The organism is Prevotella multiformis DSM 16608 (genome assembly GCF_000191065.1).
Taxonomy (GTDB): Bacteria; Bacteroidota; Bacteroidia; order Bacteroidales; family Bacteroidaceae; genus Prevotella; species Prevotella multiformis.
In genome coordinates this window covers 115,343-173,013 of the sequence record NZ_GL872283.1, presented here as the reverse complement: position 1 = coordinate 173,013, position 57,671 = coordinate 115,343, and the positions used below count along the sequence as shown (strand labels likewise).

The following is a 57,671-nucleotide window of genomic DNA, read 5'->3' as shown; positions in this document are numbered from 1 at the left end:
TAGAAGACGGAAAAGACACGTCAGTGCAGAAGCCTTTATTTTCAATCGGCGCATTTAACGGAACAACCGGACATCCGGCGTTTCTCGGGGCCGCCAGTTCAGAAAGAGGCGGCTGCTCCTTTCTTCTTTGCTTTCCTGCCGGCAGGCTCCGGCTTCTGCCAAGGGAGGTGAATGCCGGAAATGATTGCAAGAATTCTTCCTGTCAGGCTGTTACGGAACTTGTAGAGCATTTTGTAAACAATCAAAGGACCGTAGACGCCCGTCAGGATGGCGAGCGACTGGTAGCAGGCGGCTTCAAGATGGGAGAGGTGTGTCAGGATCTGAAGGCTCAGGGCCTGGAAGATGCCGTGATAGAGATAGATGGTATAGGATGCGGGAGAGAGATGACCGAGAAAACGAAGTCCATGTATGGTGTATAAGCGTGCCAGGCAGACCGACATGAGAATACCGTTCAAAGCAGACAATAAGCCTGCCAGGGGAGCTGTTCTTGTGTTTGAACTGATGAACGAGGCGGCCAGGGTGAGCAGAAAAAGCAGAAGAGCCGTTCTCTCTTTGTCGAGAAAGCGTATCAGGAGAAAGTCTGAGACAAAGTAGCCCAAGGCGAAATAGAAGGCATAATGGAGTGTTCCGGCAGCATTGAAAAGTGTGTCCTGAGAGAAAGGAAGGATGGTATTTGCCAGTGCAAGCAGGAAGAGCAGAATACAGGGGGAAATACGGGGCGACCTGGGCTTCAGCCGCTGCGACAGAGAAAGTAGCACTGCTGCAAAGACAAAGAGCAGAAACAGGGTAGGCAGGAACCAATAGGAGCCGTTGACATTGCGGTAAGGATAGATGAGCATGGCCGCATATTCGCCCCATCCGGCATGTATCGGGCGTACCATGAGCCGGGAAAGAAGAACTTTCGGAATGAACAGCAGCGTGCTCAATGCAAAGTAGGGGAGCAGCAGGCGGCGTGCCTTCCGCAGGAGGAAGGGGCAGAGGCTGATGGTCTTTCCCTGCATGGAGACGTGGAGCAGATAGCCCGATATGAAAAAGAAAAGCGGTATGTGGAACTGGTAGATCCAGTCGACGACACGGCTTTCTGTCCGGAAGAAAGAGTGTCCGATGACTACCAGGAGGATGGCAAACACATGGAGGAAGGATATTTCGGTAATCTTCTGTCTCATCTGATGCGTTTTACGGTGTCGTCTTCTGCGTACCACACGCCGTCACAGCCGGCTTTCTCTGCCTTTGGAAGTAAGGACTCCAGCTGCTTTTTATCTGTTATTTCCTCGTTGAGAATGGTCTTTGGCCATTGGTAACCTGTCTGCTGCCTCACGGAATAACCCCACCCGAAGGCCTCGTAAGGAATGACCCAGAAAGAGGAATACTTTGTTTCGCCTTTCTCTAAATGTATCAGCATCACCTTGTTTACCGGCCGGCTGCACTGACTGACAAAGCTCCTCGCCATCCGTTCGCCCGTCTTTCCCGACAGCCAGGCGGCATAGCCGTGATGGAACAGGGTAAAGGCTGCGGTCAGCAGGTAGAGCGATGCCGAGACGATCAGTACCCGCTTGTTCTTGATCTGTTCGCAAAGCAGGGCAGTCATCATCGCTGCAAAGGGCAGCACAGCATAGCAGTGCATCAATGTGAATACGGTCATCAGATTGACGAAAGCCCCGGCAAAGAAGGATAAAAGCAGTACTGTGAGCGGTTTCCGCCACCTGTAGGAACGCAGCAGAAGCCATAGGAAAGGCAAGGGGAGCAGTCCTGTGACCACGACCACGGCAAGATGGCGGTGCTGGGGGTGGATGAGGCTGGCGTAATCGACGGGGTAGAGGGTCATTCCCAACAGCAGGCTGATGTTGCGCAGCAGCCGTTGCACAGTGAACTCCATATAGACATTGTTCTCAAGATGGAAACTGTCGGTCAGCAGGAAACGGCAGACAAGATAGAGAACAAACGGCAGGCAGCCGCAGGCAGCCTGCCTCATTGCGTGTCTGAAACTGGCTTTTCCGACGCTCCACACAAGGAACGGCGGGCAGACAAACCAGATGTAACCAGACTCTTTGGCAAAGACTGAAAGCAGCGCACACAGCAGCCACAGTATAAGTCTCCGGCATCCTGACAGGCTGATGTAGCTGTATAAGGCAAGAAGTCCCCATAGAAGCGAATAGACCTGGTTCAGTGAATCGATGTCCAGGACGGTTCCCAGCGTGCCTGACGACAGATAAAAGAAAATGACAGACAGGTTGCGGGACAGCCTGCCGACCTGGAACCATTGCAGAATCCGGCAGATAAGCAACGTGTTGAGGATGTGTCCCAGCAGGATGAAAAGGTGGTTCAAGAGTGGGAAAAGCCGGTAATCAAGCCCGAGCAGATGCCCGAATAGCACGTCGAAAGGCCGCCAGTAGTTGCCGTCGGGCAGCAGACTCCGAATCGTCAGGGGCGTTGTCTGCGGTATGGTGTAATACGTCCAGTCGTCGAAGGTGGGCTGGAGCTGGCACAGCAGCAGCAATGCCAGCGGAGCCGTCAGCAGTATCCAGAAAATCGGATTGCGCCTTATCCGTGCCTTCATATCTTTCATCAATTCACGACAGCAACCTTGCAGACAGTGCCGTTGTCGCCGTTTTCGTCGGCAGACAGCACCATATAGATGCCCGATGCAACCCGTTTGCCGTTCTTGTCTTTGCCGTTCCAGACGAAAGTGCCGCCGTTGCTCGTGCCTTCGGCGACCAGAACACCGTTGGTAGTGACAATCTTCACATCTGCATTCAGGGTAAGCCCGACAATGGTTATCGGCCCGGTATAACCGGGTTTCACCGGGTTGGGGTAGGCGTACACCTTGTCGTCATCGGGCGAATCGGCTGCCTTCGTGGCATCGCCCATGTAGGAGCAGAGCCCTTTGTCTGTGGCGAAGAACACCTCTCCTGTAGCATCGTTGATGGAGATGGACTGCACGTTGTTGGACAGGAGATTGCTGTTTGATGTGAGGAAATGCTGTACCTGCGTCATGTTGTCGGCACTGATGAGGTAGGCACCGTTGCCTTTCGTGCCGAACCACTTGCGTCCGCCGCCGTCTATGGCCATGGCCGTGATGTCGAGACCGGCGAGCAGATAGTCGGCAAGATTGCTGCCGTCGTTGCGCGGCACCTTGACCTGTACGAAGCGGTAGCCGTCCTTGTCGTTCATCTGCGAGCGTCGGAGCACCAGCGGGCCGGCTGTCGTCCCGGTCCAGATGTCCCCTTCCATGTCCTCTGCCCAGCAGTGTACGGCGGTCAGTTCTATATTGTTTCCGTCGTCATTGACGAAGCGGGTGTAGGCGTTGAGTCTGTCGTTCTTCGGATCATAGGAGAACAGTCCCGGCTTGCGCCAGTCGTCATTGCAGAACCACAGCAGCCCCCGGCTGTCCAGTCGCATCTGTGAAAGGCCGGAAAGGCCCACGCCGTCTTTCATCAGTTCGGGCTTGCCGAAGGAGGTCATCTGCCCGTCTCTGGACAGCCGGATGAGGTTTTCTTTCTTCGTCTGGCTGTTGAGTACCCACAGGTTTCCGTCCCTGTCATAGGCCAGTCCGTTGACCAGAACATAGTTGTTGTCCAGTTCTTTCCCCCTGTCCATAGCGGCCTGCAGGATGCTGTTGTCCCTGTTGTAGAAGGAGACCATCCTGCCGGACTGAAACTCGTAGAGCCCTGTTCTCGCCCCTACATACACGTGCCCGCTGTTCTTCGGGTCGACGGCTACCGCCTTTGTTCCTCGGTAGAGATAGCCTGTACGGCTCGGGAAGTCGTCCTCGTAGATTTCCCACTCATCACCGTGCAGTACCTGCACGATGCCCGGGTTCTCCCAGTTGTCGGCAATCGGGTCGAAGTATCCGCCTGTCGTGTAAAGCCGGTTGTTATGGAAGGCAGTCCATATAAAGGTGTTGCGTTTCGGCCCGCCGGGGTTCAGTGTCTTGGCCTGCGCCAGCAGGTCGGCATCCATGGTATGGGGACGTGCCGTATAGCTGCCTGTATGTACCCAGTTGTTCCTGTCGAGGAGGTTGGCGGTCAGCAGGGCGCGGTAAAGGCCGTTGCTCTGGCTGGCAGCATAGATATAATTGCCTTCAATATAGCTGTAATTGACAGGGAAGGAGAGGTTGTAGCTGTCGGTGACCTCTGCCTTGGCGACATTCAGTCTGACGAGTCCGAAGCCGGTGGACAGGTAACAGTCTGTACCTGACATATCAATGCCGTTGACGGTCTTGTCTACCGTCAGCATCTTCAGGTAGTAGTCGGGGACGTTCGTCACATTGCCCTTGTCGTCCAGCAGGTCGATGTTATAGTCGGAATAGACAATCACCAGGCGGCGTGCCGGCCTGTTCCATCCGATGAAACGGATGTCCATATCACTCAGTCCGCTGGTCTTGTCGTAGGTCTGGATGCTCTTGTCGTTTTTGTTATAGGAGTAAAGGCTGCTGGAAGCAAGCACATACAGCTTGTTTCCTCCCTGTTCTACCCATTGTATGTTGCTGTAGGAAAGGTAGCTCTTCCACGTTCCCATGCCTTTGCCGGCGGCAGATACGGCAACTGTCAGCAGGAGAATAAGCGATAGGAAATATCTTTTTATGGTCATATCGTGTTCTTTGCGTAATGTAAATAATACAGGAGTTTATATACATTAAACCAGAAAACGCTCGGATTATTGCCTTGCAGATGCTTCTTTATGGGCTGTCCGGCAAGAGAATAAACCATGGAAAGCACGCCTTGCAGGTGTAATGCCCTAAGGCGGCCGGCCGTATCAAGCAGTCGGGAATAGTCTTTCAGCTGGTCGCGGAAGTTATACAGTGTGCGGAGAGACTCCTCTGTCTTCTCCAGAAACGTACTGTTTGAATCGAAGAAATCAAATGTTATGGGATTGTCAATATGTGTGATGGGGATGTGAGCTTCGGCAAGTGACTTGCCGAAGAGCACGTCTTCATAGCCGTATCGGGTGAAACGTTCGTCAAAAGAGCGGTTCCTCATAACACTTTTATGTGCTAAGAAATTGGCCGTACTGAAGTGTTTCGTGGCATATTGCTGTCTGTTCTTCACCGTATTCTTCTGTTCATACGCCTTCTCATAACGGTATCTGAGGTTGTTTCTCCATACATCCGGATCGCCGCCAATCCTTATTCCGCCTACAACAACATCATTGTTTCTTGCCTGTAGATAACGTCGGATAAAGTGTGGATTGTCCAATGTCAAATCGCCGTCAATGAAGAGCAGCCACTCTCCTTGGGCCTGGGAAACGAGGAAATTGCGTATCGCTGAACGCCCGACGTTCTGCCGTCTTGTGATGTAACGTACCCCTTCCAGCCTTTCAATGCGCAGGTTGTGCTCTATATAGCTTGCAATGGAAGAACCGTCGTCAGCCACGATGATTTCAAAGTCGGTACTGCTTTCCACGCACTGCCGCTGCAGCTCTGTGACCAGAGCTGCACAGTTGCAGTTGTAAACAGGAAGAAGAATTGACAACATATCAGCTACTATGTCACTTCTCCAAGGAAGCGTTTTTACCTTTTTACTTTTTTACCCTTTTCCTTTTCAAAGGGCCTGTTTTCCCTTTTTACTTTTTTACCCTTTTATCTTTCTCAGGTGTTCTGCCAGCTTCTTCACGGCTCTTGCCCGGTGGGAAATCTTGTTCTTCACCTCTTCTCCAAGCTCGGCAAAACTCTTGTCATAGCCCTCGGGAATGAAGATCGGGTCGTACCCGAATCCTTCCGAGCCGTGTTTCTCGGTTGCAATACGTCCGTCAACACGCCCTTCGAATTGATGTTCCACTCCGTCGATTATCAGTGAGATGACCGTGCGGAAACGTGCCGTCCGGTTCTCCACACCTGCCATCTTCGACAGCAGCTTGCGCATATTCGCCTCGCTGTCGTGGTCGGTTCCTTCGGCATAGCGTGCCGAACGGACACCGGGTTCGCCGCCGAGCGCATCCACTTCGAGCCCTGTGTCGTCGGCAAAACAGTTCTGCCGGTAATGCTCGACGACATAGGTTGACTTCTGGCGGGCGTTCTCCTGCAGTGTCAGTCCTGTCTCGGGAATATCCTCATGACAGCCGATCTCGGCCAGGGAGACAATCTCGAAGTCTTTTCCAAGAATCTCCTTGATCTCTTCCAGTTTGTGCCTGTTGTTTGTTGCAAATACTATTTTCATGTTCATGAAGCATTTTTAAGCCCTGAAAAATCCATGCCTGAGCATCACAGAGCCTGTTCTATACAACAGAGACACACAACCCATGTTTCCGCAAAGGCTTGCCGCCGGCGGTTACACGGATCCTATGTCCCTGTAGCTACGCTGTTTGGGACACGGCTTCTCCAGCGTTTCTATTTCTTTTCATCGGCAGCGGTTTCCCTGGCCTGGCCCATTTTCTTTTCCTGCTTTCTCTTCTCCTTCTTCGCCTTGATTTTTATCTGGTCGAAGCCCTCGCCATAGACGCCGATGACCGAACTCTGGCTGACGAAGGCCGTCGGGTCGACCATCTTGATGATACGGAAGATGGTCTTGCTCTCGTTGCGTTTTGCCAGCAGGCAGATGACCTTCATGTCATTGCCTGTGTACCAGCCGTGACCGTCGAGGATGGTCAGGGCGTGTTCCGTCTCGTCGACAATGGCCTTGGCAATCTCCTCGTGTTTCCAGGAGAAGATCATGAACTGTACCGACTCCCGCCGCATATTCATCACGTGGTCCAGCATGAAGCACTCGATGAACATCGTACAGTAGCCGAAAACCATCTTGTGCAGCCGTTCCATGATGTCACCGAACTGGGGGAAGAACAGACAGCTGCCGACGATGAGGACATCGACTCCCATCAGAACCTGTCCGAGGGAGATGTCCCGGTACTTGTTGACGCAGGCTGCAATGATGTCCGTACCGCCCGTGCTGCCGTTGTTGAGGAAGACGATGGCCAGTCCGGTACCGGTAAGGCTGCAGCCGATGATCAGCGACATGAAGTCCTGTCCCTCGCCGAGCATCTTCACAAAGTCCCCGTTTGCATCCCTGGGCATCAGGTCCTGTGCGAAAATCAGCATGAAATAAAGGGCGAAGATGGCATAGATGGTCTTCATCAGGAACTTGAATCCCAGGATCTTCAGAGCGACGATCAGCAACGATACGTTGATGATGATATAGGTGTTCTGGATCTTGAAGCCTGTCGCATAGTAGATCACAGCAGACATACCCGTCACTCCGCCGGTCACGATTTCGTAAGGCATAAGAAAGACGGTGAAGGCTGCTGCATAGAGAAGCAGGCCTATTGTCAGAAAGAAATAATCTCTGGCTTCAGAGCGGATGAGTTGTTGATTAATAGTCATAGGTCTTCATTTGTGGGAATGGGAGGCGTATCAGAGGGAGCGCAGGTCTGTCTCCTGTCACCTTGATACGCCCGCCCGTTGTTTCTCGGGAATACTTATTTGCAGACGATGTTGACGATCTTCTTCGGCACGACGATGACTTTCACGATGGTCTTGCCGTCGATGTAGTGGCGGCTCCGCTCGTCGGCCAGAGCCGTCTTCTCGATGTCTTCCCGTGCGGCATCAGCCGGGAAGGTCATCTGGAAGCGTGCCTTGCCGTTGAAGGAGACGGTAAGCTGCACCTCGTTCTCCACGAGGTAAGTCTCGTCCCACGCCGGCCATGCGGCATCGCAGACACTCTTCGTCTCGCCGCCCAGCTGCTCCCACAGCTCTTCGGCCATGTGGGGTGCGAACGGTGCGATGAGGACGATCATCTTCTTCAGCAGTTCACGGCTGGCGCACTTCTGCTGTCCGAGTTCGTTCACGCAGATCATGAAAGCCGAGATGGCCGTGTTGTAAGAGAACTGTTCGATGTCGCCGGTCACTTTCTTGATGAGCCTGTGGACGCTCTTGAGCGACTCCTTTGACGGCTTTCCGCCGTCGAGTTCCTGTTGGTAGAGCTTCCAGAACTTCTTGAGGAAGCGGAAACAGCCGTCGATGCCGTTCGTGTCCCAGGGCTTGCTTGCCTCTACAGGACCGAGGAACATCTCGTACAGACGCAGCGTGTCGGCACCGTACTGCTCGACGATGTCGTCCGGATTGACGACGTTGAACATGGACTTTGACATCTTCTCGATAGCCCATCCGCATTTGTAGACGGCAGCTGGAGTGGGGCGGTCGGCGGTGGATTCTGCTGAACGGGTGCCGTCCTCGAAGATGAATTCGGCGTTGTGGTACTCCGGACGCCATGCCTTGAAAGCTGCAATATCCAGTACGTCGGCATGGACGATGTTCACATCGACGTGGATGGGGGTGGTATCATACTTGTCTTTCTGTCCCAGGCTGACGAAGACCGGAGCCTTGGAATGGTCGTCGGAATTGACACGGTAGACGAAGTTGGAGCGTCCCTGAATCATTCCCTGGTTGACCAGCTTCTCGTAGGGTTCTTCCTTGCAGCTGCAACCGAGGTCGTAGAGGAACTTGTTCCAGAACCGGCTGTAAATCAGGTGACCGGTCGCATGCTCCGTACCGCCGACATAGAGGTCGACATTCTGCCAGTATTCATCGGCTTTCCCGCCCACGAGTGCCTCGTCATTGTGCGGATCCATGTAACGGAGATAATAGGCCGAACTGCCTGCAAAGCCCGGCATCGTGTTCAGCTCCAGGGGGAAGACCGTGCTGCCGTCAACCAGTGACTTGTCGACGACCTTGCGCTCTGCTTCGTCCCATGCCCACACCTTCGCGCGGCCCAATGGCGGCTCGCCGGTCTCCGTAGGCTCGTACTTGTCAATCTCCGGCAGCTCCAGCGGCAGGCACTCCTCGGGCACCATGTAGGGCATTCCCTGCTTGTAGTAGACGGGGAACGGTTCGCCCCAGTAACGCTGGCGGGAGAAGATGGCATCGCGCAGCCGGTAGTTAATCTTCACACGGCCGATGCCTTTCTCGGTGACAAACTGCTTCGTACGGGCTATCGCCTCCTTGACGGTCAGTCCGTTCAGCGAGAAGCCGTCCAGACTCTCCTTGCCCGGGGCAGGGGAGTTGGTCACGATGCCTTCCTTTGCATCGAAACTCTCCTCCGATACATCAGCACCCTCGATCAGCGGGATGATCGGCAGGTCGAAGTGCTTGGCAAAGGCATAGTCGCGGCTGTCGTGGGCCGGTACGGCCATGATGGCTCCTGTGCCGTAGCCCGCCAGGACATACTCTGAAATCCAGATGGGAATCTGCTCGCCAGTGAACGGGTTGATGGCGTAAGAACCCGAGAAGACGCCTGTCACCTTGCGGTCGGACATACGTTCCAGCTCCGTGCGCTTCTTCACATAGGCCAGATACTGTTCCACTTCGGCTTTCTGCTCGTCTGATGTCAGTTCGCTGACAAGCTCCGATTCCGGTGCAAGCACCATGAAGGAAACGCCGAACATGGTGTCTGCGCGGGTTGTGAAGATGGTGAAATGTCCTTCCTGCATATCGTCTCCATTGCCTTGAGAGGCGTGCCTGGGGGTGAGGCTCTTGAACTCCACTTCCGTTCCTTCAGAGCGTCCTATCCAGTTCTTCTGTGTCTCCTTGATGGAGTCGGACCAGTCGATCTTTTCCAGTCCGTCCAGCAGTCGCTGCGCATAGGCCGATACACGGAGACACCACTGCTTCATCAGCTTCTGTACGACAGGGTAGCCCCCGCGCTCGCTCACACCATTGACCACCTCGTCGTTGGCCAGCACCGTGCCGAGCCCCGGACACCAGTTCACCATCGTCTCGCCCAGATAGGCGATGCGGTAGTTCATCAGCGTCTTCTGCTGCTCCTGCTCGTCCATGCTCTTCCAGTCGTTGGCCGAGAACATCAGCTCTTCGCTCTGTGCTGCATGGAGTTCGAGTGTCCCTTCTTCCTCGAAGTGGCGGATCAGTTCTGTGATGGGCAGCGCTTTCTGCCGTGTGTAGTCATAATAGGAATTGAACATCCGCTCGAAAGCCCACTGCGTCCAGTGGTAATAATGCGGGTCGCACGTCCGTACCTCTCGGTCCCAGTCGAACGAGAAGCCGATCTTGTCCAGCTGCTCCCGGTATCGGGCGATGTTTTTCTGGGTGGTAACTTCAGGGTGCTGTCCCGTCTGGATGGCATACTGCTCGGCCGGGAGTCCATAGGCATCATACCCCATAGGGTTCAGGACGTTGAAGCCTTTGAGCCGCTTGTAGCGGGCATAGATGTCGCTTGCAATATATCCCAGCGGGTGTCCGACGTGCAGCCCTGCTCCCGAAGGGTAGGGGAACATGTTGAGCACGTAGAACTTCTGCTTGTTCTCGTCTTCAACAACTCTGTAGGTCTTGTCCTCAACCCACTTCCGCTGCCATTTCTTCTCGATGTCTCTGAAGTTGTATTCCATTCTCGTTTCTTATTATAACTGATGTGCAAATTTACAAAAAGTTTCCGTAAACCGCTTCGTTTCTGTTGGATTTATAAACTGGAAACAAGGCAGAAAGCGGGATCTTGCTGGTGGCTTTCCGAGATGAAGTCTGCCTGATCATTCATGGGAATGATATAGGAACAACAGAGGGTGCTTTGTAAAATAGATTATTTTAATATATTTGTTAGTTTGTTTTATCGCCTGTCGCAGACTTCGTACCATCCCTTTACTGGATGCGTTCCTGTTGTTTGCGTAGTGGGGGACAGCGGATAGTCATGGTACGAGATATGTTTCTATGACTGCTGTCCGGTAAACCTTCGCCGTCATTGCTCTCCATGCGTAAATTCCAATTAACAGGCCATTCGTCATTGTTTTGGGGAATGGCAGTCTCTTATTTCGTCTGCCGGCTTAGGCTGGCCTTTGGTAGAAAAACGCTTCTTTCACGACAGGTCGCTCTCATTCCGACGGCATATTGTATGCGTGCGAACGCCCGACACGGTTGGTGTTCACCTCTGGCACCATTGGTGACGGGCATCGGCACGCCGGCGGGAGACGGTGGCCCGGTCCGTTCTTGTCAACATGATACATACAAGCAGGAGGCGGGTGTCAGATCTGTACAGTAAATGTTTACCGGACAGCAATTCTTGTCGCTGTCTTTGTTGGCGGAATTAAGGTTGGAAAGATACTCCCTTCGTCTGTCCGAATAGCGGAGGTCTTGTCGGCAGGCGAAGGGATTCGAGGGCTTGAAAGAGCCGGTGTCTTTGAAAATAACAACCTGTTTCCGTTACAGGATTCTGCCCTTTCTTTTGCGATGAGGCAGCCGGATTTCTGATATTTGTTTTCTATTTATAGTCTATAAATAGTTTTATTGTAGATTATAAATGAGATACCTCCAATTCTTTTCATGTTCCTTGCAAAGGCCTCCGGGCTTCGTCGGTCCGGTCTTTTCCGAAGTTTTGATGGAGGCTTTTCCGATGCTGTAAGCAGTTTAATGTGCCTCCAGCCAATTGCTGCCCCATCCGGCATCGGCTGTCAGCGGAACGTTCAGTTGGCAGGCGTGCTGCATTTCCTCGATGACAATCCGTTCCACCTGTTCCCGCTCTTCCGGGTAGACCGAGAAGTTAAGCTCGTCGTGTACCTGCAGAATCATTTTCGAGCGGATGCCTTCCTCCTTGAACCGTTTCCAGATACGAACCATCGCCACTTTGATGATGTCGGCCTCTGTCCCCTGTATCGGCGCATTGATGGCATTGCGCTCTGCGAAGCCGCGTACGGTGGCGTTGCGGCTGTTGATATCGGGCAGGTAACGCCGGCGATGGAAGAGGGTCTCGGCATATCCTTTGGCTCTTGCCGTCTCTTTCGCCTGTTCCATGTAGGCTTTCACCTTCGGGAAAGTGTGGAAATAGTCCTGTATCAGCTCTCTCGCCTCGCTGTTCGGGATGCCCATGCGCTGTGCAAGACCATAGGTCGTAATGCCGTATATGATGCCGAAATTGGCCTGTTTGGCCTTTTTCCGCTGGGCATCCGTCACCTTTTCGATGTCTTCGTGCCATATCTTCGCCGCTGTTGCACGGTGGATGTCGTGTCCTTCGCGGAATGCTTCCATCATGTTCTCGTCGCCTGACAGATGTGCCATGATGCGCAGCTCTATCTGACTGTAGTCTGCTGAAAAGAACAGACAGCCGTCTTCCGGTATGAAGCACTTGCGTATCTCCTTGCCGTCATCGGTGCGCACAGGGATGTTCTGCAGGTTAGGGTCGCTTGAGGAGAGACGGCCGGTTGAAGTCTGCGCCTGATTGAACGATGTGTGAATATGCCCTGTGCGTGGGTTGATCAGCTTCGGGAGTGCATCGATATAGGTGCTGAGCAGCTTTTTCATCCCTCTGTAATTGAGGATGTTACGTACGACAGGATGCTTGGCTTCAAGGCTTTGCAGGACTTCTTCACTCGTGACGTATTGGCCGGTCTTGGTCTTCTTGGGTTTGTCCATGATCTGCAGCTTGCCGAAGAGGATGTCGCCTACTTGTTTCGGACTTCCGATGTTGAATGTCTCACCGGCTTCCTTGTATATTTCCTGTTCATACTGCTTCATGCGGTCGGTGAATATTCTTGACGTTTCCTGCAGGGCTTCTGTATCCAGGCAGACACCGTTCAGTTCCATGTCGGCAAGTACCCGGACGAGTGGCATCTCGATGTTCCAGAAGAGTTCTTCCAAGCCCAGTTCTTTCAGATGCGGTTCCAGTACGTGCTTCAGGCGCAGGGTGATGTCGGCATCCTCTGCTGCATATTCATATATGTCGGTAGGGGAGAGGTCGCGCATATTCCTCTGTTTCTTCCCTTTAGGACCGAGAAGTTCCTCGATGTGGATGGTTCGGTAGCCGAGCAGCGTTTCTGCCATATAATCCATGTTGTGATGGAGTTCCGGCTGGATGAGGTAGTGGGCGATCATCGTGTCGAACATCTTTCCCTGTAAGGTTACGCCATAGTGGCTCAGTACTTCGTAGTCGTATTTGATATTCTGTCCGATCTTCAATATCTGTTCGTTCTCATATAGCGGTTTGAAGATTCCGACGATTCTTGTGGCTTCCTGACGGTCGGCGGGGATGGCGACGTAAAATGCCCTGTTCTCTTCTACGGAGAAGCTCAGACCCACCAGTTCTGCGCTGATCGCATCTGTAGAAGTGGTCTCTGTGTCTAAACTGACAAAACCTTTTGTCATGAAAAAGTCACATATCCGTTGCATTTCATCCTCATTACCAATGAGTTTGTATTCGTGCGGTGTCGTTTTAAGTGTCTTGTAATTCGCTTTTTCCGGTGTTTCTGCCCTGCCGGACGTATTTTCCGCAAAGAGATCCAACTGTTTTTCTGTGTTTTTTTGCTTTGCTTCACTTTTGTTAAGAAACTTGTTGATGAGCGTCTTGAATTCTAATTCCTCAAACAGTTCCCGCAATCTGTTCTCGTCTGCCTTCTCGACTTTGAGTTCCTCCAGTTCAATTTTTATCGGGACATCCGTGCGGATCGTAGCGAGGTATTTCGACATTCTGATGTCGTCCTTGGCATGTTCTACTTTCTCTCTCAGTTTCCCTTTGATCTCATCCGTATGTTGGAGCATATTGTCGATGGAACCGAACTGATTGATCAGTTTAGCAGCTGTTTTCTCTCCGACACCGGGACAGCCCGGGAAATTGTCTGCCGAGTCGCCCATCAGTGCGAGGAGGTCGATTACCTGAGCGGGAGTGGATATGCCGTATTTCGCTTCCACCTCCTTTTCACCGAGCGTCTCGTAGCCGCCGCCATGCCGGGGGCGGTACATATGGACATTCGGCCTGATCAGCTGGCCGTAGTCTTTGTCGGGGGTGAGCATAAAAGTATCGATTCCATCGGCACCGAACCGGGTGGCTACCGTGCCGATGACATCGTCTGCCTCGAAACCGTCTGCCTGCAGGATAGGGATGTGCATGGCTTCGAGAATCTGCTTGATGATGGGAACTGACTGTCTGATGTCTTCCGGCGTCTCCTCGCGTTGTGCTTTGTAGTCCGGGAACGCTTCGTGGCGGAAGGTCTTTCCATGGTCGAAAGCTACGCCGATGTGGGTAGGTTTCTCTTTGGTCAGCACTTCGTTCAATGTGTTGCAAAAGCCCATGACGGCTGATGTGTTCAGTCCTTTGGAATTGATGCGGGGGCTTTTGAGGAATGCATAGTACGAACGGTAGATGAGCGCATATGCATCGAGAAGGAAGAGTTTTGCCATAATGGATTCTGCTTATTTTAGCTGTAAAATTACTAATTTTCTTCCATAATCTCCGACAAAATGCGTAATTTTGTATCAAATTTCAAGTCTATAATGGATACCCTTTCTCTAATAAAACGGCCTATAGAGGCAGAACTGGGCGATTTCATCGACCTTTTTAATCATGCTCTCGACCACGAAGACGGTTTGTTGCAGACGGTTTTGAACCATATCCGCCAGCGAGCCGGCAAACGGATGCGCCCCATCCTTATCCTCCTGATAGCAAAGAACTTTGGTAAGGTTTCTGAAGCAACACTGCACGCTGCTGTGGGACTGGAGCTTTTGCATACGGCTTCACTTGTTCACGATGATGTCGTTGATGAGTCTGCTGAGCGGAGAGGGCAGGCGAGTGTCAATGCCGACTACGACAACAAGGTTGCCGTTCTGGTGGGTGATTACGTGCTCTCTACGGCCTTGCTGTATGTTAGTCACACACATTCTGAGGCTATTGTCCGCAGATTGGCGGGGCTGGGGCAGACATTGAGTGATGGGGAGATTCTGCAACTGTCGAATATCCAGCGTAAGGATATCACGGAAGAAGCTTATTACAGGATAATCGAACGCAAGACCGCCGCACTTTTTGAAGCGTGTGCTGCAATCGGGGCAGTGTCTGCCGGTGCCTCTGAAGAGGAAGTCGATGCGGCAAGATGTTTCGGAAAGAATCTCGGAATTGTGTTCCAGATCCGCGATGACATCTTCGACTATTATGACTCTGAAACGAATATCGGCAAGCCTACAGGGAATGACCTGGCAGAGGGAAAGCTCACGCTTCCTGTTATTTATGCGTTGAATTCGGCAAAAAATGATGAGATGCTCGCTTTGGCGAATAAGGTAAAGGCGCACGATGTGACACGTGAGGAAATCGGCAGGCTGGTTGCTTTTGCCAAGAAGAGTGGTGGAATAGAATACGCAGAACGCCGTATGTGGGATTTCCATGCTGAAGCACAGACTTTCCTTGACAGATACGTGAAGGATGAAAGCATCCGTACTTCGCTCCGGTCTTATCTTGATTATGTAATTAAGAGGGAGAAATGACTGTTGGCCGGTGTGCTGATTGAAGTCTTTTTTCTATTTTTCCGGTTTTCCTGTCGGTATCTGTAACGGTAGGGTCGGGCTATCTTCATGGTGATTTTCCCTTGCCATGAAGTTTTTTTTATTTTTTCAGGCGGTTGTGTGTTTCCTGATTCTTCCCGTTCCGGGCAGTATTCTGGAGCGGCAGGATACAGTGCAATCCTGTTTACGAAACTTGGAAGCCTGTTCTCTTATAACTTATTGTCTTCTTTCAAAGGAGTGGAATAGACGTGCATAAGCGGTTTGTTTTGTCGTAATATTTTATCTTCCAAGTCCTGCCGGTGCCTGATTGCTGTTCATTCAAGCCTTAATTGCCTCTCAATAGGTGCTTTGTTGATGGCTAAGTAAGGCTTAATTGAGGTCTGACTAAGCACCTCTTGTTATCGTATATCGTAACTTGTTGATTCGTAGTTTGTTGATCATGATGTTTTGGGGGGGCTTTATCTTGTTTCCAGGGGATTCTGACGATACTTTGTGTAAGGATTTTTCGGAATCGTAAGTATCGGAAGTGGATAGGTCGATAATAGGTGGTCCGCAGCGGGAAGTGTGTTTTGGACTATGTCTTATAGGTGTTGGGACGTACTTTGGAGAGGGATGTCCGATCAGTTGTGTAAGCTGCAAATTTATTGTATAGTCTATATATATAGTAATTATAGATTATTTTATTTGTTCTTTAATTACGTAGTTTGATTTCCCTTCAAGTACGTATTCATTTTATTTCTATTGGCAGATATAATTCAGGGGCACACGAAGCCGTGTGCCCCTGTCGGGTTGATCTTGCCCTGCACAATATGTGCTGGCTGTTGAACGGAATGCTGTGTTTGAGGATAATGAGGTTTAGAAGAACTTGGTCTCAGTGCCTGTAATCTCGCTCAGCAGGAGGTTTGTAAGACGGCTGGTGCCCATCCGGAACCAGTAGTTGGTGAGCCATTTTTCGCCGAGCACCTCTTTGACGATGGTGTAGTAGATGACGGCATCCATCACGGTATTGATTCCGCCGGCTGGTTTCAGACCGATCTGAATGCCTGTCTTGTCGTAGTATTCCTTGATGGCCTGGCAGAGAATGTAGACAGACTCGGGGGTCGCACTGACCTTCTCTTTTCCCGTACTTGTCTTCAGATAGTCGGCGCCGGCGTACATGGCGAGAAGGGAAGCGGTCTTGATGTCACGGGCATTACGGAGGTCGCCTGTCTCGAGGATCACCTTCATGGGCACGTCGCCGCAGGTCTGTTTGATCTCGCTGATGGTATCGCAGACACCTTCATAGTCGCCTGACAGGAATTTGCCGACAGGCATGACGATGTCGATGTTGGTCGCTCCGTCCTTGATGGCCAGTGCCGTCTCGATGGTCTTTACCTCCAAGAAGGTCTGCGAAGAGGGGAAGTTGCCGGTTACGTTGGTGATTTCGACACCGTCGACCTCGAGGCTGTCGGCCATCAGCTTGGTGAAGCAGGGGTAGGCACAGACGGCTGCAACGTGCGGGAGGTCGGGGTATTCGCTGTCGAATCTGTTTACCTTCTCGATCATTGCGAGTACTTTCTCTTCGGTGTCTGTCGTGCTGAGGGTCGTCAGTTCGACGCTGCCCAAGAGGAATTTCTTTACGTCGAGATTATCGTTCTCGGCAACTTTTTCTGTGATGATTCTGGTCACGGCAGCCTTTACTTCCTCATCGGTGATGTTGAGGTCGTACTGCGCCAAGGCCTGGTCATACTGGCTTTTTTCTACGATTCCATCGGCTTTTTGTGCCTGGATGTCTTTTGTTACTGTGTCTTTAATCTTTCCCATGTCTGGTTTTAATTATAAATTTAGTTGTATCATTTTCTGTGTGAAAGGTGAGGGATGAAGTTCAGCTGCTTCATGGTTCCTCAGTGTTTGTAGCCGTTTACCGGCTGTTCTCCCGTGCTTCCCTGTTGGTCTCTTTTCCTCCTTTTTACGACGAGAAAATTATATTATAGTCTATTTTGTAGATCTAAATAGTCTTTATTTTAATTTCGGATTGTCTTTGTGTCTGTTCTTGTCCCGTCTCGTCTTCTTGTCAAAACTCTTCTTTAGCTCTTCTGTCAGGTCGATGCCTGTCTGGTTGGCAAGACAGAGCAGCACCCATAAGACATCTGCCATCTCTTCTCCTAAATCGGCGTTTTCACCGGTTTTGAAGCTCTGTTCGCCGTAGGTGCGGGCGATGACACGTGCCAGTTCGCCCACTTCCTCGGTGAGGCAGGCCATGTTGGTCAGCTCGCTGAAATAACGCACGCCGTAGTCTTTGATCCATTTGTCTACGGCTTGCTGGGCATCTTTGATAGTCATAGTTCTCTTTTCTTTTTAGGCGGTGATAGGCGGTGATAGGGGGCATGGGCACTGGTAGGTGCTGGTGGGCGGTGATAGGCGATGATCGGTGGATGATGGGCGGTGATACTGGATGATGAAGAGCCTTTACTCCTTGTTCTTTGTGTCTATGCAGAGGGTGACGGGACCGTCATTCAGCAGTTCTACCTGCATGTCTGCACCGAACTCTCCTGTGCTGACGGGTTTGCCCAAGGCCTCGCTCAGAGCGTCGCAGAAGCCGTGGTAGAGGGGGATGGATAGCTCGTGACGGGCCGCATGGATCCAGCTTGGACGGTTGCCTTTCTTGTAACTCGCCATGAGCGTAAACTGAGAGACGACAAGTATTTCGCCGCCTACATCCATGATGCTTCTGTTCATCATACCCTCCTCGTCATCGAAGATACGCAGTCCTGTAATCTTGTTGACAAGCCATCTGATGTCGTCTTCGGTGTCCTCTTCGGCTATTCCGAGAAGGATGAGGTATCCTTTGTCAATAGCCGACCTCACCTGTCCTTCAATGGTGACGGAGGCATGGCCCACGCGTTGTATCACGATTCTCATACGGCAAATATACGATTTTTATTTGACTTCTCGGTTATCAGTTGTGAAAATAATTGTAAACGATGTTGCCCTTGCTTGTACCGACAATGTCTATTAGCTCCTGACTATCAGCATCTTTGATTCTCTTGACACTTTTCATCTTCTTGAGTAGCAGATTCTTTGTCTTCGGTCCGATTCCCTTTATATTGTCCAACTCGCTGTGCAGCTGGCTCTTGGAGCGTTTGTCTCGATGGAAGGAGATGGCGAAACGATGTACTTCATCCTGTATCTGCGTCAGGACCTTGAACAGTTCGCCTTTGATGTCCAAGCCGATGGTCTGCGGGGGAAACCCGTAGAGGAGTTCGTTGGTACGGTGGCGGTCGTCTTTGGCAAGGCCGGCGATGGGGACGTGCAGGTGGAGCTCGTCCTCGATGACCGCTCTTACGACCTCCATCTGCCCTTTTCCGCCGTCGGTGATGATGAGGTCGGGGAGGGGAGTGCCCTCTTCCTGCATCCGGCTGTAGCGTCGTCTTACGACTTCCTGCATGGAGGCATAGTCATCAGGACCGGTTACGGTCTTGATGTTGTACTTGCGGTAGTCTTTCCTGGAGGGTTTCATGCCCTTGTAGACGATGCACCCTGCGACTGCATCCGTTCCTGAAATGTTGGAGTTATCGAAGCATTCTATCTGGTAAGGCAGCTTCGGTAATTTCAGCTTTTCCTGCAGTTCCCGCATCAGTCGGGTCTGCTTCTGCTCCGGATTCCGCTTCTCCGCCTGTTTCAGCCGGTCGAACTTGTACTGCTTTGCATTCATCTCTGAAAGTTCTAAAAGATGATGTTTGTCGCCGCGTTGAGGAATGAAGAACTCGGCATCCTTCACCTTGAAGTCAAGCGCAAAGGGGACAATGATTTCTTTGGCCGTGCTGTTGAAGCGTTCACGGATCTCCGGAATGGCTTCATTCAAGAGTTCTTCATCGGTTTCATCGAGTTTCCGCTTGTATTCGTACGTGAAGCTCTGGTTGATTGCACCGTTCTTTACATGAATATAATTGATGAAGGCATTCTTCCTTGTGTCATCATCTATAATCGTGAATACATCGACATCTGTAATCGTATGGCTTACGATTTCACTTTTTGCTGCGAAATTATCGAGAGCCATGTAACGCTGTTTGCACAGTTCTGCTTCCTCGAATCGCAGTTCTTCAGCATATTTCTCCATCTGCTGTTTGAGCATGTTCTGTACCTCGCGCGTGTTTCCTTTCAGTATTTCCCGGGCCTGTCGTATCGCTTCCTGATAGTCTTCATAACTTTGTTTGTCGATGCAAGGCGCTCCGCAGTTATGCAGATGGTATTCCAGGCAGGGCTTGTATTTTCCCTGTTCTATGCCTTCTTTCGTGATGGGGAAACGGCAGGTTCTTGGTTTATACACCTTTTTTATTATGTCAAGAATGGCGTACATACTGCTGATATGGCTGTAAGGGCCGTAGAAAGTGCCGTAACGCTTGTTGATGTTTCGTGTCTTGAAGATACGGGGAAAGTATTCGTTCGTTACACAGATACTGGGATAAGTCTTCCCGTCTTTGAGCAGTACGTTGTATTTCGGCTTGTACTGTTTGATCAGCTGATTCTCTATCAGCAGTGCATCTTCCTCTGTATTGACGACAGAATAGGATATGTCATGGATCTTTGAAACCAGTACTTTTGTCTTGAAACGGTCTACCTCTTTGTGAAAGTAGGATGACACACGACGCTTCAGGTTTTTTGCTTTACCGACATAGATGATAGTATGCTCTACGTCATAGAACTGGTAGGTGCCTGGCTTCTCAGGCATATTGAGTACAATGTTCCTCAGATAAGCCAATCGCTTCAAGTTATCTTCTTTATTCATTTTGTGTAACTCCTTTGTATAAAGGGCTTCTACGCAATTTTGTTTCACGTGGAACGCGAACTCGAAAAGCTATGAGCTGGCGGAAAGGGATAATCATTTATGGGCATTGATAGGCCGTGGAGTATCAATAGCGGGTATGGCCGATTAAAATTGGGCATCGGTAGGCTGGGAGCGAGAGCATTGTCTTAAAGCAAGGAGGAGCAGCCCCTTTTGTTGGCAGCTCCTCATTCTTTTGTTTTTCTTCTTATTCCCTTCCTTGTCCAAAGAAGGCTGGGATTTGTCTTCCTTACAGTTCCGTCACCGCTTAGAATCGGAGCAGCGAGCTTATTTCGACATCCTTGTCGAACTGTTCGCGGCTGTGCGGAAACTCCGTGTGAAGTTCGATGATGAAGTTGCAATATACTTTCTTCGGGTGGAACTTCTTGACAAGGTCGCAGGCAGCCTTCATTGTTCCACCTGTTGCCAGCAGGTCGTCGTGCAGCAGGACAATATCGTTTTCATTGATTGCATCCTTGTGAATCTCGATGGTGTCTACGCCGTATTCCTTGGCATAGCTTTCCTGTACGGTTTCGCAGGGGAGCTTCCCCGGCTTGCGGCAGAGCACGATGCCGGCACCGAGGCGTGTGGCAACGGCTGACGACATGACGAAGCCCCGGCTCTCAATGCCCACAATCTTTGTCACGCCTTTCCCCTTGTAGAGGTCGACCATCTCATCTGTAATTTCCTGAAGAGCTTCTGGTGACTTGAACAGGGTGGTTACGTCTCGGAAGTTGACTCCCTTGACTGGCCAGTCCGGAATACATCTCAGGTTGTCCAATAATAGTTTCTTGTTCATTTCCAATTTGTTATATTGTTTTGTTTTATGCGTTTGTTTCACGTGGAACCACGTGCATGCTTGTTGTCATAGGGGCATGTATCCGCTCTTTGGCAATGGAGTCTTCCCGTCTCTGTATGCGTGTTTCCGTCTCTATGCGTTCTATCTTCCCATGAGGACGAGCAGCACATTGATGTCACTTGGGCTTACTCCCGGGATGCGGCTTGCCTGTGCGAGTGTTTCCGGTTGTATTCGTTCTAACTTCTGCCGGCACTCTGTCGAGAGGTCGTGAAGTCTGCCGTAATCGAAATATCCTTTTATTTTTATGTCCTCAAGTCGGTGCATCTTTTCGGCGAACACACGCTCACGGTCGATGTACCCCTTATACTTCAGCTTTATTTCTGCAGCTTCCGCAATCTCTTCCTGACGGTTGGGGGATGCTTCGATGGCTTCTTTCAGAGCTGGAACAACAGCTGATAGATTCTCGAAGTTCACCTGCGGGCGGGCTACGAGGTCGGTAATCCTGGCCGCACCTTTTATCGGAGAAGTCCCCAGCTGTTCCAAAAGGCCGTTAACAACATCCGGCTTTACCGAGGTGTTGTTGCAGAAGTCGGTGATGCGGCTGATGTGTTCTTTCTTCTGCAGCCACCATTCGTATCGGTCGCGTCTGGCGATGCCGAGGCGGTAGGCCTGTTCTGTCAGGCGGGCATCGGCATCATCCTGGCGCAGGAGAATACGGTATTCCGCACGCGAGGTGAACATACGGTAAGGTTCGTCGACCCCCTTTGTCGTGAGGTCGTCAATCAGCACGCCGATATAGCTTTCGTCCCTGTTCATTACGAAAGGTGCTTTGCCGGCACAAAGCAGGGCTGCATTGATCCCTGCAACCGTACCTTGTCCGCCAGCCTCTTCGTATCCTGTCGTACCGTTTACCTGTCCGGCAAAGAACAGTCCGTCTATGATTTTCGATTCCAGTGAGTGTTTCAGCTGCGTAGGATCGAAATAGTCGTATTCGATGGCATACCCCGGCCGGTAGATCTTAGCATTGCGCAGAGCCGGAATCCTGTGTATGGCCTCCAGCTGGATCTCCCATGGCATGCTCGAAGAGAAGCCGTTGAGATACATTTCATTCGTGTCCGTACCCTCCGGTTCGAGGAAGAGCGGATGCGAATGCTTGTCAGGGAAGGTAACGAGTTTCGTCTCTATGGAAGGGCAGTAGCGTGGCCCTGTACTCTGAATCTGTCCGTTGAAGAGGGGAGAGTCTGCCAGTCCGCTACGCAGCACCTCGTGTACCTGCTCGTTTGTGTTGCAGGTCCAGCAGGGAAGCTGCGGAAGCTGCCGGTGCGGGCCGAAGAAAGAGAACTGATGGTAGTCTGTCTCTCCCGGCTGTGATTCCATCTCGTCAAAGTGGACCGACCGGCGGTCTATGCGCACAGGAGTGCCTGTCTTCATGCGTTCGGAGCGGATTCCGTGGCGCGTGATGCTTTCCGTAAAGTGATGGACAGCCGGCTCGGCGCATCGTCCGCCTTCCACTTTCCGTCTGCCGATGTGCATCAGTCCGTTGAGGAAGGTGCCGGCGGTGACGATTACCGTCTGTGCATACAGGCAGATACCCCATATTGTCCTGATACCCAATACCTTGCCGTTCTCTGTCAACAGTTCGTCAGCCTGGTCCTGAAAGATGTCAAGATGGTCCGTATGGTCAAGTCTTTTCCGCCATTCCCAGATGAATTTGCCACGGTCGCACTGTGCGCGCGGACTCCATACGGCAGGGCCTTTGGACCGGTTCAGCATACGGAACTGTATCGCCGTGGCATCGGTTACCAGTCCCATATAGCCTCCAAGAGCATCTATCTCCCTGACTATCTGTCCTTTGGCAATTCCTCCTACGGCCGGGTTACAGCTCATCTGCCCGATTTTATTCATGTCCATTGTCACCAGACAAGTGTCTGCGCCCATGTTGGCGGCTGCCGTAGCAGCCTCACAACCTGCGTGTCCACCGCCGATAACAAGTACATCATACTTGAATTTCATCGTCTTCTTACAAAAGTATAGGGGCACAACACCCCTAATTTAAAACGTCACAAAATTAAGAAATAAAATCGAATTACAAACAGATTATGGGAGGAAAAGTTCCTTGTATAGTTCCTTGGGAAATGCCTCTCTTCAGTTCATTCTGCATCCATGCAGCTCCGAGGCCGGTACGATCTCGTATCGAGAGAACTCATTGTCCTGTGAGGGAACAAGAGAAACATGGGAAACAAAGGAACATGTAAACTGCGGGGGGATGCAGTTATTCTGTCAAGCATTCTTTGTCTATTCAAAAAAGATGTACCTTTGCATGCTTAACTGTAAAAACGAAGAAAATGGGGATAAACGGCAAAATAGGGAAAGGGAACGAAGAACGCACCGTTTTCGGTATTCTCCTCACGGTAAGCTTCTGTCATCTTTTAGACGACACGATGCATTCGATGCTTCCCGCAATCTATCCGATGTTGAAAGAAGAGTTCGGCTTATCCTTCTTCCAGATAGGCATCATTACGCTTGTCCTGCAGTTGACCTCTTCCATCATACAGCCGTTTGTCGGGCTATATGCCGACAGGCATCATGGCTGGTGGCAATTGCCCGTGAGCATGGTTTTTACGCTCATCGGTATTTTCATGCTGTCGTATGCCGATAGTTTCCTCGTCATATTGTTGTCGGTGTCGTTGTTCGGATTAGGCTCTTCTATTTTCCATCCGCAAGGTTCGCAGGTGGCGCAGCAAGCTTCCGGTGGCAGAAACGGGTTGGCGCAGAGCATTTTCCAGGTAGGCGGCAATGGCGGTTTTGCAATAGGCCCTCTCTTTGCGGCACTCATCGTGATACCGGTCGGCCTGAGCGGTGTGCGTTGGTTTGCGTTCATAGCCCTTCTCCTGGCCTTTATTCTGGTTTATATTGGGAAATGGCACGTAAGGCAATTAAAGCAGGTCCGTAGGCGGAGACGGCCGCAATGGACCACGGCAAAGAGCTACACCCGCCGGCAGATTTACGGTTTTGTGTTTATCCTGTTCGTGTTGATGTTCTCCAAGAATTTCTATACGGAGAGCATGACCAGCTATTTCACGTTCTTCTTGATCGAGAAGTTCGGCGTCTCTATCCAATATTCCCAACTCTGTCTGTTTGTCTTCTTGGCAGCAGAGGTCGTCGGGACACTTCTCGGAGGGTGGATAGGCGACCGTTATGGGCGGAAATACGTAATATGGTTCTCTATCTTCGGTGCGGCCCCTTTCACAATCCTGCTCCCTTATGTGGGAAGCCTTGCCGGTACGGTTGTTCTGTCAGCCGTTATCGGTCTCATCATAGCCTCGGCCTTTTCCGCCATATTGGTCTATGCCACCGACCTCATGCCCAATCATATCGGGACGATAGCCGGTATCTTCTATGGGCTGTCGTTTGGTCTTGGTGGGCTGGGCAGTTCGTTCTTCGGTTGGCTGGCCGACCAGACAAGTATTCTTTTTGTCTTCAAAGTCAGCACATTGCTCCCGTTATTAGGCATTATGGCCATCTGCCTGCCAAAGATGAAGCGTGTATGAGCCGGCGTTTATCTGTATGTTGATGGAGGGCATGTCCGGGATATGCTGCACCGGCCGACCGCCGATAAGGTGTATCGACCGCCGTCAAAGGTAGTTTTACAGAACCTGCCTTGTGACCCTGACCCGTCCTTCTTCCATTAGCACATAGGTGTCGGAATCGATTGTAGAGAAGTGTTGTTTTTCAATCGCATTATATTGCTGTCTGGTAAATCCTTTCCGTATAAGTCGGTCCTTCCTTTCTGCTGTACGCATGGACGTGACGGGAATCGAACCTTGTCTCCCTGCCTGTGTGCTGACGGCTGACAACCAGTCGTGCTGACGGCTTGTGCGCCTTCCGTCTGTCGCTCTCCGGATGGAAACGACCCGCAGGAGAAGGCAAAGACCGACGTACTTTATCTGATAGGGTAGGGGCTTTCCCAAAGGCGAAGCGGGATTGCCGGTTGAGAGGAAGCCACGCATAGCATTCCATGACATTTAATCTTTTGTCGGCCCCTAATAATTTGACAGCTTTCCAGCCTTCGCCAGTGTGTCGCCTAAAGAGAATAGATCTGGGGTCTTCCGTTAAATGTATAGATTGGAGATAGAATAAAGGCTTATGCACTTGCATGGTATGACTGTCCTGAATCAGGCGGTCTTACAAGAGAGGATAAACTACAGGATAAAATGCAGGAAGACAAATTGATACGATGGCCTGTCCATCGGCCTGCCTTTCCGTCTTCTACAGACAACTTATTCCCATATCATCGGTGTTTGTAAACAGTTTTCATGCAACCAAAGCTGACACATGCTCTTCTGGCTTCTAAAAGGTGCCTGATTGACTTGCAACAGGTGCCCTTTCAGCGTGTTACCAACGCCCTTTTGGAGTCCAATCAAGCACCTGTTTTGGACGGCTTGACAACCAATTGATTGACTGCTGGTTACAAACCTGATTTTGACACGGGTTTTGCATATTTGCAGATGATTTGTTTGAAATTATGTAATGGTTTTTCAGAATCTTAGCTGCATTTCCAATTAAAATGAAAAGGGCTTTGTATCGGAGGATGGTGATAGAATAGCCGGTTGACAGTCCTGGCTATGTTTCTGTTTATTGAATCACTTCGGTTCTTCCGTGAAAGCTATGTGAAAAGCATCCACGCATTTGACGGAAGAACCGATTTCTCCGTGTTCCTTTCTTCCTCCGTTATGGAAAGACGGAGCTTCTGAAAAGTGGAGTGGCTTGCATGGAAATGTCGGCACTCGTTTGCGAATATCCATAGCGCAAGAACCTGAAAAGCCCATTATAAACTCGTCTCCGAGTGATATAACGGGCTTTTTTCGTTCCTGGGAGAACTCAGCTTACAGAATAAAAGTTCTTGATTTTCATTCTTCCGCCGCACTCATCAGCTTTCAGAAGGTCAGCCGGAAACCGGCATAGAAACTTCTCGGCGACATGGGGCCATAGATGTATGCCGAATCCCGGTTGTAGCCTTTGTCAAAGTCTTTCTGGTAGGCATTGAAAATGTTTTGTATGCCTGCAAAAACTTTTGCCTGATAGTAGGTGTATATCGGGAAGGAGTATTCTGCTTTCAAGCCCAGCTCCATGAATGTAGGTGTCTTGAAAGTTCGCGGTCCGTACACCTCTCCCACCTTGTCCGTCTGTCCTTCTCCTGACATTACCCTGTCGTAAGCTATATTGGCAGAGATGACTCCTAAATACTCATCCATAGCCAATGTCTTTCCGTCCTCTTCCGTTGGTATCTCATGCCCTGCGAGCATGCTGCCGGTGAAGTTCCCGGTAAGGGTCAGGTCAAGGTTTTTCGTAACATTCCAGGTTGAAACGAAATATCCATAGACGTCCGGGCTGCGATACATGCGTCGTGTTGTGTAGGCATCATTTTCGTTCCATTGCTGTGCTTTGTCCCACCGGCTTTGATGACAGGTCAGTCCCAGCTGTATAGACAGCAGCTGCGGGTATGCCAACCGCCCTTCGATACTTGCTCCGATCACCTTTGCGCCATCGGAATTGCTGCGTGTTTTCAGGATTTGTTCCTTGCCCGATTTATCTGTTATTCTCGACTGTGTCAGCGTGAAAGCATCCCGTAATTGGGTATAGAAAGTCTCTCCCGTAAGGTTCAACTGCCATTGTCCGAGCTGTTTGTACCAGTCTGCCGACAGGCTGAAACTGTTTGAACGCTCCTCATGCAGATTGGAAGCATTCTGGATGATGATGAGATCACCGCCGGCATTGTCCACATGCAGATCTTCATCAAAGATCTGCGGTGCCCTGAAACCGGAGCTGTAGTTAGCCCGAAGAACAATGTCCTTGGTAGGGTTGAACCGTACATTTGCACGAGGAGAGACAATCACGTGCCGCACCAGTGAGTGCTTGTCCAGTCGTCCTCCGACAAGGAAACTCCAACGTTCCGTTTTCCATTCGTTCTGAATGTATCCCGAGGTCGTGTGTGCGTTCTGGTCTATGGCTTCTGACCTGAATCCGCTTTTGTCTTTCAATCTGTCACCGTTGTACTCCAATCCCAATGTCAGTTCTGAAGGCATGAAAAGCAACTTGTCTATATTGCATGAATATTGCAGACCGAAAACGTTGGTTGACCCGTTTGTACGGCCATAGCTTGCCATCCTTTTCTTCAGTTCAAGGGCATCATCCGGCGTGAAAGGGGTTGTGGCATCGCCTGCTTTCTCCAGCAGTTGTTCAACCGTTTTCGCCCCTCCTCCGTAGTAACTCTCCCGCTTTACCTTCATGAATGATGCAAAGGCATTCAGCCTGTGGTGCTCATCCTTGGAGAAGAAAGTGTAGTTGATGCTTCCTGTCAGGTTGTTATGCCGCAGTTGTTCAGCCACATGTGCATCGTGCGGCTCATAGTCGAAACGGTCGCCGCCACGTCTGAACTCACGTGTGTTATGCAGTTCTGCTGTCAGCTTGGAACAGTCAGACAGGTGGAAGAATGTGCGCAATCCCACATTGTTTCCGTGCAGTTTAGGCATTTCAGAATACCCGTCCTTGTCGTAATCATAGGGCGAACGGTGATGAATCTGGCCGAATATGGAGAAGCCCATTCTGTTGTTGTCCGTTACATACGTGGCATTGATGTTGGATGTGTTCTCAAAAGTACTTAATCCGCCGATACCCCTGATCTCATGCGACAGGCTTGCCGAGGGTGATGCAGGCTCTTTGGTGATGATGTTTATCACACCTGCGATTGCCGAAGACCCGAACAGGGCACTTCCTCCGCCGCGCATAATTTCTATACGTTCTATCATGTTCGTGGGTATTTGCTCCAATCCATATACACCCGCAAGGGCACTGAACACGGGACGGGAGTCCACCAATATCTGCGAGTAAGGACCGTCCAGACCGTTGATTCTGACTTGTGAAAAACCACAGTTCTGACAGTTGTCTTCTACACGCAGCCCCGGTTGGAACTTCAAAGCCTGCGAGAGGAACGAACTCTGTGTACGGTTGAAAATCTTTTCATCGAGCACATTCACCAAGGTTGGTGCCAACCTTCGTTTCGTTACATTGCGGGTAGCGGAGACGACAACATCATTCAGGTTGATTACGGCAGGCTCCATCTCAAAGTCGCTTGGGAAAGTCCCGTCCGGCGTTGTGGTGATTTTATGCACCTGCGTTTCATACCCCATGATGGAAACCTCAATCTCCAGGTCGCCGACAGGCAGGTTCTTGAGCATGTAATGGCCGGTGACATCTGTCATGGCTGTAATATGTGTGCCCTTTACCTTCACCAGGATATGCGGCAGGAACTTCATCGTCGAAGCGTCACGCACGTGTCCTACGATATGTGCAGGCTTGTCCTTGTCGTCATCTGTAATCATGTTTTTCGTTGCCGCCAGAATCTGGACCGGACGTTTGTTCACGGTGCTTGTGCTCGAAGCAGGCTTGCCCGTGGCACTTCCCGGAAGTGCTAAAGTTGACAATAACAACAGTTTTAATAATTTATCCATATTTGCTTTTTGATTGTGAATGTTTTGTTTGAAGACATATATTTAGTCACTACAATGAATAGTGTTGGTTTATAGGGGCTTTGCATCCTGAAACGGACTTGTCGGTTCTCGATGGAAAATCAGGTTGAGAACACTGTTTTTAACGGCATAACCGGCTTTTTCTCCCTTTATGTAATTTCCATTGCAAAGGTATGAATCCTGCATGTTATTCACAATACTTAAATTATATGATTTTTACGAGCTATTTTTATTTACCTTTTTTAGTGATTTCACAGTCGTAATCGTAATTCTTCGCTATCAATACTGATTTTCCCAGCAGCAGCGAAACACCCGAAAGGCCGTTTCATCCCAAACCGTTCATTGTAAAATCCTACGGCTCCGAATACCGATAAATCCAATGAACAGAACAGAAGAAACGCCCGGTTTCAGATCAATGAAATCGTACTTGGAAAATAACATGGTGTCCGGTTGCATTGAAAGCAAGCCTTACTTCACTCGCAACTAAGGCTTACTTGAAACGCAATTAAGCACCGATTTTCGCATTGTCCTTTAATCTGCTGATAATCTGATGGAGGTATGTTTGATTCCGGAGGGCATTTCTTCTCCCCGGTCATGGGGGGGATTGGGATCCAAAAAATCCTGAACGACTGCAGTTTATTTGAACCCCTCTGGCTACATCAGGGCATCATTTATGCAATACACTGCGCAGCGTGCAGTCGGAATACAACCATCCGACAAGTCATTGTCGCAGATGTTCAATACTACATACAGCTGAATAGTTACGTATTGACAAAGTCTCTATGAATCTTTATCCTACGCCTTCTGTGTTTGTAAATCCATCTTTTCCAGCTCGTAAAGGCCGCTGTCGGTTTCTTTTCATCAGCTGCTTTCCTGAACGGAATACTGTTGATTACAAAGCCATTTTCATGAAAGAAACTGTTTCTTTTCACGGAAAATAATTCTTTCCTTATTGTTTTTGGGAGACTGATGATGGGCGAAATCCATTTTAATTCCTTATCTTTGCAGGTAGAATCCCTTGTTTACAGAAAGGGAAGCAATCGTGTTACCATTTTTATCGACTTGACCCTATGCGGAAGTATGTGGCAGTCGGAAGCAAAATATTAAGAACCTACATGAAACAAAAGAGACTTTTCGTTACTTTCGCCGTGGGCTTGTGTACACTTACGGCAGCCCAGGCGCAGGACAACGAATTCGACTTAGGCAGCCAGCGTTCGGAAGTACAGCTGGTAAATCCTGTTCCCGGCAAGAAGATGGACCATCACGGACTTGTCATCAATCCTACTCCACGTTACATGAAGCTGGCGGGAGAGAAGACGGTGGACATCAGCGGCGGCATCCGGACTGTCGTCCCGAAGCATGACAGTGAAAGGCCTTACGACGACGATCTTGACTTCCTGCCTCTTCTGAACGTCCGCTCTCCGCACTACAAGCAAGGCTTTCCTTTGCGGGCGGCCTATGGCAAGATGCCGTCGGTCAATGGTGTGGAGAATGTTCCAGGTGCCTATATACTGCAGATAACTCCGAGTGGAATCGATATCAGCGGCTTTGACGATACAGGTGTCTTCTATGCCATACAGACCTTGCGCCAGATCATGGAGAACCCGTCGGTGGAAGGTGGAAAGAAACTTCCCTGTATAAAGATAATGGACGCACCGGTCTTCCCTTACCGCGGCGTGGTCGAGGGCTTTTACGGTACGCCCTGGTCGCACGCCGTACGCCTGTCATTGATCGACTTCTACGGCAGGTACAAGCTCAACACCTATATCTACGGCCCGAAGGACGACCCTTATCACAGTTCGCCCAACTGGCGTCTGCCTTATCCCGAACGTGAACAAAAGAACATCAAAGAACTTGTTGACGCTTGTAAACGGAATCGTGTAGATTTCGTTTGGGCCATCCATCCGGGCAAGGATATCAAGTGGAACGAGGAAGACTATCAGAACCTTGTCCGTAAGTTCGACCTCATGTATGCTGACGGTGTGCGTTCGTTCGCCATCTTCTTCGATGACATTGAGGGAGAAGGAACCAATCCTGACAGGCAAGTCGAGCTGTTGAACCGATTGACCAAGGAGTTTGTAAAGGCGAAGGGCGACGTTTCTCCGCTGATTATCTGCCCTACCGATTATTCCAGACTGTGGGCGAAACCGGGTGAAGACGGACCGTTGAGCATCTATGGAAGGACGCTCGACCCCTCTGTCCGGGTGTTCTGGACGGGTGATGTCGTGTGCAGTGACGTGACGAAGAGCACGCTCGACTGGGTGGACAGCCGCATCAAGCGGCCTGCTCTCTTCTGGTGGAACTACGCCGTTACCGACTATGTGCGCAATCTTATCCTGCAGGGGCCGGTCTACGGACTGGACACCTCGCTCACAGACAGGGATATGTGCGGACTTGTCAGCAACCCGATGGAACACGGAGAGGCCTCGAAACTCTCGCTTTACAGTGTGGCCGATTACACGTGGAATCCGAAGGACTACAACCCGATTGACAGCTGGGAACGTGGCCTGGAGGTGATGATGCCCCGTGCAAAGGAGGCTTACCGCACGTTCGCCATCCATTCGGCCGATACGGAGACAGGCTACCGCCGCGACGAGTCATGGGAGACCGAGACCTTCCGGCTCGCTGATTACACAAAGGAGAAGCGTGACCGGCTTTATGAAGAGTTCGAACGTGTCGCAAAGGCCCCTGCCGAAATCGAGGCAGGCTGCACCGATACATTGCTTATCAAGGAGCTTCGTCCGTGGCTGACGGAGTTCGGCAAGCTCGGCGAGCGTGGCAGGAAGGCCATCGAACTGATGGATCTCTACCGCTCGGGAGACGCTGCCGCCTTCTGGAAGGCGTATGTGCAGAACCGCATGACGCCCGCCGAGGAAAAAGCGTACGAGACACACAAGTCGGGAACCATGAAGCTGCAGCCGTTCTATGCGTGTGCCATGGCCGACCTCGCCGATGCGTTCTACGAGCAGCAGTCGGGCGAAAAGGCCTTTACGCTGCACGGAATCGGAACTTACAGGAGTCTTGCGACGACACAGAGCCGTCTGATGCTTGACGGCGACAGCACTACGTTCTATACCTCCGGAGAGAGCCAGAAGGCGGGTGACTGGATGGGTGTCGCCCTTCCCGAGGCAATGGCGGTGCGCGAGGTACACATCCTGCAGGGCAGGAATTCCAAGGACGACTGCGACTTCTACGACCATGCTGCGCTGGAGTGTTCCGTTGACGGAAAGACATGGCAGCCGCTTCTTTCAGATATGCGTAGCCGGTATGATGTTCTGTGGAAGGCCGTCGAACCGGTAGAGATGCGCTATATCCGTCTCCGCAGGCTCGATTCCGAACGTACCAACTGGGCTTCCATACGTTCGTTCGTGGTGACTCCTGCGGCCGGGGCTTCCCTTGCTTTCGGCGGGGATGCCGCTGCATCAGACGGTGTTCTTCTGGCCTTCGACCATCGGCCCTGTACGGCCTTCAAGAACACGGGTGCTGTCTCGTTCGAGGTGCCGCACGGTACGACCTCGTACACTTTCCTCCTTTCATTGCCCGAAGGAGGAAGCGTCAGCCTGCGTCAGTACGACAGACGCAACCGCCTGAAGGCGGAGACAAGTTACAGTGAGCCGTTCTTTGCGGCAGCCGTCGCAAAGGGTGCGGCCCGTATCGAGCTGGTCGGGAAGTCTGAGGTGTACGAGATCATTCCAAAGAGAAAGTAAGCGGCTGTGCCGGTCGGAAAGACCGGCAGGCAGGCTTCGCTTTTGGAGAAAACGACAAAACGAGCAATGGGGACAGAGGCTTGGTGCCGGTTCCTGTTGCTCGTTTTATGTGTCGCCTGTTTCCGGGAAAGGGCGGGTGGTGGCGGATGACCGTTTGGTGGTCTTTACTCAAGTTTCGGATTTAGTGAGTCTGTGCGTTTGCTCTAAGCGTCTCCGGTCTTTTGTTGTTCTCAATACTCTGTATCATCAGATTGCCTGATTCTGCACCGGTTATTTCAGTTACGGCTTCTGTTATGACGGCCCGTATTTTCGACCATGGTCAACTCGTGTATCTCCGTATATATGTCCTCGAAGATTCCGACGATGTTGTCATGGCCATGCGTCTTATTGACTGATGTAAGCTGGTTGTAGCGTATGGTGACAAGTGAAACATGGATGATATGGTCGGAAAAACGACTGCTTAGGATAAATCCGAAGCTTGGGTCATGCGGAAAACGTAGGTTCTTCCGTTAAATGCGTAGATGCTTTTCATATGGCTTTAACGGAAGAACCGAAGTGATTGATGAAACAAAAACATGGCCAAGACCGTCAACTGTCTATCCTGTCATCAGCCTCCGAGTCAAAGACCTTTTCATTTTAATACGTTGAAAAGACAGATAAGATTTTGAAAAACCATTACATGATTTCAAACAAATCATCTGTAAATGTAAAGAACACGTGCAAAAAGGGAGTTTGTAACCAGCAGTCAATCAATCGGTTGTCAAGTCGTTTGTAAAAGGTGCCTGATTGGACTTCAAAAGGGCGTTGGTAACACGCTAAAGGAGCACCTGCTGCAGATCAATCAGGCATCTTTTAGAAGCCAGAAGAGCATGTGTCAGCTTTGAACTGCACAAAAATATTTACAAACACTGATGATCTGAGAATAAGTTGTTTGTAGATGACGGAAAGACAGGCTGACGGACAGGCATCGTATCAATTTGTCTTTTCTGCCTTTTATCCTGTAGTTTACCCTCTTTTGTAAAACCATCCGTTTTGGGAAAGTCATACTATGCAAGTACACAAGCCCTTTATTCTATTCCCATCTATCCATTTAACGGAAGAACCAAAACGTAAGTAATCCTGATGTGTCTCTGCACCGAGTGTCCTTGCGTGGCAGCTGGATGCAGCCGCTTTTCTGACTGATGGTCTTTTGGTGGTGCTCAATGAAAAACAACAGTTTTTATTTTGCGTTTTGAGGATTTTACTATATATTTGCAAAATAAACAAAAAACAAAAACCGAATGTCATTTACAGAACATTGTAACGAGATTTTCAATCAGGCAATCCGTGATTACCATGTCACGGACAATGTAGATACACCTATCAGTAATCCTTATGACAGAGATTCCATTGAGAACCGGCTCTACCTGAAGTGCTGGATTGATACTGTCCAGTGGCATTTCGAGGACCTCATCCGCGACCCGCACATCGACCCTGAGAACGGAATGAGCCTGAAACACCGCATCGACCGGTCCAACCAGGACAGGACGGATCTTGTCGAGCAGATTGATTCCTACTTCCGCCAGCTTTATTCTGATGTGACACCGCTGCCTGAAGCCACCATCAACACGGAAAGTCCGGCATGGGCAGTTGACCGGCTGTCAATCCTCGCACTGAAAATCTACCACATGAAGGAGCAGACCGAACGTACGGATGCGCCGGCCGAGCACATCGAGAAATGCAGGTCGAAACTGAACATCCTCCTCGAACAGCAGAAGGACCTCGGCCTCGCCATCGATCAGCTGCTTGATGACATCCAGCACGGACGGAAGTACATGAAAGTGTACCGGCAGATGAAGATGTACAACGATCCTGCGACAAATCCGATACTTTATAATAACAAGAAGAAGTAAGCCCAAGCCTCACCCCCAACCCCTCTCCGAATGGAGAGGGGAGTAATCACCGATGAGGGGTGTTGTCAGGGGACAAGTCGGGCAAAATCATCACCGCTTTATCACCGCTTGTCATCGCCCATTACCGCTTATCACCGCCCATCATCGCCTACAGCCTCTTGTCACCGCCTATCATCCTATGAAGACCCCGCACCTCCTTATCATCCGTTTCTCGGCCATGGGCGATGTCGCCATGACAGTTCCCATCGTCTACTCGCTTGCGAGACAGTATCCCAATGTGAGGATCAGCGTGCTCTCCCGTCCTTTCGCACAGCCTTTCTTCCAGGACCTTGCACCGAACGTATGCTTCATGGCGGCTGACCTGAAAGGAGAGTACAAAGGACTCATGGGGCTCAACAGACTTTACCGCCGTCTGGTGGCCAAACAGCCTACTGCGGTGGCCGATTTCCATAATGTTCTGCGCACACGTTACCTGCGCCTGCGCTTCCTTCTGGGCGGCTACCCTGTGGCACATATCAACAAGCACAAGAAAGGGAAAAGGCTGCTGTGCCGGAAAGAGAACAAGGTGTTCGCCCAGCAGCCCACCTCCTTCCGCAACTATGCGGATGTGCTCGGACAGCTGGGCTATCCTGTCAAACCCGATTTCAAGAGCATCTTCCCGCAGGAAGGCGGCGACCTCCGGAATCTCCCTAATATAATAGGTGTAAAACGGCCTGATGAATGCTGGATCGGCATCGCACCCTTCGCTGCCCATGCCGGCAAGATGTATCCGCAGGAGAAGATGGGAAAGGCCATCTCTCTGCTCACAAAACAGCATCCTTCCTGGCGCATCTTCCTCTTCGGCGGTGGCAGACAGGAAATTGAAGTGCTGAACGGCTGGGCAGCGCAATATCCACAGTGCCTCTGTGTCGCCAGTGTCTTGAAAGGGCTTGACAAAGAACTCATCCTCATGAGCCACCTCGACACCATGCTCTCCATGGACAGTGCCAACATGCATCTGGCCTCCCTCACCGGTACGAGGGTCGTAAGCGTATGGGGGGCAACACACCCTTACTGCGGATTCATGGGATGGAACCAGAAGGCGGAGGATGCCGTGCAGATTACCACCCTGCCCTGCCGTCCCTGTTCCGTCTTCGGCAACAGACCCTGCCATCGTGGCGACTTCGCCTGTATGAACAATATCCTGCCTGAAGAAATCGTACAACGCATCGAAGCAGGATTACTGTCGGGACAGAAGACCAGAAGATGATAAATCACAAAGAGTTACAGAGAACTTAAACAAGTGACACCGAAAATATGAAACAAACGGCACTCCTTTTCGTCTTTTTCCTTACCCTCCTGTCCTCCTGCTGTAACAAGACTTGTCAAAAGCCAGCAGACAGTAATCCATTAGACGGCTTGGTTCTCGTTGATACCACACAGATGAAGTCGGCCTTTCTGGGCTGTATCCATCGTTTTATCAAGCAACATCCAAGGGACAATGCGTTCATTCTTGAATCTGGATACGGATACGAAGACCATGGTGTTATAACAAATGGTGTCTATATCAACAATGACATCTTTATAATCCACCCGGCTTATCATGATGCGTTTATGGGTGGAGAATGGTCTGTTGACGATATGTATCCTTCGCACTATTTCAGAATTGACGACCGCATCGTCTTTCTCTGCTCACGTGCAGATTCCTTTACAAAACAGGAGAAATGCAGGAAAGCCTATCATCAGATAGTGCCCGACAGCCTGCGTGTGCGCTATGATGACTTGGCCTTTATCCTTGTTGAACATAAAGGAAACAAGGCTGTTTTGCTGTCAGGTGATGAAATAAGAAAGCGAAAGATCTGTCCTATCAGTGCTTTTAGGGAAGTCGTCAAATTCATGGCTCCAAAGGTTGCCGATGAGGGATTAGGAAACGAATGACTTTATCAAGCGGTAGGATAAGGCGATTTTATGATACAGGCACGGTGGCTGTAAACACCGGAAGAGACAACTGTTTTTTATTACTTCCTTCCCGAATGTAATGTGCGACGTTGTGACCGGCCCTCTTTGAACACAGAACCATAAGTTGTTCTGATCACTCCTAATCCTATGATCAATATATCCATGTTTGTGTTTATTTTTGACAAAGGTAATTAATTATTTGGGCTTTCTTCCTTATTTTTGTAATTTTGTAAGTCTAAGGATAAAATAGGAAACAGACTTAATAAGGAAGTAAAAGATATGGCAAAGGACGACAAGGGACTGACCCCGATGATGAAGCAGTTCTTCTCGATGAAGGCACAGCACCCGGGTGCCCTGATGCTTTTCCGCTGCGGCGACTTCTACGAGACGTATGGTGAGGATGCCGTGGAATCGGCAAAGATACTCGGTATCACCCTTACACGCCGTAACAACGGAGGAAACTGCGATTCGATAGAGATGGCCGGGTTCCCGCATCATGCCCTCGATACTTATCTGCCAAAACTCATCCGTGCCGGAAAGCGAGTGGCCATCTGCGACCAGCTGGAAGATCCGAAGAAGAAACGCGAGGCCATCAAAGGGAAAAAAGGACTTTCGGCAATGGACAAGATGGTGAAGCGCGGCATCACCGAACTTGTCACGCCCGGCGTTGCCATGAGTGATAATGTGCTGAATTACAAGGAGAACAACTTTCTTGCTGCGGTGCATTTCGGCAAAGGGTCTTGTGGGGTGAGTTTCTTGGATATATCTACCGGTGAGTTCCTGACGGGCGAAGGCACCTTTGATTACGTCGAGAAGCTGCTGGGCAACTTCCAACCCAAGGAAGTACTCTTCGACCGTGCGAAGAAACAGGACTTTGAACGCTACTTCGGCACACGGCTCTGCACGTTCGAAATGGACGACTGGGTGTTTACCGACCAGACAGCTCGCCAGAAGCTCCTGAAGCATTTCGGCACGAAGAACCTCAAGGGATTCGGCGTCGACCACCTGCATAACGGCGTTGTTGCAGCAGGCGCCATCCTGCAGTATCTGGAGATAACACAGCATACCCACATCAACCACATCACTTCGCTGGCACGTATTGAAGAAGACAAGTACGTGCGGATGGACCGCTTTACCATCCGCTCCCTGGAACTGATTGCACCGATGAACGAAGACGGGGCATCACTTCTGGATGTCATCGACAATACCGTCACGCCGATGGGCGGACGTATGCTGCGCCGCTGGATGGTCTTTCCGCTGAAGGATGCAAAACCCATCAATGAGCGGCTGGACGTAGTGGACTATCTTTTCCGTGAGCCGGATTTCCGCGAATGCATCGATGAGCAGTTCCACCGCATCGGCGACCTGGAGCGTATCATCTCAAAGGTAGCTGTCGGCCGGGTGTCACCCCGTGAGGTAGTGCAGCTGAAGAACGCCCTCATGGCCATCCAGCCAGTGAAGACAGCCTGTCTTTATGCAAAGAGCGAGACGCTGAAAAGGATCGGCGAACAGCTGAATCTCTGCGAGTCCCTGCGTGACAGAATAGAAAAGGAGATACAGCCCGACCCGCCGCAGCTGGCGGCGAAAGGCAACGTGATAGCACCGGGGTATGACCGGCAGCTCGACGAGCTGCGCTCTATCCGTGACAACGGCAAACAGTATCTGCTGGAGATACAGGAGAAAGAGGCAGAACAGACGGGTATCACCTCGCTGAAGATAGGATTCAACAACGTTTTCGGCTATTATTTGGAGGTACGCAATACGTTCAAGGACAAGGTGCCGGAGAATTGGATCCGCAAACAGACACTGGCGCAGGCAGAGCGTTACATCACACCCGAACTCAAGGAGTACGAGGAGAAGATACTGGGTGCTGACGAGAAGATACTGGCGATGGAGGGGCAGCTTTTCATGGAACTGATACAGGATATGCAGGAGTTCATTCCGCAGATACAGATCAATGCCAACCTCATTGCCCATCTCGACTGTCTGCTTTCGTTCATGAAGGTGTCGCAGCAGCAGCGGTATGTACGCCCGGTGGTAGACGGTTCGGAGGTATTGGACATCAAGCAGGGTCGCCACCCGGTGATTGAGACACAGCTTCCGATAGGCGAGCAGTACGTGCCTAACGATGTGCTGCTTGATACGGAACACCAGCAGATCATGATGATAACGGGCCCGAACATGGCGGGCAAGTCGGCACTGCTGCGGCAGACGGCACTCATCGTGCTCCTGGCGCAGATAGGCTGCTTCGTCCCGGCCGAACGGGCACGTATCGGGATGGTGGACAAAATCTTCACACGTGTGGGGGCTTCGGACAACATCTCGCTGGGGGAGTCGACCTTCATGGTGGAGATGACAGAGGCCTCGAACATCCTTAACAACGTCACTCCACGCTCGCTGGTCCTCTTCGACGAACTGGGACGCGGCACAAGTACCTACGACGGCATCAGCATTGCATGGGCCATCGTGGAGTATCTGCACGAACATCCACGTGCACAGGCACGTACCCTCTTCGCCACGCACTACCATGAACTGAACGAGATGGAGAAGAGCTTCCCACGCATCAGGAACTTCAACGTCTCTGTAAAGGAAGTCGACGGCAAGATCATCTTCCTCCGCAAGCTGGAACCGGGCGGCAGCGAGCATTCCTTCGGTATTCATGTCGCCGAGATAGCGGGCATGCCCCGTTCTATTGTAAAGCGTGCAAATGTCATTCTCAAGGAGCTTGAAACGGATAATGCGCAGGTGGGGGGTGTCGGCAAGGCTGCCGTTGAGCGGCTTGACCAGAGCAGGGAAGGCGTGCAGCTCTCCTTCTTCCAGCTCGACGATCCTGTCCTCACGCAGATCCGTGACGAGATTCTCGGTCTGGATGTCAACAACCTTACGCCTGTTGAAGCCCTCAACAAGCTGAATGACATTAAGAAAATACTGAAAGGCCAGTAACTGAATATCTGCTAATTCTTGCAAGTTTTTGAAGAACTTGCAAGAATTGGCAGGTATATGAAAAGTTGATTAAGTCTTATCCCATCAATATTTTCACAGCCACATATTACCGGTTCTCTGAATGAATAATTTCCCGGAAAACAAAATTACTGTCATTCCTGTCATCCGGCATAGGCTTATAAATATTTAGTATACTGCCAGTTGGTTGGGAATGTTAAAATGACAGCAAGCATTCTTGATACTTACATCATGATAACGACTAAATTATAAAGAGCATTATAACTCCTGTCATTTATGCTCTCTTCTCTACTTTGCGCGCTGAGATTCCGTATCACGGTTGTCATGGTAGGTGCGGTGAACCTGCCTGCCGCCGAATGACCATGCAGCACGGAATCCGATATACCGGGAATGATTGTCAAATCGGTTCGTGTTGGTGTACTCCTGGTAGAATATGGTGTTCCGGTTGATATTCTGATGAAAGGGATCGCCAATGGTAAGACTCATTTTCAAGCGGTCGTCCAGACAGCTGTATTTAAGGCTCATCCGCAGGTAAGCATGAGGATCACTTTGAGTCTGTGCAAAATATTCCCGGAACCAGTGCCGATAGTTGATCTCGGCAATGAGCGTCTTCTGCCGGTTGAGCAGGAACGAGAGCGAACCTTCAGCCCGCCTGCCCCATCCGTTTATCTGTAGTACGTCTGTCTGATAATCGGAATGGGAATCGTAGTAATACACTTCTCCTCCTATGTTAAGGTTCAGCCATGCCAGCACATTGCGGTTATAATTGGCATAGACACCGGTCTTTTCATGGCGCAGGCCGTCATAGGGACCGGTTACCTGACTTCCGTTTGCGAGGAATGTGGTTCTCCAGCCTGTCTCCCCTTTTCCATGACTGCTGTAGAGGACGGCATAAAGTCCTTTCCCATTGCTATAGTTTATCTCCATGTTGCGGGTATAGGCAGCTGCGAGATAAGGGTTTCCTGTCATGTAATCAGTGGTGGATGTATAGATACGGAAAGGATTGAGATCGTTGAAATCGGGTCGTTCTATCCCCCAGTTGGCAGCAAATGCCAGATTCTGATTCCCTTTCAATTGCCAGTTCAGGTGCAGCGTGGGATAGAAGCGTCCGTAATGACTGCGGCTGATCTGTCCCTGTGTGAGCTGGTTGCTTTCCGTCCATGTATGTTCGTAGCGTAATCCGGCCTGCACCTGAAGCTTTTCCGTGAGCTGTTTCTTTGCCGATAGATAGGCTGCAAGGGTTCGCTCTTTGTACAGGAATTCATTGCTTTCGGCCGCATTGTACTTCCACTGTCCGTTGGCAAAGTTCTCCAACATCAGACTTGTCTTGTTGCGGATGGCAGAGAAAGATGCCCCTGTCTCCATATAGAGATGCTTGAAAGGCAGGGAAAAATCAAGTTTCAATGCGTTTATCTGGTATTTTGCCTTGCTTTCATTGCGCAGCGATTCGGTCATCCCGTTTGTTACCGACACGTTCTCGCTTTGCGTGGGGGCATTGCTGTTGAAGATGTTATAGTTCAGGCTGACAGTCTTCTCTAATGAATCGAGCCTGTATTCTGCATACAGTGTCGTACTTACGTTGTCGTTCCAGACAGCCGGGGCATGAGCCGTCGTAAATGTCGTGTCCTTGTTGATTGAAACAAACGTGTGCCGGGGAGAGGTGTGGTCGGCATAGACTGATGCCATAACACCCAGTTCCAACCGCCGGGTGGCATGATATTTCACGATGGCATCTGCATTATACGACGGCCAGGGGGCTATGGTCCGCTTTCTTGTACTGCGCTGATGACCGTCTTTGAAGTCATAGACACAGTAAGACTCGTTGATTACTTTATCCAAAGACATTCCCAGACCTGTGGACAGCTCAAATTTCCTGCCGGCATAGTTGAGGTTTATATCCTGGAAATACCGCCCACGGTACTGCCGCTGCACCTCCTCGCTGATACTTCCACTCCACCCTTTCGACTGGTCACGCCTCATGACGATGTTGATGTATCCCGCATTGGCTTCTGCCTTATACTTTGCCGGTGGAATGGTTATTACCTCTATACGCTCAATATCTTCCGCCTTCAGGCTGCGGAGCTTTGCCTTGACAGCATCGGCCGTCATTTCAAGGATATGCCCGTCAAGCATGATGTGGGTACTGCCTTTGCCTACGATGCTGACGATCTCGTCGCTGACAGTCAGCATCGGTACACGTCCCATCACTTCTATACCGTTCATCCCCTTGGAGAAAGGGTCATTGCCGACAAGATATTGCAGCCGGTCAACATCATTTTTGATAACCCGACGCATCCCTTTTACTGTCACAGCCTTCAGCCTGTATGCATCTGGCTTCATACGGACAGTACCGATATTGCCGGCATTGACCAGCTTACTGTAAGTAGCGAATCCAACGAAAGAAATCCGCAGCAAGACCTTCCGCTGACTGCAGGGGATGACAAAATCGCCTCCGTTATTGGTCACTCCGCCATTGATGAAGCCGGAATCCGATGGATTCAACAAAGCTACATTGGCAAACGGTACAGGCTGGCTGTGCTGATCAACAACGTGTCCGATGACCTTTGCTGGTGATTTCTGCGTACACTCTACGAAGATAATACTGTCACTGACGGTCATGCGCATGGGATAGAAGCCCAATACCTCCCGTACCGCTTCGGGAACGGTACGGTTACGTAGGTTCGCTGTGACTGTAAAGTCCTCTAATTCGTTATAGATGAAGTTGATTGTGTACCGCTGGCTGGCATTGTCAATGTCGGTCAGCACATACGGCAGAGGAGTCTTATTGTAGTTCCGGGTGATGTGCTGTGCCTGCACGCTACAGGCAATCAGCAGCAGTATGCCAAGAAAGAGATGCTTTCTCATAGTGCTTTACTCTATGGTGATTGTACTGTCAGCCAAAGTCAGCTGTACTTTTTCAAAGCTGTTCAGTGTCTCTACTGCACGTTCTACGCTCTGGTCTCTGTTCCAAAGAAAGCGCAGGCGCAGCCGTCCCGCTTCGGGGTTACGACAGACTGTTCTTATCCCATAATAACCGGCTATCTCCCGGACAATGTCCTGCAACATGACATTATCAAACTGCCTGGAAGGAACCGTCTCCCCTGCCTCCTTTTCCGTTTCTTGCCGCCTGTTGTATGTGGAAGCTGTGCGTATTGAGTCTTTTCCCCGTAATGTTTCAGTATGGGTCATTTTGTCTGTGACCGCAACATCTGCATCCGTTGCCAACTGTTTTCTGCCACCTTTGACAATGCTGACCGCAGCCAAGGCAATTCCCGATACAGTGAGAACACCGATGACTGCTGCTGCAATCTGTCTGTTATAATGGTGTACAGGTCTGGAAGTAGACTTCTTTTCCATCAGCTTGTGCCATTCCTCTTCTATGACCTCATCTGTCAGTTTATCGGAAGTACGTCCGTACTCGTATGCACTGGCAGCGTCTGACAGGAGCTGATAGGTCTGCCGCAACTCGTCATCACGCAACAGTTCGTTCAGCTGTTCGTCAGTATATCGGTCAGGATGCCCTGTCATGTCAAGCAGCCTTTCCATCCGTCCGTAACTATCTTTCTTCATTTCTGGTTGGGGTTAAATTGTTCTTTCATTTTCCTGATCGCCTTTGCCAAGTGCTTGTAGACGGCGGCTTCACTGATGCCGGTCTGTTCTGCAATGGCTTTATAGGACAGTCGCTTGTCAAAGCGCAGGCGGAAGACTGTGCGGGTCTGTGATGTCAGCCTGCTGTCTGCAAAGGCCAATAATGCCATGTAGCGATCCGTCCGGTGCTGTATGAGCGATAAGTCAGGCTCGATTTCTGTTGTCAGCAGCTTATTGACACGCTCCCTCATCTGTTTCTGTCGGATGATGTCCAGGCACTGGTTGCGCACGCTTGCAAGCAGATAGCTGTCTGTTCCTTTCTCTGGCAGGTGGGCATTGCCGCAGAACAGCCGTGCAAACACTTCGCTCACGGCATCTTTTGCCTCATCAGCATCATGCAGCATTGCCACCGCCAGCCTGAACATTGCACCGTAGTGCATTCGGAACAGGTGTTCAATGGTTTCTTCTTTCGACATAGATATCTATTCGTTTTTTTTCTGTTCTTACTCTTATAACGAATGAAGATGGATTTCCCCAACCCCTTGATGTCGTAAATTGTCTTTAAAGTGGGATTTATGTATTCTGGGACAGGATAAAAGTTTGAAGACAGCGTAGCAAAGTGAACAGCAGGGGTCTGTTCCTTTGGTACGCTGTCTTTTGTCAGGTCATGAAAAAGAACTTGCTTTTTTCAGTCCGTCTTCAAATGCCGTGCAACCCATACCACCCATGTGTCAACATTGTCTTTGAGTGTGTCGGGAAGTGGAATAGGTATCTTTACATCCGGTCGGATGCCAGGTTTTCTGTTTTTTATCTGCAGGGCGAAGTCCTCATCGACACAGGTGGGGTAATAGCAGGTAATCCCGCTGTGTGGGAGTCGGAAAGGGGTTACATTACCCGACAGGTTGGCTCCGCTGGTGTTGTCCTGCCCATATATTTTCCCACGGTTGCAGTAATCTTTGGTAAAACGGACTAATGTTTCTCCGGAACTTGCTGTTCTATTATCGACAAGGATTGCAACTTTGATTAACTTGCTTGGCAAGAAGGTCATCTCCTCATCGTTTTCTTCTTCGTTTAAGGGTATAAACTGTGACTTTGATATCTTCGCTTTTTCAGCGAGGGTTATGGCTCCTTGTTTCATCAGTACACCTATGTTCGCAGGACTGCATCTGAATAATACTTTCCAACTCTTGGTAGGTTTATGATCTGCAAGTATTTCAAAGAAAGGTTCCCAGATGGCATCATTCCCGCCTGTATTGCCTCGGATGTCCAGGATCAGGTAGGGACAGTTTATCTTTTTAAATGCCTGCGCCACACTGTCCACCCATGCGAAGGTGGGATTCTGCCCGGCACAGGAGGGTATTCTTACCAGATACGTATCCGAATCAACCCTACAGGCAAGCGGCTGTGGATCATATTCCATTTCCTCTTTGTATTGGGTATGCACTTTCCGGTCGTATTCCTGCCAGAATCTATGCCGGTCAACGATAAAATGCGTGTCGAATTGAGAAAAGAACCAGAACACATAATCACAGGTTGCGGTCTCTATGTCCTGTCCTCTCAGCAGGTTCTTTCTGACGGCCTTTTTATGTTTTCTATATTCCTTGCCGTACATTTCGTTGATGTATGGGAAAGTGGCAAGGCTGGTTTCTGTGAACCGTGTGAGGTATTGATAGTCCTGCAGATGACTGCTTATGCTGTCAGGTCGCACTGCGGATGCCGTCAGTGTCCAGGATAAGGCCAAGCAGGCAAAGGACAGTTTTAAGTTCATAAAGGGAATCTTTTTGTGTCGTCAGATCATGCTCATTGTCCTTGAGGAAAAGCCTCCCGTTCATCCGGCAGATCGCATCGGTCTTTGGCGGTACGGCTCTTTCACGCTGCAGGCTGACCCCATCCCGCCCACCGTCCGGTCGGCAGTAAGCGTGCGGACACCCGGCACGCATGGTGTTCACCATCGACACGATCGGTGACGGTATCAGCATGCCGGGAGCACGCCGGGAGGTAGGGAATAGGCGGGTGTTATTTCGTGTACAGCACCTGTATCACAGTCTGCCCGACCGCCTGCAACGTGTTTTTATCGATGTGCTCCATCGTGTCGTTGACGGTATGCCATGTCGGCCCGAAAGAGCTCTGCTGGCAGTCAGGATAATAAGGAATAATGTCTATGGTGGGGATGCCGCTGTTCTGGTTTACGGGGACATGATCGTCGGTGACCATTCCTCCCACGGCATCGGGGAAGTACGAACCGCATCCGGCGGACCTGGCCGCTTCCCACACGCGGCTGACGATGTCCGGTGCGAACTGCATCGACATGCCCTCCCGGTAGAACTGTGCGCCTTCGCCTCCTACCATATCCAGCAGGATGCCGAACTCCGGCTTGGGGCCGGCGGGAAGGTTCTTCGAGAAGTATTGTGCGCCCAACGCCCACGAGTCGCCCGTGTCCTGGTAGTCTGTCTCCCACTGTGGCACGCCCCAGTCTTCTGCATCGAAGCAGACGAAGTCCACGCCCATGGCAAACTTCTTGTCGGCCTGCAGCAGGCGGGCTATCTCGAGCATGACGGCCACGCCGCTGGCACCGTCGTTGGCTGCCATGACCGGTTTCCTGTGGTTGGTGGAGTCCGGGTCGTTGTCGGCCCATGGGCGGCTGTCCCAGTGTGCGCAGAGGAGGATGCGTTTCTTTTCTTTCGGATTGAAGCGTGCGATGATGTTCGTCGACTTCAGCACGGTACCGTCGTAGCCTTTCAGATCGGCGTTCTGCTCCTGCACCTCACAGCCGAATTGCTTGAACTTGCCGACGATCCATTTCCGGCAGGCTTCGTGTGCGGCGGAGTTCATCGTGCGGGGACCGAACTGGCATTGCGCCGCCGTGTAGGAGTAGGCCGAATCGGCATCAAATCTGGGACCGGCAGGTTTCGCGGTGGCGGCGGTGTCGGTTGTATTGCTGTTGTTGTTTGTTTTCCCCTTGCAGCTGTAGGCCGCAGTTGTCAGGGAGGCTGCCAGCAGACAGCTGATAAGGAGTTTCATTTTTGCTTTCATTGTTTTCTGAAATAAGTGATGACGGAAGCCCTTGCCGGCCCCTGTCTGCAAGGAGAGACGGTCCGGACGCCTGCCGGGAGAGCGTCGATGGCGGAGCGGCAGCGTCACTTCCTCACGCTCTGCACCTTTGCCATGACGCGCAGCCAGTTGCCGCCCCATATCTTTTCGATGTCACGCTCGCTGTATTTGCGGCGGAGAAGGTGGAGAGTGAAGTTGATCATCTCGCTGGCATCGGCCATTCCGCGCACGGTACCGTCGCCGTCGAAGTCGGTGCCTACGCCCACATGATCGATTCCCATTATGCTGATGGCGTGTTCCAGATGGGCGATCGCATCCATGACCGTGGCTTCCCCGTCTTTCTTCAGGAAGCCCTTGTACAGCGTTATGTGGGCTACACCGCCTTTCTTCGCCAGTGCGCGCATCTGCTCGTCCGTCAGGTTACGGGGCACGTCGCAGAGCACCTTGCTGTTGGAGTGGCTGCATACGATCGGCATCGAACTGATGTCGAGCGCATCGTAAAAGCTCTTTTCGCCGCCGTGGCTCAGGTCCACCATGATGCCGTTCCGGTTCATTTCCCGGATGACCTCCTCGCCGAATTTGCTCACGCCGCCATGGGTGTTGCATCCCCGTGCGGAATCGCAGATGTCGTTGTCGCCGTTGTGGCACAGGGTGATATACACCACCCCCCGCTGGGCAAAGTGTTTCACGTTCTCGACCCTGTGCTCCAGGGCGAGGCCGTTCTCGATGGCGAACATGATGCTCTTGCGCCCTTTTCGCTTGTCTTCGTAAAGGTCGGACGGTGTCCGTGCGATGCTGATGTAACGCTGGTTCTGCTTGACGATTTCCTCTATTTTGTCGAAGATGAGGTCGGCATAGACCGCCGGTGACAGATGGTCGAGCGTGTCGATGAGATTCGGGTTGTAATGTTTCAGTCCCTCCACGTCGATCTTCGAGGAGAAGGTCTCGCCGATCTTCGGTTGGGGAAGATAGGCCGCCATGGTCACCGCATCCTGCCGTCCCTCAGTCATCTTGTGGAGGTCGTAGAGAATGCGTGGGTCACGCTGGTCGAACCGGACGCCCTGCGGGAAAAACATCGGTGTGTCGCAGTGTGTGTCAAGCGTGAGTACACGTCGGTGAAGCTGTTTGGCAAGGTAGAAGTTGGCGGCCTGTGTGACCAGCCAGTGGAAGAGTTTTCCTCCTTCTTCCCCCATCCATTCGGGATGCCACTGTACGCCCATGACCGGTTTGAATTCCGTGCTCTCGATGCCTTCCACGACACCGTCCGGCGAGAGTGCCGTGATGCGGAACCGCTTTCCCGGCTCTTTCACCGCCTGATGGTGGAAGGTGTTGACCATGATGTGTTCCTCCTTGTAGAGGGCGTACAGCATGGAGGGTTTCCTGAGGGCGACGCTGTGGGTCGCCTCCCCCCGGTCGGCATCCTGCGAATGTTTCAGGGTCGCCGCATGATAGGTGGTGTCGGTCCTGTCCTTCGCCGGTTTCTTTCCGGGTGTCTCGTCCGTGCGGATATAATCTTCGTAAATATCCTGCTGCACGGTTCCTCCCAGGGCGACCGCCAGGGTCTGGATACCCCGGCAGATGCCGAGGATAGGTATCTGGCGGTTGAAGGCCAGGCGGGTCAGCATGAGTTCGGGGAGGTCGCGCTCGGCGTTGATGTTGTGCAGTCGGGTAGACGGCTCCTCACCTGCCCAGAGCGGATTGATGTCTCCCCCGCCCGTGAGGAGCAGACCGTCAAGATGTGCCAGCGTGTTCACGAGCACATCCTTGTCGGCTACCGGCGGGATGAGGACCGGCGTTCCGCCCGCCGCCGCCACTTGCTTGTAGTAGGCGTCCCTCAGCGTGGCGTCGATGTCCGAGAAGTTCGTCGTGATGCCGATTACAGGCTGGTGTTTTGCTTCGGGGAATGTCGCATACACCTTGTCGAGATGCGACTGGAGATCATATTTCATGCTGGTTGGTTTTGAAAGGCCGCACTGTCATTGAAGGCCTGTTCTTGAAATTCAACGTTGGTCTGTCGCCGGCAGGGGTGTTGTCAACTCTTTGTTTCATTTTGCTTTATGCGGTGTCTTCCGCTTTCGCATTCAGCCGCACGGTCCGCTGTGTCCTTTCAGGAAGGAGGCTGCGTCTGCCTGCTGAAAGGGCGAAGACGCATCAGAGGTGTTTCTTGGAATCTGCCAGAAGAGAGGCGGATGAGGGTTACAGCTGGTCCTCGTCGATAGGTACTTCACGCTTGATGCTCTGCTCAAGCGAGATGAGCGTCTCGGTCGAGACGACTCCCGAGATGCCTTGCAGCTGGTTGTTGAGCAGATCCATCAGCTGTTCGTTGTCCTTGGCATACAGCTTTACGAGCATGGTGTAAGGGCCGGTCGTGAAGTGACATTCAACAACCTCTCTGATGGCACTGATGCGTTCGACCACTTTTTTGTACATGGAGCCGCGTTCCAGATTGAGGCCTACATACGTGCAGGTGGTGTACCCCAGGCTCTTGGGGTTGACATCGAATCCGCTGCCGGTAATGACCCCGTTCTCCATGAGGTGCTGCACCCGCTGGTGGATGGCTGCACGCGAGACGCCGCACTGGGCAGCCACATCCTTGAAAGGCATTCGGGCGTTCTGTGAGAGGATGCCCAGGATCTTCTTATCCAATCGATCGACTTTTTCCATATTCTGAAGTTGAAATATTTAATTTGTGATGTAGTTCGAAGCTTGTTTTGCGTGCAAGCAAAAGTAGGGAATAAATATGGAACAGACAACAAAATGACATAAAAAATGCGCCGCAGGGGCGCATTTCGTTTCTATAGGAAGACGGACGGGGTGTCTCACCGTCCACGGTCTTACTTTTTCACATTTTTTCTGACGGTCTTTGCCGAGAGTTTCTTCGCCGGAACCGGCTTTGCAGGCTCTGCTTGCCTGACCTCCTTGTCTGCTGCCGGCTCGATGCCTTTCAGTTCAAGTGTGAAGATCAGCGTCGAGTAGGGAGCGATGTCCTTCCCGGCTCCCCGTGCCCCGTAGGCCAGCTGCTGGGGGATGACGATCTCCCACTTGGAACCGACAGGCATCATCTGCAGCGCTTCCGTCCAGCCTTTGATGAGGCCGTTGACGGCGAAGGTGTCAGACTCCACTCCGTGGCGGGCCGTCGCATCGAACACTTTTCCGTCGATGGTCTTTCCTTCGTAGGCCACCTGTACACGGTCCGTTTCCTTCGGAACGGCTCCGTCGCCTTTCCTGATGATGCGGTACTGGAGACCGTCGGGCAGCGTGACAACACCCTCTTTCTTTCCGTTCTCCGTCAGATAAGCCTCGTTCTTCGCCTTGGTCTCGGCTTCTTTCTGTGCTTTCAGCTCCACCTGTTTCTTTTCAAAGAATTTTTCCGCAGCTTCCTGTCCGAAGAGAACCGTGTCTTTCGACAGGGCGGCGACAAATCCCTGATAGAGCAGGTCGGGGTTGATGGGCGCCGATGTCCCCTCGAACTGGCTGCTCATGTTCGGCAGCATCGTCTTCTCCACCTGTGAGCAGATGACCAGCCCGGCGACGTAAGCTGCAAAAGCAGAGTCCTTGCGGCTCTCTATTCCCTTGCGCAGACCGCACAGGAAATCGGGCATCTGGGATTCCTTCACGCCGAACTGGTTGGCCAGGTACTTGTTCAGCCCCCGGGTCATTGCCATACCTGCCGCATAGCTTAAGGAGTCGGAAGCGGTCTTCAGTTCCACCGGAGCGGTTCTGCACGGCTGCATGCACTCTGTCTGCTGTTTCTCTTTCTTGTCTTTCTTCCTGTTCTGGGCACTTGCCGGGCTGAGGGCAGAGCCTGCCGCGAAGAGCAGTGCCATTATGATTGCTTTCTTCATGATGAGGTGTTTTAAAGATAGGATGATTCAAAGGAGGGTCAGGCTTTGCACCCGACCCTCTTTTTCTGTTTTATGCCTTCGTTGGCGACCGTTTTACATACCCGGTTTCGCACCCGGCACTGCCGGCTGTTCCTGGGAAGCCTTCTCGATGCCGAGCAGTTCTACCGTGAACACAAGCGTGGAGAATGGCTTGATGGCCGGACTGGGCTGCTGCGAACCGTAACCTGCGCTGTAAGGAATGGTGATTTCCCACTTCGCACCCACCGGCATCTTGGTCAGAGCCTCGGTGAAACCAGGGATGACACCGCTGACAGGCATGGTCGCATTGTTACGGTGGTCGAATACCTTTCCTTCAATCGTCTTGCCGACATAATTGATCTTTACCACGTCCGTAGCCTTCGGCGCTGCACCGGAACCGGCTTTCAGTTCCTTGACCTGAACGCCCTGTCCGATGGTCTTCACGCCGGCCTTCTTTGCGTTGGCAGCCATGTAGGCGTCGCTCTTCTTCTTGTTGGCGCCAAATGTCTTCTCGGCAGCCTTCTGCTGGATGGACTTTGATGTATTCTGCTCGATGTTGCGGGCCTGCTCGACCGTCATCTTCTGGCCCTTGCCCTTTGCACTGGCAGCGAAGCCGGAGAGGAAGTTGTTCATCGAGATGGTTCTTGTAGAGTCTTCACCGAAGATCTGGCGGTTGATCTGCTGCTTGATGATCATGTTCATCTGCATGCCGACACCGATGCCGGCATTGTAGGCGGCACGCTTCTTGTCGTCAGCATTCTGTGCACCGTCGTTCATACCCTTGATGAACTCGTCGATGTAGGCGGTGTCGATCTGCATCTGCTGGAGATACTGTTTTGCGCTCTGTCCCTGGTCGATACCGAAGGCGTAGCTCAGAGAGTCGACGTCGGACTTCAGATCCTCCTTGGGAGTGGAATTACCGCAGGATGCGAATCCTGCTGCTACGATAGCCATGGCGGCTAATAGATAAGTTTTCTTCATTTATTTTTTGTTGTTAGTTTTTCTGAGGGGTAGTTGGGGGGGCGGATAGGCGATAATAGGCGGTGATAGGCGGGAATGGGCGGTGATGAGGCTTATTATCGCCTGCCACCGCCTGCCATCGTTTATCGCCGCTTATCCCTGCCCGTTATCTTCACTTCACCTGAATCAGCTCAACATCGAATACAAGGGCGGCGAAAGGAGGAATCTGCGCTCCGGCACCCCGCTCTCCATAGGCAAGGCCGTAAGGGATGAAGAAGCGGTACTTGGCTCCCTCCTGCATCAGCTGTACACCTTCTGTCCAGCCGGCGATGACCTGATTCAGGCCGAATGTAGCCGGTTCCTTGCGCTTGTAAGAACTGTCGAAGACCGTCCCGTCAATCAGCGTACCCTCATAGTGGCATACCACCTGATCGGTTGCCGACGGTCTCTTGCCGTTCCCTTCCTTCAGAACCTGGTATTGCAGACCCGACGGCAGTGTGACGACTCCTTCCTTCTTGGCATTCTCTGCAAGGAAGGCCTCGCCTGCCGCCTTTGCGGCCTTGCCTGCTGCAGCCGCTGCCGCCTGCTGCTTCGTCTCCTGTTCACGGAAGAAGTTCTGTACGAGTGTCTGTGCTTCTGCGTTGTCAACCTTCAGTTCCGAACCCGAGATGACATCCTTGATAGCCTGTGCGAAGTCGTCAATATTCAGTTCTTGCGCCCCCATTCCGGCGAGCTGTGAACCGATACCGATGCCCAGTGCATAGCTTAATTTATCCATTACTGTCCTTGATATGATTACAATTGATGTGCAAAGATACGATTTTTAAGGTATAGTATGGCATCAATCGAATTAAAATAACTAAATTTGTCGAAGTGAAAGGCGCTTTAGGGTTTGAAGCAGCTGGGAGAGGCGGATGAACAGTACAGAGCGGACAGGGCTGTCCCCTGCCATCCCTTTGGAATGTACGGTGTCGGCTTTCTTTCCGTCTCCTCTGCCTCATCCGTCTCTTTCCAGGCCCTTCAGCTCCTCGAAACTCTAAAAACCAAGCAACATGAAGAAAATCGTATTCTTGACAGGTGCAGGAATGTCTGTGGAGAGTGGATTCAAGACCTTCCGAGGCAATGACGGACTGTGGGAGAACTATCCTGTCGAACAGGTGGCCTCTCACGAGGGATGGGAAGCCAACCCGACGCTCGTCAACAACTTTTACAACAACCTCCGGAAAAAACTCTATGCGGCGGAGCCCAACGAGGGACACCGTCTCATCAAAGACCTTGAAAAGGATTATGACGTGAGCGTCATCACGCAGAATGTGGACAATCTCCACGAGAAAGCCGGTTCCTCAAAGGTCATCCATCTGCATGGAGAACTGACGAAGGTCTGCTCGAGCAATGCTCCTTACGACAGCCGTTACATACGGGAGCTGCCGCCCGAGGCCTGCGAGGTCGATCCCGGCGCACGTGCCGGCGACGGCAGTCTGCTCCGTCCTTTCATCGTCTTCTTCGGCGAAGCGGTGCCCATGATTGAGCCGGCAGCGGGAATAGCGGCGCAGGCCGACTTCTTCGTCATCATCGGTACGTCGCTGAACGTCTATCCGGCAGCGGGACTGGTGCAGTACACCCGCCCGGACATACCTGTCTACCTCATCGATCCCGACGATGTGCCGTCCGGCAGCCTGCAACGTGTGACGCACATCAGGAAAGGGGCAAGCGAGGGTATGAAGGATCTGGTGAAGATACTGCGGACGGACGGACGGCCCTGAAGTCATCGGGCATCGGATGATTCCCGACCGGTTGGGAATCCTGTTCCCAGCGGGCGGTACTCCTGTTCCCGACGGCCGGTACTCCTGTTCCCAGCATCCGGTACTCCGATACCCATTCGTCCGGGAGCATTGCTCCACCTGTACGAAGAAGCTTCCTGATGGAGTCATCTGATTCGCACCTTGTGCAGTCTGCCGGCACACAACACTTTCCTATGGGATTCCGGGAGGCTTGTCAGAGCCTGTCTTTCTCTGCATTTCCGGCTCCATGCCCCTTGTATCTTGACCGGGCAGCGTTGAAGTTGTAGCGAAGGGTGAGAGAGAAGTCGCGCGTGTCGTAGACCTTGTTCACGTCTGTACGTGTAAGGGCATCAAATGTGGTGAACTGCTGGCGCCATGTACCGAACACGTCATTGAGCTGCAGTTTGATGCTCCACGTATCTCTGCCGAACGATTTGTAGAGGCCGAGGTCATTTGTCCAGTAACTGCGGATGCGGGCATTGTCGCCATTGCCGGAAGTCCGGGCTGAGAAGTCTATGTTCAGCCACATATCCCAGGGAAGATGGACAGCGTTGTTGAAACGGAAGATGCCCAGCGGACGGTTGAGCCTCAACAGTTCTCCATGATGGGTCAGCTTGAAATCCTGTGCGGCAAAACCTGCCATCCAGACAGGATGCCAGCAGCCGAAAAACGTGGGAGAATAGTTTGCGAAAGCGCTGTAGGAACGGAAACGCGGCATATTCTGCATCTGCAGCAAAGTGGCTTCCGTGTTGCCAGGGTACGGTACGGTCTGCCACATGAAATAATTCTTGGTGGAAGTGTACGCTATTTCTACGGACAGGTCCTTCCACGCCGTCGACAGCGACAGATAGTCGCGGTAGATGGGACGGAGGTCGGGATTGCCTGATTCATAGGTGTAGCGGTCGATGTATTTCACGGCAGAACCGAGCTGGTCGAAGGCGGGACGGGAAGTCTTGCGTGTATATGCGAGACGTGTCTTCACCTTTCCTATGGGGAAGGCGAGCGATGCCGTGGGAGCGAGGTTGTGACAGGTGCGGCTCTGCCCGGGCGAGTAAGTGCCGAAATGATAGTATCTGGAGTCAGTGTATTCCCACCGCAGACCGATATTGGCAGATACGGCTCCGAATGTCTGACTGGTTTCGGCGAAAAGGGCAGTGGTGGTCTCTTCTATGCGGTTGTCATTGCCGGCAATATAGACTGCATTCCCTGCATAACGATCGGTACGATGAATATGAGTGCTCTCTGTCCCTATTCTCACCTCGCCTTTCCACACAGGACGAGAAGCCGAGGCATTGCCGGCAAGGAGGCGGTTGCAGACTTCGTTTGCAGTTGTAAAATCACGTCTTGGATTCACGGTGGACCGTTCGTGCTCGTTGGTATGGCGGTCATTCAGCTGCCACAGAGCATCCAGGTTGACAGACAACTGCCATTTACCCGCAGTTCCCGTGTAGTAGGCACTCAGCAGATGCTGGCGGGCATGACGGCTGGAGGCAGAGCTGTTTTCAAGCTGTTCGGAGAAACGCCCGTCAATGTAGCGTGAGGTTTCCGTAGGGCCGGACGATTCCGAAGGCTTGAATCTGAAATCATAGAACAATCCGAAATAGTGGGACTTATGGTTGTAATTCAGGCCGACCTTCCCCGAATAGACCGGAAACTTCGAGAAGTCCTTGCCCGTGCCCCGCTGTTCAATGGTCGTCGTGGACAGATATTGCAGGGTCGTGTTCTCTATGCGGGGACGCTCGCGGTAGTTCTCATAGTTCAGCATACCGGCAAGGTCGAAACCCTTTCGGCGGTAATTGAAGTCGGTCTGCTCGAAAAGATAGGCATAATGTTTGACCCCGGTCGTCGTCCTGTCGTTGAAAGAGAAGCCTTCCCCCATGGGAGCTGCTGTTGTAATACGAATGACGGCATTCGCTGTCGAGGCATACCTTGCACCGGGGGAAGTCACGACCTCTATGTTCCTGATCTCTGAAGAAGAGAGCCGGACAAGCTCCGACTGGTCGCGCACCTGGCGGTTGTTGATGTAGATGAGGGGTGCGCCTTTGCCGAGCACTTCTATGTCTGAACCTGACCTGGAAACAAACGGCATTTTTCCGAGCAGTTCGAGCGCTGAACCGGTATGCGACAGATAGGTGCCAGAGACATCCACCTGTATACCGTCATTCCTGAGCTTCACCATCCGTCGGTTTCCTTTCACGACCACCTCGTCTAACTGCTGGTCTACCGGATTCAGGACGACAACGCCAAGGTCTCCGGCAGGATTACGGATCATACAGTCTTTATATCCGATAAAGGAAATGCGAAGTACCGTCGGCTGGTCTGCGTCCGTTACATCAAAAGAGAAACTTCCGTTCTCTTCAGTGACCGTCCCGGTAAGGACTGTGGAATCCTTTCCTGACAGCAGGGTTACGGTTGCGAACTCAACCGGTGTGCCCGCTCCGTCTTTCACGGTCCCTCGAATATAAGGAGTCTGGGCGGAAAGCGACAGAGCGGAAAGACATTGCAGCACTGCAAGCAGCAGTCCTTTTGCCAGACGGCGGTTGTCTGACGGCATTCTTCTTTTCATTGCGGATGGATTATAACTCATTTTCCCTTGGACAGACACGACATGTATCTTGGGTATTCATTATGTGAGGCGGTCCGACGCTTTTATGACAGAACCCCTGACGGCCGACAAATTTATGAAAAAAAAGGAAAAAGCATCATCTTTCCATAAAAAAAGATGTTGTTATGCTTAAAACACACTGACAGGCGGATCGATTGTCCCGTTTTTTTCGTATATTTGCGTTCTGTAAAACCAAGAATCTGTTATGGAACAACTCCTCCACTACGTATGGAAACACAAAATGTTTCCGCTGACGGGGCTCAAGACCACTGACGGACAGGAGGTGGAAGTCATTGATCCCGGACTGCATAACCGCAATGCAGGTCCCGATTTCTTCAATGCGAAAGTGAAGATCGGCGGAACGTTGTGGGTGGGCAATGTAGAGATACACGACCGTGCGTCCGACTGGTTTCTGCACCGGCACGACCGCGATCCGCACTATAACAACATCATCCTGCACGTGGCAGAGTCCGTTGACGTGGATGTCAAGACAAAACAAGGCGATTATCCGCCACAGATGCGGCTGCAGGTTCCTGCATCCGTCAGGGAACATTACAAAGAACTGCTTACGACGGAGGCCTATCCGCCCTGCTACCGCATCATTCCTGACCTCTCACGCCTGATGGTTCACTCGTGGATGAGTGCCTTGCAGACGGAACGGCTGGAACAGAAAACGGAGGCGATCGCCCAGCGGGTGAAAGACTGCGACGGATCTTGGGAAGCCGCTTACTTCGTCACCCTTGCCCGCAACTACGGCTTCGGCATCAACGGCGATGCTTTTGAAACATGGGCAAAGCTGATTCCATTGCAGAACATAGCCCATCATCGGGACAACCTGCTGCAGATTGAAGCCTTCTTCCTGGGGCAGGCAGGACTGCTGGAGGAGGCTGCCCTGCCGGAACGCTATCAGCAGAAAGCACGGCAGGACGGCTACTTCACGCAGCTGGAAAGCGAGTACCGGTATCTGGCGCATAAGTTCGGACTGAGGCACATGGATGCCGGGCTGTGGCGGTTTCTCCGTCTCCGGCCGCAGAACTTCCCGCATATCCGCATCGCGCAGCTCGCCCGGCTTTACTGTGAACAGCGGGCGGGACTGTCACAGCTGCTGGAGTGTGAGACGGTAAGACAGGTGCAGGAACTGCTGGCTACGCAGGTGACGACCTACTGGGAGACACACTATGTCTTTGGTGAAGAGAGTGCAAGGAGCGAGAAACGGCTGTCGTCGGCATCGCTGAACCTGCTGACCATCAACACGGTCGTCCCCGTCCTCTTCGCCTACGGCAGGCACAAGGATTCCGGAAGGCTGTGCGGACGTGCCTTCGACTTCCTTGAAGCGTTGAAAGCGGAGGACAATCACATCGTGAGGATGTGGAGGAAAGTAGGCTTGACAGTTGAGACGGCAGGTGACTCACAGGCGCTCATACAGCTGAAAAAGGAGTACTGCGACCGGAAGGAATGCCTGCGCTGCCGGATCGGATACGAATATCTGAAAGGCAGCTGCGCTGCCCGGCGTAGCTGAAAGGAAGTCCCGTCATCCGGTGGCGGGGGGCGTTCTGCTGACAAGACGGATTAAACTGATGAGACAGACAGGTCTGACAAACTTCTTTTAATTAATAAATTATGGAACAAAAGAAATACATCTTCGAGACAAGAATGGAAGTCCGCGACTATGAGTGCGACATCCAAGGTATAGTAAACAATGCCAATTATCTGCACTACACCGAGCACACCCGCCATCGGTTCCTGCGTTCATTAGGTGTCAGCTTCGCCGATTTGCACGAGAAAGGTGTCGATGCCGTCGTCGCACGGATGCAGCTTACCTATAAGATGCCGCTGACCTGTGACGACGAGATCATCTCACGCATGGGTTTGAAGAAGCAGGGACTTCGCTGGGTGTTCAACCACGACCTCTTCCGTGCCAGCGACGAACAGCTCTGCTTCCATGCCGATGTAGACCTTGTGACGCTTATCAACGGCAAGCTGGGCAACAGCAAGGAATATGACGAAGCATTCGCCGCAGTGCTGTAGGAAGGTGAAAAACTCATCCCTATCCCCGCTTATCCCCGCCCATCACCACCCATCATCGCCTACCCCCGACACTCTCCGCCATGGAATCCCTTAACGCCATCCTGCTGACCCGACTGACCCGCTTCCACCTCGCCGAACTGGCAGAACTATACAGGCGGGCAGGTTCGGCTACTGCCGTCATAGAACACAGACGGGACATCAGGGACATCCTCCCTGATGCCTCCGCACACCTCGTTGAGGCGCTGAAAGACATCGACAGTCTCAGAGACCGGGCTGAACAGGAGCTGGAATACGACCGGCAGCATGGCATCCAGCCCATCTGCATGAACGACGAACACTATCCGCAACGGCTCAGGGAGTGTCCCGATGCCCCTGTCCTGCTCTATTATCTCGGCAACGCCGACCTCAACAGCCGTCACGTCATCAGTATTGTAGGCACTCGCCACTGCACCACCTACGGACAGGATATCATCCGTTCGTTCGTCAGGGAACTGAAGACGCTCTGCCCAGATGTTCTCATCTTCAGCGGACTGGCATACGGCGTAGACATCCATGCACACCGGGCGGCTCTGCAGAACGGCTTTGACACCATCGGTGTACTGGCGCACGGGCTTGACGACCTCTATCCCCGCACACACCGTCAGACGGCTGCACAGATGATGAAGCAAGGCGGACTGCTGACGGAATACATGACGCACACACAGCCCGTAGCCCGCAACTTCGTGCAGCGGAACCGCATCGTCGCCGGATGTTCGGATGCCACCCTTCTCGTAGAGTCGGCTTCCAAGGGCGGCGGACTCATCACTTGCAGCATTGCACGCAGCTACGGACGGGAGGTATTCGCCTTCCCCGGTTCCGTACATTCAGACTACAGCGAGGGATGCAACAACCTTATCCGGGACAACGGGGCGGCACTCGTCACCTCTGCCACCGACCTGGTGAAAGCGATGGGATGGGAAGAGGACAGGAAGC

Annotated in this window: 37 protein-coding genes (1 of these 37 cut by a window edge); 11 read left to right on the top strand and 26 right to left on the bottom strand. The window is 51.7% G+C overall.

The window, feature by feature from the left end; genetic code table 11:
• Window positions 1-98: 98 nt before the first annotated feature.
• From HMPREF9141_RS06085 to polA, 8 genes are all read right to left on the bottom strand, one after another.
• On the bottom strand, window positions 99-1,166 hold the full coding sequence (locus tag HMPREF9141_RS06085) for an acyltransferase family protein (protein ID WP_007367712.1): 1,068 nt from the start codon (window positions 1,164-1,166) through the stop codon (window positions 99-101).
• On the bottom strand, window positions 1,163-2,557 hold the full coding sequence (locus HMPREF9141_RS06080) for a hypothetical protein (RefSeq protein ID WP_040554924.1): 1,395 nt from the start codon (window positions 2,555-2,557) through the stop codon (window positions 1,163-1,165). Before HMPREF9141_RS06080 ends, HMPREF9141_RS06085 begins: the two co-directional genes overlap by 4 nt.
• Window positions 2,558-2,565: 8 nt before the next feature.
• On the bottom strand, window positions 2,566-4,590 hold the full coding sequence (gene porZ / locus HMPREF9141_RS06075) for a type IX secretion system anionic LPS delivery protein PorZ (protein WP_007367710.1): 2,025 nt from the start codon (window positions 4,588-4,590) through the stop codon (window positions 2,566-2,568).
• Window positions 4,587-5,474: a glycosyltransferase family 2 protein gene (locus tag HMPREF9141_RS06070; RefSeq protein ID WP_007367709.1), complete on the bottom strand. Its 888-nt coding sequence runs from the start codon at window positions 5,472-5,474 to the stop codon at window positions 4,587-4,589. The genes porZ and HMPREF9141_RS06070 overlap by 4 nt, the downstream gene beginning before the upstream one ends.
• 96 nt (window positions 5,475-5,570) lie before the next feature.
• Window positions 5,571-6,155: a non-canonical purine NTP diphosphatase gene (locus HMPREF9141_RS06065; RefSeq protein ID WP_040554923.1), complete on the bottom strand. Its 585-nt coding sequence runs from the start codon at window positions 6,153-6,155 to the stop codon at window positions 5,571-5,573.
• Window positions 6,156-6,325: 170 nt separating this feature from the next.
• Entirely contained in the window at window positions 6,326-7,312 is a 987-nt protein-coding gene (locus HMPREF9141_RS06060) for a YitT family protein (protein ID WP_007367707.1), read from the bottom strand.
• Window positions 7,313-7,407: 95 nt separating this feature from the next.
• On the bottom strand, window positions 7,408-10,329 hold the full coding sequence (locus HMPREF9141_RS06055) for a class I tRNA ligase family protein (protein WP_007367706.1): 2,922 nt from the start codon (window positions 10,327-10,329) through the stop codon (window positions 7,408-7,410).
• Between the two features lie 1,009 nt (window positions 10,330-11,338).
• A complete protein-coding gene (polA, locus tag HMPREF9141_RS06050) occupies window positions 11,339-14,101 on the bottom strand; it encodes a DNA polymerase I (RefSeq protein WP_007367705.1) in 2,763 nt (920 codons plus the stop codon).
• A gap of 93 nt (window positions 14,102-14,194) precedes the next feature.
• On the opposite strand from polA, the gene HMPREF9141_RS06045 reads away from it, so the two are divergent.
• A complete protein-coding gene (locus HMPREF9141_RS06045; RefSeq protein WP_007367704.1) occupies window positions 14,195-15,175 on the top strand; it encodes a polyprenyl synthetase family protein in 981 nt (326 codons plus the stop codon).
• A gap of 873 nt (window positions 15,176-16,048) precedes the next feature.
• On the opposite strand, the gene deoC is transcribed toward HMPREF9141_RS06045, so the two are convergent.
• From deoC to mnmG, 6 genes are all read right to left on the bottom strand, one after another.
• Window positions 16,049-16,996 (bottom strand): deoxyribose-phosphate aldolase, encoded by a 948-nt coding sequence (deoC, locus tag HMPREF9141_RS06040; RefSeq protein WP_007367702.1) that lies wholly within the window; start codon window positions 16,994-16,996, stop codon window positions 16,049-16,051.
• A gap of 195 nt (window positions 16,997-17,191) precedes the next feature.
• Window positions 17,192-17,515 (bottom strand): nucleotide pyrophosphohydrolase, encoded by a 324-nt coding sequence (locus tag HMPREF9141_RS06035; protein ID WP_007367701.1) that lies wholly within the window; start codon window positions 17,513-17,515, stop codon window positions 17,192-17,194.
• A 126-nt stretch (window positions 17,516-17,641) separates the two neighbouring features.
• Window positions 17,642-18,094: a D-aminoacyl-tRNA deacylase gene (dtd, locus tag HMPREF9141_RS06030; RefSeq protein WP_007367700.1), complete on the bottom strand. Its 453-nt coding sequence runs from the start codon at window positions 18,092-18,094 to the stop codon at window positions 17,642-17,644.
• Between the two features lie 37 nt (window positions 18,095-18,131).
• On the bottom strand, window positions 18,132-19,961 hold the full coding sequence (uvrC, locus tag HMPREF9141_RS06025) for an excinuclease ABC subunit UvrC (RefSeq protein WP_040554603.1): 1,830 nt from the start codon (window positions 19,959-19,961) through the stop codon (window positions 18,132-18,134).
• A 304-nt stretch (window positions 19,962-20,265) separates the two neighbouring features.
• Entirely contained in the window at window positions 20,266-20,796 is a 531-nt protein-coding gene (locus tag HMPREF9141_RS06020; RefSeq protein WP_013670782.1) for an adenine phosphoribosyltransferase, read from the bottom strand.
• A gap of 141 nt (window positions 20,797-20,937) precedes the next feature.
• On the bottom strand, window positions 20,938-22,809 hold the full coding sequence (gene mnmG / locus HMPREF9141_RS06015) for a tRNA uridine-5-carboxymethylaminomethyl(34) synthesis enzyme MnmG (RefSeq protein ID WP_007367697.1): 1,872 nt from the start codon (window positions 22,807-22,809) through the stop codon (window positions 20,938-20,940).
• 332 nt (window positions 22,810-23,141) lie between these two features.
• Here mnmG and HMPREF9141_RS06010 point away from each other — a divergent pair, with 332 nt between their 5' ends.
• The gene (locus tag HMPREF9141_RS06010) at window positions 23,142-24,347 is read left to right on the top strand and encodes an MFS transporter (RefSeq protein WP_007367696.1); all 1,206 of its coding nucleotides are present in this window, start codon (window positions 23,142-23,144) and stop codon (window positions 24,345-24,347) included.
• 1,386 nt (window positions 24,348-25,733) lie between these two features.
• On the opposite strand, the gene HMPREF9141_RS06000 is transcribed toward HMPREF9141_RS06010, so the two are convergent.
• The gene (locus HMPREF9141_RS06000; protein ID WP_007367693.1) at window positions 25,734-28,307 is read right to left on the bottom strand and encodes a TonB-dependent receptor; all 2,574 of its coding nucleotides are present in this window, start codon (window positions 28,305-28,307) and stop codon (window positions 25,734-25,736) included.
• 1,133 nt (window positions 28,308-29,440) lie between these two features.
• Here HMPREF9141_RS06000 and HMPREF9141_RS05990 point away from each other — a divergent pair.
• The 5 genes from HMPREF9141_RS05990 to mutS all read left to right on the top strand — a co-directional run bounded on the left by HMPREF9141_RS05990 (window position 29,441) and on the right by mutS (window position 38,805).
• Window positions 29,441-32,032, top strand: coding sequence for a glycoside hydrolase family 84 protein (locus tag HMPREF9141_RS05990; protein WP_174256064.1), 2,592 nt, complete (start codon window positions 29,441-29,443; stop codon window positions 32,030-32,032).
• Window positions 32,033-33,312: 1,280 nt separating this feature from the next.
• Entirely contained in the window at window positions 33,313-33,924 is a 612-nt protein-coding gene (locus HMPREF9141_RS05985; RefSeq protein WP_007367688.1) for a DUF4254 domain-containing protein, read from the top strand.
• A 178-nt stretch (window positions 33,925-34,102) separates the two neighbouring features.
• Window positions 34,103-35,173: a glycosyltransferase family 9 protein gene (locus HMPREF9141_RS05980; RefSeq protein WP_007367686.1), complete on the top strand. Its 1,071-nt coding sequence runs from the start codon at window positions 34,103-34,105 to the stop codon at window positions 35,171-35,173.
• Between the two features lie 47 nt (window positions 35,174-35,220).
• Window positions 35,221-35,841 carry a hypothetical protein gene (locus tag HMPREF9141_RS13570; protein ID WP_007367685.1) on the top strand — a complete coding sequence of 207 codons (621 nt, stop codon included), beginning with the start codon at window positions 35,221-35,223 and terminating at the stop codon, window positions 35,839-35,841.
• 300 nt (window positions 35,842-36,141) lie between these two features.
• Window positions 36,142-38,805 carry a DNA mismatch repair protein MutS gene (gene mutS, locus HMPREF9141_RS05970; protein ID WP_007367684.1) on the top strand — a complete coding sequence of 888 codons (2,664 nt, stop codon included), beginning with the start codon at window positions 36,142-36,144 and terminating at the stop codon, window positions 38,803-38,805.
• Window positions 38,806-39,111: 306 nt separating this feature from the next.
• On the opposite strand, the gene HMPREF9141_RS05965 is transcribed toward mutS, so the two are convergent.
• From HMPREF9141_RS05965 to bamJ (HMPREF9141_RS05920), 10 genes are all read right to left on the bottom strand, one after another.
• Window positions 39,112-41,688 (bottom strand): outer membrane beta-barrel family protein, encoded by a 2,577-nt coding sequence (locus HMPREF9141_RS05965; protein WP_007367683.1) that lies wholly within the window; start codon window positions 41,686-41,688, stop codon window positions 39,112-39,114.
• A 6-nt stretch (window positions 41,689-41,694) separates the two neighbouring features.
• Complete coding sequence (locus HMPREF9141_RS05960; protein WP_007367682.1) at window positions 41,695-42,393, bottom strand: DUF4974 domain-containing protein; 699 nt, start codon at window positions 42,391-42,393, stop codon at window positions 41,695-41,697.
• A complete protein-coding gene (locus HMPREF9141_RS05955; protein WP_007367681.1) occupies window positions 42,390-42,887 on the bottom strand; it encodes an RNA polymerase sigma factor in 498 nt (165 codons plus the stop codon). Before HMPREF9141_RS05955 ends, HMPREF9141_RS05960 begins: the two co-directional genes overlap by 4 nt.
• Before the next feature lie 212 nt (window positions 42,888-43,099).
• A complete protein-coding gene (locus HMPREF9141_RS05950; protein WP_040554600.1) occupies window positions 43,100-44,179 on the bottom strand; it encodes a S41 family peptidase in 1,080 nt (359 codons plus the stop codon).
• A gap of 248 nt (window positions 44,180-44,427) precedes the next feature.
• The gene (locus tag HMPREF9141_RS05945; RefSeq protein WP_040554597.1) at window positions 44,428-45,444 is read right to left on the bottom strand and encodes a M28 family peptidase; all 1,017 of its coding nucleotides are present in this window, start codon (window positions 45,442-45,444) and stop codon (window positions 44,428-44,430) included.
• 104 nt (window positions 45,445-45,548) lie between these two features.
• Window positions 45,549-47,411 (bottom strand): gamma-glutamyl-gamma-aminobutyrate hydrolase family protein, encoded by a 1,863-nt coding sequence (locus HMPREF9141_RS05940; protein ID WP_007367677.1) that lies wholly within the window; start codon window positions 47,409-47,411, stop codon window positions 45,549-45,551.
• Between the two features lie 247 nt (window positions 47,412-47,658).
• Entirely contained in the window at window positions 47,659-48,126 is a 468-nt protein-coding gene (locus tag HMPREF9141_RS05935) for an Lrp/AsnC family transcriptional regulator (RefSeq protein WP_007367676.1), read from the bottom strand.
• Between the two features lie 170 nt (window positions 48,127-48,296).
• Window positions 48,297-49,307: a BamJ family beta-barrel-assembly machinery protein gene (gene bamJ, locus HMPREF9141_RS05930; protein ID WP_007367675.1), complete on the bottom strand. Its 1,011-nt coding sequence runs from the start codon at window positions 49,305-49,307 to the stop codon at window positions 48,297-48,299.
• A gap of 93 nt (window positions 49,308-49,400) precedes the next feature.
• Window positions 49,401-50,306: an FKBP-type peptidyl-prolyl cis-trans isomerase gene (locus HMPREF9141_RS05925; RefSeq protein WP_007367674.1), complete on the bottom strand. Its 906-nt coding sequence runs from the start codon at window positions 50,304-50,306 to the stop codon at window positions 49,401-49,403.
• 151 nt (window positions 50,307-50,457) lie between these two features.
• On the bottom strand, window positions 50,458-51,063 hold the full coding sequence (gene bamJ, locus HMPREF9141_RS05920) for a BamJ family beta-barrel-assembly machinery protein (protein WP_007367673.1): 606 nt from the start codon (window positions 51,061-51,063) through the stop codon (window positions 50,458-50,460).
• A gap of 274 nt (window positions 51,064-51,337) precedes the next feature.
• Here bamJ (HMPREF9141_RS05920) and HMPREF9141_RS05915 point away from each other — a divergent pair, with 274 nt between their 5' ends.
• Window positions 51,338-52,048: an SIR2 family NAD-dependent protein deacylase gene (locus HMPREF9141_RS05915; RefSeq protein ID WP_007367672.1), complete on the top strand. Its 711-nt coding sequence runs from the start codon at window positions 51,338-51,340 to the stop codon at window positions 52,046-52,048.
• Window positions 52,049-52,280: 232 nt separating this feature from the next.
• Here HMPREF9141_RS05915 and HMPREF9141_RS05910 read toward each other — a convergent pair whose 3' ends face one another.
• Window positions 52,281-54,632 (bottom strand): outer membrane beta-barrel family protein, encoded by a 2,352-nt coding sequence (locus HMPREF9141_RS05910; protein ID WP_007367670.1) that lies wholly within the window; start codon window positions 54,630-54,632, stop codon window positions 52,281-52,283.
• 244 nt (window positions 54,633-54,876) lie between these two features.
• On the opposite strand from HMPREF9141_RS05910, the gene HMPREF9141_RS05905 reads away from it, so the two are divergent.
• From HMPREF9141_RS05905 to dprA, 3 genes are all read left to right on the top strand, one after another.
• Entirely contained in the window at window positions 54,877-56,190 is a 1,314-nt protein-coding gene (locus tag HMPREF9141_RS05905; protein ID WP_007367668.1) for a DUF2851 family protein, read from the top strand.
• A gap of 101 nt (window positions 56,191-56,291) precedes the next feature.
• The gene (locus tag HMPREF9141_RS05900) at window positions 56,292-56,699 is read left to right on the top strand and encodes an acyl-CoA thioesterase (RefSeq protein ID WP_007367667.1); all 408 of its coding nucleotides are present in this window, start codon (window positions 56,292-56,294) and stop codon (window positions 56,697-56,699) included.
• An 80-nt stretch (window positions 56,700-56,779) separates the two neighbouring features.
• On the top strand, window positions 56,780-57,671 hold the 5' portion of the coding sequence (gene dprA / locus HMPREF9141_RS05895; RefSeq protein WP_007367666.1) for a DNA-processing protein DprA. It continues 227 nt past the right edge of the window; the window shows 892 of its 1,119 coding nt (coding positions 1-892); the start codon lies at window positions 56,780-56,782; the stop codon falls past the right edge of the window.

Excerpts from the sequence above, each read along its gene's own strand:
- HMPREF9141_RS05925 (WP_007367674.1), bottom strand. The coding sequence starts at position 50,306 with ATGAAGAAAACTTATCTATTAGCCGCCATGGCTATCGTAGCAGCAGGA.
- mnmG (WP_007367697.1), bottom strand. The coding sequence starts at position 22,809 with ATGAAATTCAAGTATGATGTACTTGTTATCGGCGGTGGACACGCAGGT.
- bamJ (WP_007367673.1), bottom strand. The coding sequence starts at position 51,063 with ATGGATAAATTAAGCTATGCACTGGGCATCGGTATCGGTTCACAGCTC.
- HMPREF9141_RS05935 (WP_007367676.1), bottom strand. The coding sequence starts at position 48,126 with ATGGAAAAAGTCGATCGATTGGATAAGAAGATCCTGGGCATCCTCTCA.
- HMPREF9141_RS13570 (WP_007367685.1), top strand. The coding sequence starts at position 35,221 with ATGAAACAAACGGCACTCCTTTTCGTCTTTTTCCTTACCCTCCTGTCC.
- HMPREF9141_RS05915 (WP_007367672.1), top strand. The coding sequence starts at position 51,338 with ATGAAGAAAATCGTATTCTTGACAGGTGCAGGAATGTCTGTGGAGAGT.
- HMPREF9141_RS06070 (WP_007367709.1), bottom strand. The coding sequence starts at position 5,474 with ATGTTGTCAATTCTTCTTCCTGTTTACAACTGCAACTGTGCAGCTCTG.
- HMPREF9141_RS05990 (WP_174256064.1), top strand. The coding sequence starts at position 29,441 with ATGAAACAAAAGAGACTTTTCGTTACTTTCGCCGTGGGCTTGTGTACA.
- HMPREF9141_RS06000 (WP_007367693.1), bottom strand. The coding sequence starts at position 28,307 with ATGGATAAATTATTAAAACTGTTGTTATTGTCAACTTTAGCACTTCCG.
- HMPREF9141_RS05960 (WP_007367682.1), bottom strand. The coding sequence starts at position 42,393 with ATGAAGAAAGATAGTTACGGACGGATGGAAAGGCTGCTTGACATGACA.
- HMPREF9141_RS05940 (WP_007367677.1), bottom strand. The coding sequence starts at position 47,411 with ATGAAATATGATCTCCAGTCGCATCTCGACAAGGTGTATGCGACATTC.
- HMPREF9141_RS06035 (WP_007367701.1), bottom strand. The coding sequence starts at position 17,515 with ATGACTATCAAAGATGCCCAGCAAGCCGTAGACAAATGGATCAAAGAC.
- dtd (WP_007367700.1), bottom strand. The coding sequence starts at position 18,094 with ATGAGAATCGTGATACAACGCGTGGGCCATGCCTCCGTCACCATTGAA.
- porZ (WP_007367710.1), bottom strand. The coding sequence starts at position 4,590 with ATGACCATAAAAAGATATTTCCTATCGCTTATTCTCCTGCTGACAGTT.
- HMPREF9141_RS06065 (WP_040554923.1), bottom strand. The coding sequence starts at position 6,155 with ATGAAAATAGTATTTGCAACAAACAACAGGCACAAACTGGAAGAGATC.
- uvrC (WP_040554603.1), bottom strand. The coding sequence starts at position 19,961 with ATGAATAAAGAAGATAACTTGAAGCGATTGGCTTATCTGAGGAACATT.
- HMPREF9141_RS05910 (WP_007367670.1), bottom strand. The coding sequence starts at position 54,632 with ATGAAAAGAAGAATGCCGTCAGACAACCGCCGTCTGGCAAAAGGACTG.
- bamJ (WP_007367675.1), bottom strand. The coding sequence starts at position 49,307 with ATGAAGAAAGCAATCATAATGGCACTGCTCTTCGCGGCAGGCTCTGCC.
- HMPREF9141_RS06085 (WP_007367712.1), bottom strand. The coding sequence starts at position 1,166 with ATGAGACAGAAGATTACCGAAATATCCTTCCTCCATGTGTTTGCCATC.
- HMPREF9141_RS06045 (WP_007367704.1), top strand. The coding sequence starts at position 14,195 with ATGGATACCCTTTCTCTAATAAAACGGCCTATAGAGGCAGAACTGGGC.
- HMPREF9141_RS05905 (WP_007367668.1), top strand. The coding sequence starts at position 54,877 with ATGGAACAACTCCTCCACTACGTATGGAAACACAAAATGTTTCCGCTG.
- HMPREF9141_RS05950 (WP_040554600.1), bottom strand. The coding sequence starts at position 44,179 with ATGAACTTAAAACTGTCCTTTGCCTGCTTGGCCTTATCCTGGACACTG.
- HMPREF9141_RS05985 (WP_007367688.1), top strand. The coding sequence starts at position 33,313 with ATGTCATTTACAGAACATTGTAACGAGATTTTCAATCAGGCAATCCGT.
- HMPREF9141_RS06060 (WP_007367707.1), bottom strand. The coding sequence starts at position 7,312 with ATGACTATTAATCAACAACTCATCCGCTCTGAAGCCAGAGATTATTTC.
- HMPREF9141_RS06055 (WP_007367706.1), bottom strand. The coding sequence starts at position 10,329 with ATGGAATACAACTTCAGAGACATCGAGAAGAAATGGCAGCGGAAGTGG.
- HMPREF9141_RS06010 (WP_007367696.1), top strand. The coding sequence starts at position 23,142 with ATGGGGATAAACGGCAAAATAGGGAAAGGGAACGAAGAACGCACCGTT.
- HMPREF9141_RS05900 (WP_007367667.1), top strand. The coding sequence starts at position 56,292 with ATGGAACAAAAGAAATACATCTTCGAGACAAGAATGGAAGTCCGCGAC.
- HMPREF9141_RS05965 (WP_007367683.1), bottom strand. The coding sequence starts at position 41,688 with ATGAGAAAGCATCTCTTTCTTGGCATACTGCTGCTGATTGCCTGTAGC.
- mutS (WP_007367684.1), top strand. The coding sequence starts at position 36,142 with ATGGCAAAGGACGACAAGGGACTGACCCCGATGATGAAGCAGTTCTTC.
- polA (WP_007367705.1), bottom strand. The coding sequence starts at position 14,101 with ATGGCAAAACTCTTCCTTCTCGATGCATATGCGCTCATCTACCGTTCG.
- HMPREF9141_RS05945 (WP_040554597.1), bottom strand. The coding sequence starts at position 45,444 with ATGAAAGCAAAAATGAAACTCCTTATCAGCTGTCTGCTGGCAGCCTCC.
- HMPREF9141_RS05955 (WP_007367681.1), bottom strand. The coding sequence starts at position 42,887 with ATGTCGAAAGAAGAAACCATTGAACACCTGTTCCGAATGCACTACGGT.
- HMPREF9141_RS06020 (WP_013670782.1), bottom strand. The coding sequence starts at position 20,796 with ATGAACAAGAAACTATTATTGGACAACCTGAGATGTATTCCGGACTGG.
- HMPREF9141_RS06080 (WP_040554924.1), bottom strand. The coding sequence starts at position 2,557 with ATGAAGGCACGGATAAGGCGCAATCCGATTTTCTGGATACTGCTGACG.
- deoC (WP_007367702.1), bottom strand. The coding sequence starts at position 16,996 with ATGGGAAAGATTAAAGACACAGTAACAAAAGACATCCAGGCACAAAAA.
- HMPREF9141_RS05980 (WP_007367686.1), top strand. The coding sequence starts at position 34,103 with ATGAAGACCCCGCACCTCCTTATCATCCGTTTCTCGGCCATGGGCGAT.